Genomic DNA, 57,671 nt, shown 5'->3' with positions numbered 1-57,671 from the left:
TCGCAGCAGGATGTATTCGTGAACAGCCCGAGCCCATCTGCCCCTCCTCCACGAAGCTTGAGGTACTGAGTACTAGCTACAGGCGCGGTGGTGGACGGCTTGGCAAAAGCTGCGCGTATCTACACCTGAAGAGAGGGAAACATGCTATTTTCGTCCGTGCCAAGCCTGACTATTCAGGTCGCCGGACCTGCTGTTTTTGCTGCTTATGAACTTGAAAAGATACGCTGCGCTGAGCCTATTAAGCGCAGGCCTACTGGCTTCCCACCCTGCCCTGCCGCCTGTGCCGGCCGCCGATGTAAGCGCCGTTAAAGCCCAGGCAATAAAGGATCTGGACGGCGACTACAACGACTACAAGAAAGTAGCTCAGCAAATCTGGGGCTTTGCGGAAGTGGGCTACAAGGAAACTAAAAGCTCGGCCCTACTCCAGAAAACCCTGCGCGACAACGGCTTTCAGGTGCAAGCCGGCGTGGCCGATATTCCAACGGCTTTTGTGGCCACGTACGGCAGTGGCAAGCCAGTTATTGGCATAATAGCCGAGTACGATGCGTTGCCGGGTTTGTCGCAGCAGGCCAGCGCGGAGAAAAAACCAATAGCCGGCCTCGACGCGGGCCACGGCTGCGGCCATAATCTGTTTGGCACAGCCAGCGTAGCGGCGGGCATTGAGCTAAAAAAGCTGATTAAGGAAGGTAAGTTTAAAGGTACCGTGAAGGTATTCGGCTGCCCGGCCGAGGAAGGCGGCAGTGGTAAGGTGTACTTGGTGCGGGCCGGCCTATTTCAGGGCGTAGACGCCGCCGTGCATTGGCACCCCAGCAACCAGAACCGCTCCATGATGAGCAGCTATATTGCCAACAGCTCGGCCAAGTTTCGCTTTCATGGTATTGCCTCGCACGCCGCCGCCTCGCCCCAGCGCGGCCGCAGCGCCCTCGACGGCGTAGAGGCGATGAACAACATGGTAAACATGATGCGGGAGCACGTGCCCCAGGAAACGCGCATTCACTACATCATCACCAATGGCGGCAAGGCCCCGAACGTAGTGCCCGAATTTGCCGAAGTGTACTACTATGTGCGCCACCCCAACCGCGACGAAGTGAAAGACGCTTTTGCCCGCGTGGTGAAAGCAGCCGAAGGCGCAGCCCTAGGCACCGGCACCACCATGGACTACGAAATAATCGGTGGTACCCACGAGCTGCTGCTCAACGAAACCCTGGCGCGGGCCCTGCAAGTCAACCTGGAACAAGTGGGCGGCGTGAGCTACACGCCGCAGGAACTGGCTATTGGCAAACAGATTCAGGCCTCGCTGGGCTTTGCGGCGCCGCCCATTGAGGAGGCAGCCAAAGTACAGCCCTTTGCCGTTACGGATGGGGGCGGCAGCTCCGATGTAGGCGACGTGAGCTTCGCGGTGCCCACCGTAGGCCTTATGGCTGCTACCTGGATTCCGGGCACTCCCGCGCACAGCTGGCAGGCAGTGGCGTGCAGCGGCCAGGAAATCGGCAGCAAAGGCATGCTGGTGGCCGCCAAAACCATGACTTTGACGGCCATTGACCTCTTTACCGACCCGGCCCTGCTCCAAAAAGCCACCGCCGAATTCAAGCAGGACGTGGGCAGCTATGTGTACAAGCCCCTGCTCGGCAACCGTAAGCCGGCGCTCAATTACCGGGATTAATTTTAAGCCAGACCCTGCGTCTACAACTGCACAATCTCCGTCTGGGGGGCTTTTTTAAGCTGCTATTGAAGTAGCCGCAAGTAGCAAGCTGCATGAAGCAGCCTCCCCTCAGGAGGCTGTTTTTTGTTCGGTGCCGGTGGCAGCAGTTGCAGGTGTGGCTGTGGTGTTAGCGCGGCGGCTCTGCGCCCAATAGCCCAGGCCCATGGCGGCTAAGAGAGCCGCGCCGCCCGCTACTTTCTGGCCGTTGGTTAACGCGCTAAGTCCATTCTGCCGTTTTCCTTTTTTCCCGGACTTCGCCGACCCACCAAACAAGGAAGTACTGTTCTTCTGCTTAGCAGCTTTCTTATCCTTTTTGGCGCTCTGTTTCTTGCTCTTTTTCATATCAGTAGCATTTAGGAGGAAGTGCGTGCATGGGTGTCAGCCAAAGCTGAAATCTGTATTCGCGGCTCCGTAGTGCAAGGTTATGTCGAGCTTCAGGAGTGGGACGCTGATGCGGGGAAGTGCTTCTGGCCCTTATCGGCTACCCTCCTTTTTACAGGCTTCCTCGGTTCCTCGTCTGGCTTGGGGGGCAAAGCTTCCGGCCCAAGATCTTTATCCTTAGCCTTGCCTGGTAACAGGGAAGCTAAAGGGCCACCCGGGGAAGTAAGACCATCTAGTACCTCCTTGTGGGTCAAGTAAGTAATGGCGGCGGCGAGCAACCCTACCCCGCCAACTATTTTCTGGGTGGTACTCAGCTTGCCGATTTCTTTACTTATCCGGCGATACTTCCGGATCGATTCGGCGGCCACGTCCAGCATATCTTGTTCCAGCTTCTTAGCCTTTTTAGAACCTTTCTTCTTGCCTTTACCCATAGCAGTACACGATGGTTAGAGATGACAATCAAGTTCGGGGATTCGTAGGGGCGGCTTGCTCGAATAATTGCGTGGGAAGATGTCTTCTTCATTCGCAAAGCCAGTCCGGAAGGTTGTCTTTTCCTACACTTCTTTTGCCCATCGCGGGGGGCAAATTCGTCACTGGGCGGGGGGCTTTTTTCAAACAAGGCGAGGAGTTCGTCACAGCATTTTCCTGTTCGTCACATTTTGTTTTGGGGGCAGTTACGGCCGCTTATTCTTGCTCATGATAGGCCCAGCTAGCGGGGCCAGGTGTATCAAAAACGACAACCCTACGCATCATGAGAACTTCCGCCATTACCACACTCACTTCCTCTTTTAGCTTATTGCAGCGCGCCCGTCCTTTTGCCTGCGGCCTGCTGCTCGTGCTGGGTATGCCCACAGCGACGAGCTGCACGCGCTCGGCCACTACGCCCGTGGGAGGCTCACCCCGGAGTGAAGCCACTGTGCAGCCCATTGATATAAAACGCCTCCTGGCCGTGGCCGACTCGGCCGCGCAGGCCCAGATAACGGCCGGCCTCACGCCGGGCATGAGCGTGGGCGTAGCCCAGAATGGCCAGCTAGTATTGGCCCGAGCCTATGGCAAAGCCAATGTAGAAACGGGCGTTGATGTGGGCTCCATTACTTCGTATAAGGTGGGCTCCATCACCAAGCAGTTCACGGCGGCTATCGTAATGCGGCTGGTAGAGGCGGGCAAAATGTCGCTCACCGACCCCATCACCAACTACTTGCCCGACTACCCCACGCAGGGCCACCACGTCACTATTCACCACCTACTGAATCATACGTCGGGCATCAAGGCGTTTCGGGTGATGCACGAGGAAAACCGCCAGCGCTTCCGCCTCGACCTCACGTATCCCGAAATGATCGAGATGTTTGCCAAGCAGCCTTTCGAGTTCAAGCCCGGCGAGAAATACGAGTACAACAACTTCGGCTACTACTTGCTGGGCGAGATTATCAGTCGGGTGACGGGCGTCCCGTACCAGGATTATCTGGAGCGCGAATTACTGAGGCCGCTGGGCCTGAGCAATACCATGTATTGTGAGTCGAGCCGCGTGATTCCGCAGCGGGCAGCGGGCTACGAGTACGAAGGAAAAACGCTCATCAACGCCCGCTATCTGAGCATGCACATTGGGCCCGCCGCGGGGGGCCTTTCCTCTACCGTAGGCGACATGCTGCACTGGACTACTTTGCTGCACGGTGGCAAGGTGGTGTCGCCCGCTTCGTTCCGGCTCATGACTACCCCCACCGTCCTGGCCAACGGCGACACCATTGGCTACGGCTATGGCTTGCAATTGGCGGAGCTGGGGTCGCACGAGCAGATATTTCACACGGGTGGCGCCAATGGGTTCGTGTCGGCGCTGGCTCATTATCCCAAAAACGGGCTAACGGTAGTAGTCCTGGCCAACTCCGTGAAGGCCAATCCTGCAACCATCACGAAGGCGCTGTCGCGCACGGCCCTCGGCATACGCGTGCGCGACTTGCCCCTGACGCCCGATAATATTGCGCGCTACGCTGGCACCTACACTTACAAGTCGGGCGCCAAAACGCGGGTGCTGAAAGTGTATGAGGAAAGCGGCAAGCTGCACGCGCAGGTAACCGGCGGACCGGCTTTTCGGCTCCGCAGCCAAGGCAGCAACGTCTTTATTCCCTCCGGCAACGACGACAATCAAATCATCTTCACGCCTTCTGCGGATCGGGCCGCGGGCCTCACCATTCGGGAAGGCCGCTGGGAAGTGACGGAGGCCAAGCGCCAGGAATAAAGCAGCCTCCCTCCTACTGCTCTTTGTACGACAATATCTACAGCGCTATGGGATGGTTGGGTTAGCTAAACGCGGTAGAGATGCAACACTCTGCGTCTCTACAAAAAGCCCCCCAGACGCAGAAAACAGAAAAGATTACCTTCATTTTAAGCCAGATAATTTACAGTTGAATGTGTGCAGGAAACTTTCCTTTCAGACCGTCATGCCGAGCGCTTTGCCCCGCGCTCCCAGACAATAAGTCCCTTTCCCTCAAAACACTACGCCTGCCTAACGCGCCCCTCATATGACACCCACGCTAGAAGAGGCGCAGCCTCAGACAACAGACCTCCCGATGAATGATTTCACGGAGTACATCGATAAGCCCTCTACGCTTTCCAAAATTGAGTTTGGGGTCGCCACTGTCCTGCTAATTTTCTCTATCCTATTGCTCGACAGCAGCGACGCGACCGTTGCCCGCCAGTTGTTCGAGGAAGCGGGAATATCGTTCGGCTATTACGCCAATTTCTTCTACCCGCGCGTACTCGTTTTCGTTACCGTTTACCTCGCGTTTCTGCTGGTCAATTTTGTGGTAGTGCCCCAGCTACTTCGGCGCGAACAGGTGGCCCGCAATATTCTGCTGCTGCTGGGGGCTTATGTGGCGGCGGGACTGGTTTTTGGCACCACTGACACCTATGCTGCTACGTATCTTTTCCGTGAGTATCCCACGGAGCAGGACACTTACAATGCGCTCTTCCAGCAAGGCTTTGGGGGGGCTTTTCAGTTGCTGGTTTTTCTGGGAACGTACTCCCTGTTGAAGTACGCGGTTCTGCGCTTTATCCCAAGGCCCCTGATTATCAAGCCGGAGAACCGATCTATTGTGCGCGAAGTGGCACTGGCATTCAGCGTGTGGCTAGTGACCGTATTGCTACTTATGGCGGTGGGAGCCGAAGAGATGATCCTGTATGGGGCGATGCTTGTGCCGCTTACGGCAGCCTTCTATTTTTTCGCCTATTACTACCTCATCCCGAGAATGGTAACAAAGCAGCGGCCGGTGCGATCATACATCCTCTGGGTGCTGCTGTCCCTGCTTATATCCTTTGGGCCGGTGATGCTCCTGGTTCTGATCTTCTGCGATGATCCGGATGTAGGAGCTGGTTTTGCCTTTTTCAATGAGGGCTTTCAACTCTTTATTACGGCTCCGCTGACCTGGAATCTCTATAAGCGGCGCGTAAAGAGCAAGGAAGAAATTGGCGTGCTGCAAACCGAACTGGGCCAGTCGACAGCCAACCTGAATTTTTTGCGTTCCCAGATCAATCCGCACTTTCTGTTCAATAGTCTGAACACCTTGTACGGTACGGCCCTGCAGGAAAACAGTGAGCGCACGGCCCAGGGTATTCAGATGCTGGGCGACATGATGCGGTTTATGCTGCACGAAAACCACCAGCGCCAGATTCTGCTCACCCGGGAGGTGGAGTATATGCGCAACTACATCGAGCTACAGTCGCTCCGGACGAGCACCTCACCCAACATCAGCATCGAAACCAGCATTGAGGATGTGGTGGCCGAGAAGTGGATTGCGCCCATGCTGCTGATTCCCTTCGTGGAGAATGCCTTTAAGCACGGCATCAGTCTAAAACGCAAATCGTGGATACGGGTGACCTTGCACTACGAAGCCGACAAGCTTTACTTTGACGTGTACAACAGCACCCACCCCAAGCAGGAGCTAGACCTAGAAAAAGACCACTCTGGTGTAGGCCTCGAAAACGTGCGGCAGCGCTTGGCCCTCCTCTACCCCGGCAAGCACGAGCTATCCATTAGGGAAACCCCACAGGAGTTTTTTGTGCACCTTACACTGCAGTTGGGCGCTAGCGCCCAGCAGTAGTGTAAGAGTAATTGGATAACAAATTACAAAGGCGGTCATGCTGAGCGAAGTCGAAGCATCTCTCCCGCTTCGTTAATTAGTACTCGTGTAGAGATGCTTCGACTTCGCTCAGCATGACAGTTAGTGTGGCAATGACCGCTTCATTGTTAACCAGTCCAAGTTTCTAAGTCAATTGTCTGCCAAGTCGGATTGAACGTGTTGATCAATACTTCTTTCTTGCTGCGTGTCCAACCCTTCAACTGCTTTTCCCGCGCTATAGCCTGCATAGCATCGGCACAGAGCTCGAAGTACACCAACAAATCCGCTTGATACCTCCCTGTGAATTTGCTGGCATCGCCACGCCCATCACTATGTTCGTAAAGGCGGCACGTAAGGTCGTTGGTGACGCCAATATACAGCACCGTTCTGGTTGGGTTAGTCAAGATGTAGATATACATAGTATTTGAACTAAATGGGAAAGAATCACCTAATGAAAGCCTTCTTTCATGCTTCTAAACATTGACCTTAATTTCGAAGGGCTTTATCTAACCCTCCTAGAACGTCTGTCATGCTGAGCCTGCCGAAGCATCTCTCCCGCAATGCTGAAATCAATTAATTTAGCAACGAAGCGGGAGAGATGCTTCGGCAGGCTCAGCATGACCGCCTATTTTGGATGAGTCACCATTATCACCGGCCCTTTTTCTCTACTAACCCCACCCGCCCAAACACCTATGAAAGCAATATCAATCGACGACGAACCGATGGCGCTGGAGGTGGTGCGTTCTCTGGGGGGCAAAATTCCGTATCTGGAGCTTAAAGCTTGCTTCACGGATGCCTGCGAGGCTATGGAGTATTTGCAAAAGGAGCCCGTCGACCTGCTGTTTCTGGATATCAAGATGCCCGACATCTCGGGGCTGGAGTTTGTGACCAGCCTGCAGAAAAAGCCGTTGGTCATTTTTACTACGGCTTATTCCGAGCATGCTGTGACGGGCTTTGAGCTGGATGCTGTGGATTATCTGCTCAAGCCCTTCTCGCTGGCCAGGTTCATGAAAGCCTGCAACAAAGCCCACGAGCTGCTCCGCCTCCGCGACCAAACCGTTCAGACCAAAGACTACGTGTTTGTGAAGACGGGCACAGAGCAGGTGCGCGTGCCCTACGCGGATATTCTATACATGGAAGCGGCCGGGAACTACGTCACGTTCGTGCTGGGGGGCAAACGTCTGCTCTCCCGCATGACCATGACGGAGCTCAGCGAGCTGCTGCCCACCGATCAGTTTGTGCGGGTGCATCGCTCCTTTGTGGTGGCCAAAGACAAAATTGACAAGCTGGAGCGTCACCAGGTAACCGTGCGCGGCCATGCCGTGCCGGTCGGCGCCTCGTATCTGCCGCAGTTGGTTGTATGACACCTAGCTAGAAATACGATTCAGTAGCTGAATGAGCCGAAAACAGCCCGATTGCAAACGTAAACTTATCAGCGTTAATACTCTGACGAAGGAGGATACCGTCTCAACAAGTAGAGACGGTGTCCTCCTTCGTCTTTAAGACAACTCAGTATTTTATAAAATTATAGTTCTATTATTTCTTGAAATACATCTATATAACTTATACATTTCATTACTCAATACTTGAAGGCTGAGCGGCTCATCTTAGAAAAGATTGCTGCCATTCATATTCTGCGTGCTACCCATCTTTCTGGGTAGTCTAAGCTGCTGCATTGCCTGATTCTGGCCTAGCTACTATGCTCTAGTTCTCTGCTTACAACTATCTCAGTCAGCGGCAAAAAGCCCCCCAACACCTTCCCTAAGGACTGCTAACCTGCTTTTCCTCACCAAATTCATATTGCCTGTATGAACAACTTGAAAGTTGCCATTGTCGGGGGCGGGCCCGCTGGCATTGCCGCCGCTAAGTCGTTGCTGGAAGAAGGACTTACGCCGGTTCTCATTGAGCAAAGCAGTCACATTGGGGGACAGTGGAATCAGGGAGCGGCGCATAGCGGCATCTGGCCCGACATGCACGCCAACTCCCCCCATGTGCTGATGTCGTTTTCAGATTTTGACCATCCGGCCGGCACCCAGATGTTTCCTACCAATCAGGAGGTGCTGGCGTATCTCACGGCGTATGCCCACCACTTTGGCTTAGGCCCTTACATACGACTGAATACCCGCGTGGAGTTCATCAGCCGAGGGCCGGAAGGGCAATACTGGGTGACGACCCGTACCCCGGACGGTGATGGGGTGAAGGAGCTATTTTCGCACGTTATTCTGGCCTCGGGCCGCTACAATCATCCCAACTTTCCAGCTACGCCGGGCCTAGATCAGTTCCGGGGTAAGGTGCTGCATTCATTTGCTTACCGGGGTCGGCAAGCCTTTGCCGGGCAGCGCGTACTGGTGGTGGGCAACAGCATCAGTGGGTTGGAAATTGCCAGCGACCTCGCCTTGAACGACGGCCCGCCGGTGCTGTCGTCGTGCCGAAAGCCGCGCTACATCATTCGCAAGCTGCTACATGGCATGCCTGCGGAGCAGCACGTATTCAATCGTTTCGCAACGTACCTAAGCCAGGTATTACCGCCTCCGGAAGCGGCGGCGGGCCTGAGGAAGCTCATTGTCGAGAGCTTCGGTAATCCGGCTGATTTCGGGGGTTTGCCCCCCAGCGACAATCTGCTGGAAGCGGGCGTCTCGATGTGCCAGAACTACTTGGACCAGCTGGCCAGCGGCCGCATCCGCGCCGTGACGGGGGTGCGCACGTTCACCCCAACTGGCGCTATCCTTACCTCGGGCGAAGAGGTAACCGTAGACACTATTTTGCTGGCTACGGGCTTCGGCCTGCACCTGCCCTTTCTAAGTGAGGACATCCGTCAGACGGTGCTTGCCGACGACAAGTGCCTCGACCTGCACCACTTTACTTTCCACCCCGATTTGCCCAATGTGGCCTTCCTGGGTCTTTTTGGTCAAATCGGCTCTTATTTTCCCACCGTGGAGCTGCAGGCGCGTTGGGTTGCGGCTTGCTGGAGCGGCCAACACGCGTTGCCCACCCAGACGCAAATGGAGCAGGGCTTGGCCGAAGCCGAGCAGTTTAAGCAGGTGCGCGATGAAATTACGTCTCACGAGTCGATGCATATGTTCTCGCATGATCTGGGCGTAGCTCCCTCCCTCGACCGGTACCCCGATCTGGCCCGGGAGCTGCTATTTGGCCTGCTGGTACCGGCCCAGTTTCGCCTCGAAGGTCACCGCAGCCGCCCAGATGCCCGCGCCCGCTTCGAGCAGAACAGCCGTTGCTACACCGCTGGCCAAGCCATTCCGCTCGATCAGCAGCAGCGTGCCGGCTTGATGATGTTGGCCCGTGCGCTTCCCCAAAATCAGGCGTTGCAGAACTTAGTTGAACAGCTACAGCCTGAGGCAGTACTATAGGTTTACACCACGTTCAGGCTTGAGCGGTAACAGACTTTTTCGAGCAGACTGAGAGTCTGTCCTAGCAAAAGCCAAGCAGATGGGTAATACCTACCACTAAAACCAACCGCTAAAAGCGAAAGGGCAGCCGCATATGCGGCTGCCCTTTCGCTTTTTCAAACCCGCTAACTTAAGCGGGTAGGCGCATGCCATCATCACCGATGGTGCCGCCGCCTAGTAAGAGCAATGTATACATAACGGGAAGGGTGTGCGGCCTAGGAATAGGCCAAGGTGAAAAGGGCAGTTGAGGGCGGCTGTTACGAAGAAGCAAGCCCACAATAGCTATTCACAAAACCGGGCCAAAGTGTGCTCAGCCGGGCGCTATTTCGCGCGTCAGAATAAATGAAACTCGCTCTGGTCATGCAGCGCAGCATTATTAGGGCAACACCCGGCATAGCAGCTTCTCTTATTGAGCTACCTGCCCCACTCTAACTTGAATAACAGCGAAACAGAACGCTGATTATTTGGAGGCGGCGGAATGGCAATGTAAATGCTTAATTGTATTATTGATCAAGCATTACCAAAACGCTCTCCTGCTATTTCCTTTAAAGATTGATGTATGTCAAATTTCAAACTCCCAAAATTATTAAAAGACTTACTTGATACAAATGAATATAATTTTTCTATACAAGAAGCTATAAAAGAATTCACTTCTTGGCTTGAAGATAGTAAAATGCCATTTTTTGTCGATTATACAGACCATGGAATTAAACATTTACAAGAGGTTTTAGCTACTACATGTGCCTTAATTCCTAAAAAAAGCAAAGATTACTTTTCTTCGTCTGATGCAGGAACTTTAATATTATCCGTTTTATTTCATGATTGCGCAATGCACTTATCGAAAGCAGGATTTAAAGAACTTATTTATGGCAATTATAGTAAAAATATTATTGCAGAGTTTGATAAAAAAACATGGACAGAAGAATGGGAAGACTTTTTATTTTTCGCTCGCAGATGGGATGACAATAAATTAAGTTCGATTTTCGGAACTGACGAAAATGGAATTGCACGTTTCTCTGTCCAAGACCCCTTTGAACATTTTAATGACCTAAACGAATCAGATCATAGGTTAATTGGGGAATTCATTCGCAAACACCATGCGAGGCTAGCACATGAAATCGCCATATTCGGAGTTCCTGGATACGAAGGTGTAGCTTTACGAGTAAACGAAAAATTACCCTTAGAACGCAGAGACTTAGCTGGAGTTATTGCAAGAAGCCATAACCTTCATGTAAGAGATTGTCTTGACTACTTGCAATATAAGTTTGGCAGTACCCGTGAATACCAAGGGATACACGCTGTGTATTTGATGACACTATTGCGTGTAGCTGATTATCTGCAAATACAGTCTTCTCGTGCCTCGGAAATAGCCTTTAAATACAAAGAAATACCCAGCCGCATTTCACAAATAGAATTCAAGACTCATCACTCTGTTAAAAACATAACAGCAACTCATGATGATCCCGAATCATTACAAATTCATGCATTACCATCAGAGGTTGAATTATTTTTACGTTTAAAGGAGTGGCTAAACGGTATTCAATCAGAGTTGGATGCATCATGGGCAGTACTTGGTGAGGTTTATGGTAAGCAAAAGGGACTTCGAAAACTTGGCCTTTCCTTCCGAAGAATTAGATCTAACATTGATGATGTCAAACAATTTTCAGATACCGTCTCGTACGTACCTGACTTGATTCGATTTGATATAGCTAGAGCAGAGTTATTAAAATTGCTTATTGGACCTCTCTATAGTGACGATCCAAGTTATGGAGTGAGAGAATTAATGCAAAATTCTATTGACGCAGTTAGAGAATATGATCAATTTATTTTAGATCATCCTGAATGCATTAGCAAACCCCGGCGCCTTCAGGAAAAGGACGTTGAAATTGAACTATCACCCTTGATAAATAATCAAGCTTATATGACTATTTCAGACAAAGGCATAGGAATGAAAGAAGAAGTTATTAGAGATTACTTTTTACGTGCAGGTGCCTCATATAGGCAAAGTGACAGATGGAAATCAGCTTTTGAACACAGTAGTAGTTCAGAAAAGAACACTAACAAATCAAAAGTTCTTCGCTCTGGCCGTTTTGGAGTGGGGGCTTTAGCGGCCTTTCTTATTGGAGATGAAATAGAAGTAGAAACTCGTCATGTAACTGATGAAAAGGGTTACTATTTTAAAACTCAGCTAGAAACTAACACTATAGAAGTCATAAAAAAAGACAATATAAATGTAGGAACTTTAATCAAAGTAAAAGTTGACGTTAATAATTATAAGGAATTAACTAATAATAGTTACAGGAAAGCTCGACCAGGTCTATGGGATTGGTATTGCCTTGAGTACCCCACAATAGCTCGAAAACGATTTAGTATAACAAAGGAGCACACCACTTATACAAGCAAATTTAAATTTAATGAAGATTTAATAAAGAACGATTGGAAAAAGCTAAATTCAAATCACCCTTATGAGGTATTTTGGTCATTTCAGAACGCCCCAAGACTAATATGTAATGGCTTATTCGTTAGCGATTCTGATACGTTACGCGAAATACCTTTATCACATTTTGAAGGAAATTTACATCAGTTTTTTTATCCTCTATATCCTAAAATATTTATTAAAGACGTTGATGGACTTTTCCCATTAAATCTACAGCGAAATGACCTAAGAACAAACGATTACCCGTTTGGTAAGGAATTAGTTACAGATTTAATAACTGAAATGATCGCATGGTTTTTTTACAATGGACCTGATAATTTAGATTACTTCAGCGAAAAAGATTGGCGTGGAAAATGGCTAGAAAATTTAATAGTAATGAGGAAGTCAAGCTATGGAATTAAAATTCCATCTCTTATGTGCAATATAAATATTAAACATATTATATATTTACTAAAAATAGATACACTAATAAAAACAGAGGATGACGAATGTATAATATTTAGAGGAAAGTTTAATACGGATCATGTAAGAATCAAAAATACTAATAATGATTACAAGCCCCATATAAGACAATTACAGTATAGATTGAACAGCAAAGACAAAAAGCAATTAAAGACTTATACACATGAGGATTATCAAACCGAAAATAAAATAAAATATTTTGTAGAATGGCAAAAGAATAACTGGCTCATGGCTTCTACAAAAAATTGCCCCCCCAGTTGGCTTTATTATACCACAATTCGACAGTGAACTAAACGATTTAGATAACAGAGATAAATATGGCTGGCAGTTAGAAGAATACTTTTTCCCTGATGGCACTTATTTAGATGCCAAATCAAATAATAGCGTTATAGAGCAAATTTGGTACAAGTATTTTAACAACAAATGGATACCTAACTCTTTTGAGGAGAGAATAAATATGTTTCCTAAAACTGCAGACCATTTCAAAAAGCACTATCCACAAGTAATACCTGCATCCATACCTAAATAAATATTCATTTTCTATAATTACATTTATAAAGTAAATTTTCCGATTTTACATTAAAACAAATAAGCCCCCCAGCGCATGTTGGGGGGCTTATTTGTGATAATCACCTTCTGCATTTACTTCTGCGTTAACGCCCAAGCATCCATCGTCTTTTCAGCTATAGCCAGGGGCATGGCGGCATTCTGCAGCAGTTGGTCGTGGAAGGCGCGGAGGTTGAATTTGCCCCCAAGTTGCTTTTCGTACTTGTTGCGCAGCTCGATGATCTTCATCTGCCCGGTTTTGTAGGCTAGCGCCTGCCCCGGCCAGGCCATATAGCGCTCAATTTCGGCGGTGGCGGCTTGCTCGTCGATGGAGCGGTTGTCGCGCATGTACTGGATAGCCTGCTCACGGGTCATGTTCTTGCTGTGCATGCCTGCATCCACCACCAACCGGATGGCGCGGTGCATTTCCCCGTTCAGGGCGCCCATGCGCTGGTAGGGGTCGGTGTAGAGGCCCAGCTCCTTGCCGAGGCTCTCGGTGTACAGGGCCCAGCCTTCGCTGAAGGCGCTGTAGAAGCCGAAGCGGCGGAACTTGGGCAGGTTTTCGTTTTCCTGCTGCAAGGCAACCTGGTAGTGGTGACCTGGAATGGCCTCGTGCAGAAACAGCGACTCCATGCCGCGGGTCACGTTGTACTTGGTGGCGTCGATGATGGGCACGTAGAAGATGCCGGGGCGGGAGCCGTCGGGCAGGCCACGATTGTACTGAGCACTGGCCGAGGCGGCGCGGAAGGCTTCAGTCTGGCGCACTTCAAAGCCGGTTTTGGGCACCTTGCCAAACATCTTCTTCAGGTTGGGGTCAATCTTGGCCTGCACGCCGCGGTACACGTTGAGCACCTCCTCGGGCGTTTTGAAGGGCATAAACTTGGAGTCGGTGTTCAGATAAGTGAAGAAGGCGTTCAGGTCGCCCTTAAAGCCCACCTCCGTCTTGATCTTCTCCATCTCCTGCCGAATGCGCTTCACCTCGCTCAGGCCCGTCTGGTAAATCTGGTCGGGCGTGCGGTCGGTGGTGGTCCAGAACTTCACGGCGTAGCGGTACATATCGGCCCCGCCGGGTACGGCCGCAATGCCGGTGGTGGTGCGGGCCTTGGGCAGGTACTCGTTCTTTAGAAAGTCGTGCAGCTTCTGGTAAGTAGGCACAACCTGCTCTTTGATGGCCTGCTGGTAAGCAGCGGTGAGGCGCTGCTGATCGGCGGCGGATACAGTGGCCGGAAATTTGGCTACAGGTCCGTAGAAGATGCTCTTGCTGGGGTCGGTGGTGACCATAGCCTGCATTTGAGGCAGCATTTTTTCTACCAGCGGACGGGGCAGCACCACGCCGGCTCGTATGCCGCGGCGGAAGTTGCCGATAGCCGAATCGGCCCACACGGGGTAAGCGCGCACCCGGCTCAGCCAGTTGTCGTAATCCTTGGTGGTTTTGAAGGGTTGGTTGCCGGAGCCAGCGCCCAGTTGCGCCAGCGAAATAGGCAGGCCGCTCATCTGGGTAATAGGCATCATCCAGGAGTTTTGCTTTAGGCCTTCCAGCCGCATCTGCATGTCGTAGAGGAAGATGTCATAGCTCACCCGGTCGTTTTCGGAGAGCTTGCTGCGGTCAAACTTCTTGAGTGCGTCGAGGTACTGCTGGAAAAACTGCCGCTGGGCCGTGCGGTAGGCCACGGTGTTGTCGTTGGGCAGCTGGTCATTGTAGCGGTTGTCGCCCTGCCCGGTGGCTTCCAGCGGGAAGAGCTTGGCGCGCTCGTCCCAATACTTCTCAAACATAGCCGCCAGCGCCGGCGAATCGGCCGCCACGGTGGCGGTAGCGTGGCTGGTAGCGGGCGTATGGCTGGTCAGGGTGCCCAGCAAAGCCGCCGCCAGCGCCGCTGACAAGAAAAGGTGTTTCATAGGGAGAGGATGAGGTGGTAGGTAAATATAGTGGCGTTTGGGGCGGCGGGACCGGTGGGGGGCAAAAGGCAGAGCTATAAAGCTATGAAAGCTAAAAACTAGCTCCCCTCCTCAGCTGAGGAGGGGTTGGGGGTGGTTGATAATCGTTGGGGGCTTTTTCTGGTAAAAAAGTTGCCTCAATAGCTACAAATACCCCGTCAAGCTGCTCCATCACTGCTCGATTTTCAAACCGTACTACTCGATAATCTAAGCCAGCCAGATACTCGGTCCGCATGACGTCGTTGGACTCACCACTTGCGGTGAAGTGACCAGCGCCGTCTATCTCAATTATCAGTCTTTTAGCTGGACAATAGAAGTCCACTACGTACGGCCCAATTCCGTGCTGACGACGAAACTTGCGGCCAGCTAATTGACTGCTTTGGAGGGAACGCCATAGAATAGCTTCAGCCTGGGTAGAATTATTCCGCAACGCCCGACGGATAGGCTTTTGGTAATTCAGATTGTGGACCTGTTTTGGGGCTGACATGGGTGTTAGGGTCATTTAGTAATCAAGATAAACACCGATTGCCAACCACCCCTAGCCCTTCCTCAGCTGAGGAGGGGAACTAGCTCTCTAGTTTTTTTTAGCTGCATAGCTCTAGCTTCTTTCTAAATCTTTAGCCTGCTATTTTATTGGTAGCTGTTTTTCCAGCAACGTCAGCAGCTCCTGGAGGTTAATGCCCCACAGGGCGGGGTTGGAGTGGGTGCCGTGGCCGGTGGTTTTGTCGCTAATGGGCAGCAGAATGTAGCGTCCGTTCGGCACCTTCTTGATTTCCTGTTCTAGGATGCCTAATTCTGGCGGGTTCACTTGGTCGTCGGCGGAGTTGATGGCCAGCAGGGGGGCTTTTATTTTGCTCAGGTGCGGGGCAGGGTTGTAGTCGCGGGAGGCGTCGAACTGGTAGATGAAGTCGTTGGCGTCGAGGGAGGTCAGTAGTTGGGTTCTCCTTTTTTCTAGGGCAGCTTCAGCCAGTTCGCGCGTGGGGGCCGTTTTCTGCATCTGCAAGGGGCTGCTGGTCATAAAGATTAGCGACGAAATAGCCCCCGTCAGGCCCGTACGGGGCTGAGTGGTGTAGTTGCCGCCCTGCCAGGCCGGGTCCATCTGAATCAGGTCGATGGCCATTTTGCGCAGCATGCGGTTGCGGCCCGCTATTTCCACCGGCAGACTGGCCAGGGGCACCAGCGCGTCCATAAAGTCGGGGTAGCGGTAGCCCCACACCCAGGTTTCCATACCGCCCATCGAGGTTCCCATGATCAGTCGGGCGTGGGCCACGCCGAGGTGCTCGGTGAGCAACCGGTAGTTGGCCGTCACCATGTCGTTGTAGGTGTACTTGGGGAAGCGCATCCGCAAACCGTTGCTGGGCTTGCTGGATTGCCCGTGCCCGATGGCGTCGGGCAGGATGATGTAGTACTTGGCCGCATCCAGCAGCTGGCCGGGCCCGAAGAGATTGCCGGCAAACTGCTCACTTAGAAATTGCTTACCGCTGCCCGTAGTTCCGTGCATGATAACCACTGCATTCGTTACCCGCCCGGTTGCGTCTTTACGCGGCTTACCAATAGTCGTGTAGTGCAGCTTCAACTCCGGCAGCTTTTCCCCGCTCTCAAACGCGTAGTTCTTCAGGCTAAAATCCGCGTCAACCGGCGCCGGATACTTTATTGCCGTGGTTTGAGCATAGCTAAGCAAAGGCAGCCAGAGCAGCAGCAGTAGAAGTTTTCTCATGGTGGGTGGGAAGTAGAATGGCTAACAGGCGAGCGAGTCAGGCGCCTGGGAGGCTTTTTTGCTTCTTAAAAGACATTGCTGAAATCATCTTCAGCTCTGGCCCTAGGCATTGGGAGCAATGGTTTTTGGAAACTATCCGCAGGCCCAAACGCGAGCTGCCTGTAGGTCCGTAAACAGGCGCCACTCGAAGGGCATCTGCGGCTGAGTTTGTGTCTGCGCCTGCCCAATCAGCATTTTATTGTGCGGGTCCATGGACTCAATGCGGGCAAACCGCTTCAGTCCCACGCCAATTAGCTGTGGCAGCACCTGCTGAGCAATCCATTCCAGGTCGGCGGGGGTAATGAACCCAAAAGCCGGTCATCGGCAATCCAGCCGGTAATACGATATTGCCGGGCCAGCACTACAGCATCGAGTGTGGCTTGGCGCAGAATGGCACTGCTGCCAAAGCCCAGCCACTGCGCTTCAATGGCGCGGGAAGCGCCTTCGTGTAGGTAAAGAGTCAGGTAAGGAGTAGCAGTCAAAAGCAGCATAGGCAGGGAACAGGCGGAAAATATAAGCGCAGCAAGCGGCTGTAAAGCTTACAGGTTAATGGAAGCATTTCAGCTTCGACGGGCAAGAAGCTAATAAATCGCGATTCTCCGTATGTGTAGGCTACCCTTTGCTACTCTACCACCCGCTTTTCTGCGTTTCTCAGATACTGCTCATCTATCACGGCGCCCAGGCCCGGCACATTCGGCACCTCAATAACGCCATGGGCCCGATAACGAATTCCGCCCACCACGGGGTCCTCGGTGTACATCAGCGGGGTGTCGAAGTCGCAGTGACGAATGGCCTCGTGGGTAAGGGCTAAGTGAGCGGCGGCCGTCATGCCCAAGCGCGACTCCATAAAGCCCCCCACCTGCAAGGTCAGGCCGGCGGCGGCACCCAAATCGACGATTTTCTTGGCCCGGTGCAGTCCCGACGATTTGCCCAGCTTAATGTTGAACTGCGGGCAGGCACGCAGCTGAATCAGGCGCGCCGCGTCGTGCTCATCGCCGCAGCTTTCATCGGCCATAATCGGAATGGGCGACGCCGCCGACACCGTGGCCAGGTCCATAAACAGGTGGCGGGCAATGGGCTCTTCGCAATGCGCAATACGATAAGGCGCCAGCGCCTGCAACACGGCAATGGCCGCCTCAGCCGTCTGCCAGCCCTGATTAGCGTCGATGCTGAGCGGATGATTGAGCCCAATGCCCTCCCGAATGGCCCGAATACGCGCTACATCGGCCTCCAACGTTTCCCCCAGCTTTACTTTAATGAACGGAAAACCCTGCTGTTGAAACCGGATGGCATCGGCCTGCATTTTGGCGGGCGGCCCTAAGCTCACCGTCATGTCGGTAGTGAGAACTTTATCAGATTTGCCCCCAGAAAAGCGTAGAGTGGTAGGCCGGCCTGCTGGGCGGCTATATCGTGCAGGGCTATATCAAACGCGCTTTTGATGCTGCTATTGGCGTAGATAATGCGGTTCATGATAGCCAGGCTCCCGGCAATGTCCAGCGCATCGTGCCCGTGCAGGCCGCGCGCCAGGTACTGCGCTACGGCAAAGCAGGTATCAATGCTTTCCCCGTTGATGGTCATGTAGGGGCTGCATTCGCCGTAGCCCGTGCAGCCGTCGGCCGTGCGCATCCGCACAACCACATTCTGCACTTCATTGATGGGACCCAGAGAAATAACGAAGGGCTCTTTCAGCGGCAGAAAGAGCTTAAAAATCTCAATGGAGCGAATAGACGTTTGTAGCATGAGGCAAAATAAGCAGCCCGCCCATCATTCCCTATTGGCTGCAAAAAAGCCCCCCAGTGGCCCACGCTGGCTTGCGCAGCCTGATATCCCTAGCCATAATGTCGTAATTTTGCTCCCCCCCAGCGCCTTCAGTTACTTCCGCATCTTATGGAATCTTATCCTCCCCTGCCTTTGTCCTCTCCGGTGCCCGTTGCGCCGCCCCTGCTGAACTGGGCCGGCAATTACCGCTACAGTACCACCCAGCTAGCGCAGGCCGACTCCGTAGAGGAAGTGCAGGAAATCGTGCGGACCACTGACCAGCTAAAGGTGCTCGGCTCACGCCATTGCTTCAACGGCATTGCCGACAGTACCCAGCAGCTGCTCTCCCTTGGGGCGACGGAGCAGGCTATTTACCTCGATACGGATGCCCACACCGTAACGGTGCCCGCCTCCATCACCTACGGACGGCTGGCTCCTACCCTGCACAGCCAGGGGTTTGCCCTGCACAACCTGGCTTCCCTGCCGCATATCTCCGTGGTAGGGGCCTGTGCCACGGCTACGCACGGATCAGGAATACAGCACGGCAACCTGGCCACGGCCGTTCGGGCGATGGAGTTTGTACTTGCCTCGGGTGAAGTACGGGTGCTGTCGCCGGAAACGGACGGCGACGAGTTTCTGGGCGCGGTTGTGCATGTAGGCGCGCTGGGTGTGGTGACCAAGCTGACGCTCGCCATGGAACCGACCTTTCAATTGCGGCAGGATGTATACGAAAATCTACCGCTTACACAGGTCTGTGAACACTTCGCGGCCATTCAGGCCAGCGCCTACAGCGTGAGCTTATTCACCGACTGGCAGGATGAGAGCATTACGCAGGTTTGGCTGAAGCAGCGCTTGGTGCCCGGCGTGCCGCTTCAGCCGGCTCCATCAGAATTCTTTGGGGCCCAGCGGGCTACGCAAGACTTGCACCCATTGGCCGGCCTTTCGCCCGTAAATTGCACGGAGCAGATGGGTGTGCCGGGCCCTTGGCATGATCGGCTGCCGCACTTCCGGCTTGGCTTCACCCCTAGCTCGGGTCAGGAGTTGCAATCGGAATATTTTGTACCCCTGCGCCACGCCCAAGAAGCCATTCGGGCCGTGGCATGCCTGCATGAGCACTTGCGACCGTGCTTGCAGGTTTCGGAGATGCGAACGGTTGCGGCTGATGCGCTGTGGCTGAGCCCGTGCTACCAGCAAGACTCGCTGGCAATCCATTTCACCTGGAAACCCGATTGGGCCGCCGTAAGCCGGGTGCTGCCGCTATTGGAGCGGGAGTTGTCGCCTTTCGGGGTGAGACCGCACTGGGGAAAGCTATTCACCCTGTCGGCGACCCAGCTGCAAAGTCAGTATGAGAAGTTGCCCGCCTTTCAAGCCCTGATGGCGCAGTACGATCCGAAAGGCAAGTTTCGCAATGCCTTTATAAATACTTATCTCGCAAGGCCGCTTTAAAAAAGGGCTAGATGTGCCTGAGAAGCATAAAATTCATAAAATCTAATATATATTTCAGGAATTGATAAAGTGTCGCATCATTCTTGATATTGCTATACTAATTTCCACCCTTTTTCTACTTTACTAAGTTCTACATGTTTGCTTCTTTACTTTCACGCTTACTTATTTTATTTATTGCCCTTACCATTTTCAGTTGTACATCGAAGGAGAAAGAAGAGGTAGCGCCAGCTCCGGTTAAGAGCTTAGTGGGTCGATGGGATGTCTTGGAGGCCTCCGTAACTTATTACGCTCCAGACGGTCAGTACCTGCGTACACAGCCCTTATTTGGGGCGGGAAAGAGATACTACATCTTCTCATCTGATGGCACGATAGAGCCTTACACGAAGGACAAATCGTTGCAAACTGGTTATTACACCAACACCAACAACAGCTTGTCGCTGTCGTTTGATTACGGAACCTTCCAGTACACGATTCCTCCCACTATCAGCGACACGGAGCTAACGTTAATTGAGGATACCCGCAACCTCACCTCCGTGCCAGCAAGCCGCCGAAACCGCGTGACGCTGGTGAGCCTGAAAAAGTATATGTCGCCCGAGTAGGCACAACAACAGCGCTTAACACCTATACACATAATCCTTTTCCGACGATCCCATTTGCCTCATGGGCATCTGAATGCGCCCTCACCACAAGAGCCCGCGAAACGTGTGTTTCGCGGGCTCTTGTGGTGAGGGCGCATTTACAATATCAGGACAGTACGGGACGGTTTCCGGCGAAGCGTCAGGCACATTCGTCACTCGCTTAACCCTTGTTCTGTCGCCTGATGAGAAAGTGCTGTTTCTGGCTCATTTGCTGGCTTCTTCTGTTCCTCTCGCACCTGACGCGCGCTCAGCCTGCGCCCACTGCGCCGCTGGTGCTGGCCGAAAGCTATAGCGCGGAGGGGTTTGCGCTAGTGCATGAGCGGCAGGCCGCTCCGCTCTACCTCGATGAGCAGGATGCCGAAGTCGTCCGCGTAGCCGCCGACGCTCTGGCCCGCGACATTGCCACTATCACTGGGGTTACCCCAGCGCTTTGGGGGGCAAATAAGCCGCTGGGGGCTTTTCTGTACTCATTGGCACACTGGGCCAGTCGAAACTTATTGATCAGCTAGCTGCTGGGGGGCAAATCCAGGCAACGAGTCTCAAAGGGCGGTGGGAGGCATTTAGTATAAGTGTGGTTGACAAACCGTTCGGGCGGGCGGGTAAGGCTTTGGTCATCGCGGGCAGCGACCGGCGTGGCACTGCTTTCGGCGTGTTTGAGTTGTCGCGGCGGCTGGGCGTGTCGCCGTGGTACTGGTGGGCCGATGTTACGCCCCGTCATCAGGACAATTTGTACCTAACGCCCGGCAGCTTTAGTAGCGCGTCGCCCACGGTGAAGTACCGTGGCATTTTCCTCAACGACGAGGACTGGGGCCTCCAGCCCTGGGCGGCTCAAAACCTGGATAAGGACAGTAAAGACATTGGGCCCAACACTTACGCCCGCATTTTCGAGTTGCTTTTACGCCTGAAGGCTAATCTGATTTGGCCGGCCATGCACCCTAGCACACGGGCATTTTTCTCGTACCCTGGCAACCCGAAGATGGCCGATCGTTACGCCATTCTGGTAGGCACTTCGCACGCCGAGCCCATGCTGCGCAACAACGTGGACGAGTGGAAGGAACAAACCATGGGGCCGTTCGACTACTTCCGCAACAAGCCCGCCGTATACCGCTACTGGGAGCAACGGGCGCAGCAGGCCGGCAAGTTGGAGGCTATGTATTCGCTGGGTATGCGCGGTGTGCACGACAGCGGCATGGAAGGTGCTAAAACCCCCAAACAAGCCGCCCAGATGCTGCACAGTGTCATTGCGGATCAGCGCGAAATCCTGCGGCGGCACGTAGCCCCCGACGTAACGACCGTGCCGCAAGTGTTTACGGCCTACAAGGAAGTGTTGGATGTGTACGACGAAGGCCTTAAGCTGCCCGATGACGTGACGCTGGTGTGGCCCGACGATAACTACGGCTATATCAGCCGCCTCAGCAACCCCCAAGAACAGGCGCGTGAAGGCGGCGCGGGCGTGTACTACCACGCTTCCTACTGGGGCCGGCCCCACGATTATCTGTGGTTGAGCACTACCCATCCGGCCCTGATTCGGGAGGAGATGATGAAAGCCTACGCCCTGAAAACCGACCGACTATGGGTGCTAAATGTGGGCGACATCAAGCCCTTGGAATACAACATTCAGCTGTTTCTGGACATGGCCTATGATGCACGCCCTTTCCAGCAGAGCACGCATGTACCGGCTCATTTGCAGGCATGGGCAGGTACTATTTTCGGTGAAAAACTCGGCCCTGAAATCCGGTCTATCCTCTGGGAATACTACGATCTGGCCTTTGAGCGCCGCCCCGAGTTTATGGGCTGGAGCCAGACGGAGCCTACCACCCCCACCCAACGCACCGCCTACAACCATTTTGCCTACGGCGACGAAGCCCAGCGCCGCCTCGACCGCTACGCCGCCCTGACGCAACGCGTCCAGCAACTGCGCCCCCAGATAGAGCCGGCGCGGGCCGATGCCTTCTTCGAGCTGGTATACTATCCGGTGGTAGGCGCGGCGCTGATGAATCAGAAGTTTCTGTATCAGGACAAGAGCTATTGGTACGCCCGGCAACACCGCGCCAGCGCCGCCGATTACGCCCTGTGGGCCCAGCAGGCGTACGCGAACATCGAGCGGGAAACGGAATACTACAACAACCAGCTGGCGGGGGGCAAATGGCGGGGCATGATGTCGATGCAACCGCGCAACCTGCCTGTGTATCAGGCACCCGTTGCGCTTCCGCTGGCCCTCGACACCACCCGCATTTGGGGCGTTTCACCGGAAGGATTTGCCCCCCACGACTCCTTACTGGCCGCCACGTCGGTGCCTTCCCTAGAGCTGCCAACCTTCTATTCGTGGGGTCCGTCCTCGTACTTTGTTGATGTATTTCTGAGCCGGCGTCGGGCCGTTGCTTGGAAGGTAAAGTCGTCGGTAAAGTGGTTGACGCTATCCGCCCAAAAAGGCACACTAGCCTCGGCTGAAGGGCAAAAACAACAGCGGTTACAGGTCCGCATCGATTGGCAAAAAGTACCCAAACGCGGCGCACCAATGGGCGTCCTGACGTTTAGCGGAGCGGGCAAAACCTTCCGCGTGGCCGTACGTGCCGCCGCCGCGGAAAGTGAACTGGCCACTGACTACGAGGGGTTTATTGAAACCAATGGCTACGTTTCGATGCGGGCCGCGCACTATAGCCGCAAAGTGGATAAAGCCGCGAGCCGGTGGACGCTGGTGGATGGTCTTGCCCACGCCGGCCAGGCTCTTCAGGCCCACCCCCTGCAAGCAAAGCCACTAGTTGATACTGTCAACCTAAAAACGCAGGCCTCGGCCGTTGAGTACGATTTCTACACCTTCTCGCGGGCTGCTCCCGCTATCACGGTATCAACGCTGCCTACGCACCCCGTCACCCGCAGCGCTGGTATGCGCTACGGCGTCGCCGTGGACCACGGACCGATCGAAATTGTCGATTTTAAAACGGTGGGACGGTCGGAGGAATGGAAGCAGAATGTGCTGCGCAACCGCGCGCAACGCCAAATTAAAGGACCGCTGCTGGGCCCCGGTCGGCATACGCTCACGCTTTACCTGCTTGATCCGGGCGTGGTGCTCGACCATCTCACCATTGATCTGGGCGGCCTGCAACCCGCTTACAGCCTCCTTCCGGAAACCTGGAAAACACTGGGCCCTCCCTCCCCTGCCGCTGCGCCGCGAAAAGCTTCGGCCCGACCGCCTACGCCCCCCGCGCCGATGAGCAAGCCTTGGGGGGCAAAAGTCCGTTGCCGTAGCTTACGCCAGTTTGCTATAGCGCTACTTGTGCCAACATAAACCAGCATTTTCCCTCCATTCAAAGCCCACTCAATGACTACTGCCCGGAAAAACCTCTTTGCCGTTGGTTTGATTACGTCGCTGTTTTTCCTGTGGGGCTTTGCGCTCAACCTGAACCCCATTCTGATTCCGCACCTCAAGAAAGCCTGCCAGCTGACGGATGCGCAGTCGGCCCTGATTGATTCGGCGTCTTACATCGCGTATTTTCTGCTGGCTATTCCCGCCGGGCAGTTTATGAAGCGCTTTGGCTACAAGGGCGGCATCTTGCTGGGGCTGCTGCTGTTTGCCGGGGGGGCTTTTTTGTTTTACCCCGCAGCGGCCGCCCGCTCCTACCCGTTTTTCCTGGTAGCGTTGTTTGTTATTGCCTGCGGGCTGACGTTCTTAGAAACGGCGGCCAACCCGTACATCACCGTGCTCGGCGACGAGGAAGGCGCTACCCAGCGCCTGAACTTCGCGCAGTCGTTCAATGGCCTGGCCGCTACGCTGGCGCCTTTTCTGGGGGTATTTTTATCTTATCGGGCAACACGCTCTCCAGCGCGGAAGAAGCCAGCATGTCGGGCGAGCAGTTAGATGCCTACCTGAATGCCGAGGCGGCCGCGGTACAGGTACCCTACCTGCTCATCGGCGGTGTAGTGCTGCTGGTGGCCCTGCTCCTTTACTTTACGCGCCTGCCCGACATTGTGGAAGTAGACCGCGGGACAGAGGCCGCTCGGCCCCTGCTGCGGGAGAAAAACCTGTTACTGGGCGTGTTAGCGCAGTTTTTCTACATTGGGGCGCAGGTGTGCGTGAGCAGCTTCTTCATTCGGTTTTCCTAACAAGTTGCCGGTATCGGCGAGAAAGCGGCGGCTCAATACTTGGCGGCGGCACTGTTGGGCTTTATGGCGGGCCGCTTCATCGGCACCTTTTTGATGCGCTATATTCCGGCGCCGCGTCTGCTGGCAGTGTATAGTTTGCTCAACTTTTTCCTGGTGCTGCTAGCCGTCATTCTGCCGGGCACATTCTCGGTGTACGCTCTTATGGGGGTCGAATTCTTTATGTCTATCATGTTCCCCACCATTTTCTCGCTGAGTATTCGCGGCCTGGGGGGCAAAACCAAGGAAGGCTCTTCGCTGGTGATTATGGCCATCGTGGGGGGCGCAGTCTTCCCGGTCCTCATGGGCTGGGTGTCGGACAGGAGCAGCATTCAGACGGCCTATCTGGTGCCCGCTTTCTGCTTCCTGGTGGTCTTTTACTTTGCCCTCAAAAATATGCGCGTCAAGCACATACAGCTCGTTACAGCCCACTGATCTATGTTCGATTTAACCGGAAAACACGCCGTCGTTACGGGCGGAGGCAGCGGCATTGGCCAGGCCATTTCGCTGTTGTTTGGGCGCCATGGCGCCATCGTACACATCCTCGATCGGGATGAAGCCGCCGGCCAACAAACAGCGCAACAGATACAAGCCAGCGGTGGCCAGGCCCATGCCTACGGGGCCGATGTCAGTCAGCAGGCGCAGATTGTTGGCATTTTTCAGCGCATTGGCCGCATCGATATTCTGGTGAATAACGCTGGCATCGCACACGTGGGCAACGTGGAAAATACCTCCGACACCGACTTTGACCGTGTGTACCAGGTAAACGTGAAGGGCGCTTACAACTGCCTGTTTGCCGCCGTGCCCCTGATGAAAGCGCAGGGCGGCGGCGTAATCGTGAACATGGCTTCCATTGCCGCCCACGTCGGGCTTACCGACCGTTTTGCGTATTCTATGAGCAAGGGGGCCATTTTTGCTATGACGCTTTCCGTAGCCCGCGACTACCTCTCCAGCAACATTCGCTGCAACAGCATCTCGCCGGCCCGGGTGCACACGCCCTTCGTTGATGGCTTTATTGCCCAAAACTACGCCGGCCAAGAGGCGGAAATATTTGCCAAACTCTCCCAAAGTCAGCCTATCGGCCGCATGGGCGAGCCCGCCGAAGTTGCGGCCCTAGCCTTGTACCTGTGCTCAGCTGAGGCCGGCTTTATCACTGGCTGCGACTACCCCATCGACGGCGGTTTTATCACGTTAAATAGTTAATCACCTCGCCTAAAAAAGCCCCCCAACGCTCCTATGAAACTCATCCGCTACGGTACCCCCGGCCATGAAAAGCCCGGCGTTATTCTCCACGATCAGAAGTTTGATGTCTCGGCTTTCGGCGAAGACTACAACGAAGCCTTTTTTACCACGAATGGCCTCCAGCGCTTAGCGGAGTTCCTGCAACTGAACGAAGGCCAGCTGCAGCCTATTGCCGACTCCGAACGTCTCGGGCCGCCCGTGGCGCGGCCATCCAAGCTGCTCTGCATTGGTTTGAATTATAGTGACCACGCCCGCGAAACGGGCGCCACGCCTCCTCCCGAACCGGTGCTGTTTATGAAGGCAACGACCTCCTACACCGGCCCATACGACGACATTATCATCCCCCGAAACTCGACTAAAACCGACTGGGAAGTGGAGCTGGCGGTGGTGATCGGTAAACGCGCTTCCTATGTGGACGAGGCCGACGCCACCGACTACATCGCGGGCTACGCCTTGCATAATGACGTGTCGGAGCGGGAGTTTCAGCTGGAGCGCAGCGGCACCTGGGACAAGGGCAAGGGCTGCGACACCTTTGCGCCCGTGGGTCCGTTTCTGGCGACGCCCGACGAGCTGGGCGACGTGAATAATTTGCGGCTGTGGCTGTCGGTGAATGGGCAGATGATGCAGGACGGCAACACATCCAACCTCATTTTCAACATCCCTTTTTTGATCAGCTACGTCAGCCAGTTTATGACCCTGCTGCCCGGCGACATCATTTCCACGGGTACGCCGGCGGGCGTGGGCCTGGGGTTCAATCCGCCGGTGTACCTGAAGCCCGGCGACGTAGTCGAGTTGGGTATCGATGGATTGGGCACCTCGCGCCAAGTGCTGAAAGCCTATGGCCAGAATTGACGCTCACCAGCATTTTTGGCACTTTGAGCCCATGCGCGACGCCTGGATTACCGACGAGATGCGCTTGCTCCGGCGCGACTTTTTGCCCCCCGAGCTTCATCCAATACTCCAGGAACACGGCTTCGAGGGCTGCGTGGCGGTGCAGGCCGATCAGTCGGAAGGCGAAACGGCTTTTCTGCTTGAACTGGCCGCCAAGCATGACTTCATCAAAGGAGTCATCGGCTGGGTGGATTTGCGGGCCGAAAACATCGAAGAGCGGCTAGCTTATTACAACCAGTTTGCCAAGCTCAAAGGCTTTCGGCACATCCTGCAAGGCGAAACCGATCGGGCGCTAATGCTGCGACCGGAATTTCGGCGCGGGATCAGTGCCCTGGGCCAATACGGCTTTACCTATGACTTGCTCATCCTCCCCGATCAGCTAGTGTATGCAACGGAATTGGCCGCAGCTTTTCCCAACCAGGCTTTCGTGCTCGATCATTTAGCCAAGCCACTCATAAAAGCCGGCGAATTAAAGCCGTGGCGGCGCGATATTCAAGCGCTGGCCGAGCGCGAAAATGTGCTGTGCAAAGCCTCAGGGCTCTTAACCGAGGCCGACTGGCAGCGGTGGCAACCGGCTGATTTTCGGCCTTATCTCGATGTGGTTTTCGACGCCTTCGGACCAAAGCGCGTGCTGTTCGGCTCCGATTGGCCGGTGTGCGAAGTAGCAGGCGGCTACAGTCGTACAATTGCTTTAATGGAAGACTATCTGGCCTCTTTTTCACCCTCGGAGCAAGCCCAGTTTTGGGGCGACAACGCAGATTCCTTTTACAACCTTTAATGCTACTCCATGGACTTGTACCTGGCTGATAAGATTATCATGGTTACGGGCGGTGCCAAAGGCATTGGCGCGGGCATCGTGCAGGTGCTGGCCGACGAAGGCGCCATTCCGGTCATCGTGGGGCGCAGCGAGCAGGACAACCAGCAAATGGTGGCCAACATTGAGGCGGCGGGGGGCAAATCCTGGCAGGTAGTGGCCGAGTTGACCGAGCCCGACGCCTGCGAAAAAGCTGTGCAGGCCGTTGTGGCGCAGTTTGGACGGATTGATGGGCTGGTGAATAATGCCGGTGTGAATGATGGTGTGGGACTGGAACACGGCACCTACGCCGGATTTATACAGAGCTTACACCGCAACCTGGTGCATTATTACCTGCTGGCCCACCATGCGTTGCTGGAATTGAAGAAGTCGAAAGGCGCGATTGTGAACATCAGCTCGAAAACTGCCGAAACCGGGCAGGGCAATACTTCAGCGTACGCCGCAGCTAACGGCGGGCGCAACGCCCTGACCCGCGAGTGGGCCGTGGAGCTGCTCAAATACGGCATTCGCGTGAATGCCGTAGTGGTGGCCGAGTGCTGGACGCCGCAGTACGAAACCTGGATTCAGACGCTGCCCAACCCCGAGGAAAAGCTGCGCGAAATCACCAGCAAAATTCCGCTGGAAAACCGCATGACCACGGCCGAAGAAATTGCCAACACCACAGCCTTTCTGCTCTCCCGCCGCAGCAGCCACACCACGGGCCAGATTCTGTACGTCGATGGCGGCTACGTGCACCTCGATCGGGCACTGGCCAACGCCTGATGTGCCCCCACTCCCGGCGCGAATGTCTGGGGGGCAAATCTGCCAACCGAATGCTCATAAGTAGCGGCGAAAATTCTGCTGGTACGATGCGCGTTTATTAGTAGCTTGCTTGTATAAATTCCTATTCCTAATAGGATTAATACCACTCGCGGGAGGTGGCTCGCGGAGCGGTCACGCCTACTTCTATGCGCTACTTGTTGCTGCTCGTCGTCCTGTGGATACTTCCGGCTGCCGGAGTTGCGGCCCAATCCGCTGACACTATATTGACGATTAACCACCTGCCTAAGAACGGGTTGCTGCTCGAAAAAGGCTGGCGCTACCACGTGGGCGACAATTCAGAGTGGGCCAAGCCAGACTTTGATGACAGCGGCTGGGATACTATTAGCCCAACCTGGTCTCAGCAAGATCTGCCACCCCGCCTAATGAACGGCATCAACTGGCTGCGCTTGCGCTTTCACCTCGGTGACAGCCTGCGCCAGCAAGCTCTATTGGCCCAAATTAGCCAACTGGGGGCTATGGAAATTTACTGCAATGGCCGACTCGTGCAGCGCCAAGGCAAGCTCCATCCCGATCCTAGTCGGGCCACGCCTGGCCCCATAAACGTAGACCCGGTGGTGCTACCTATAGCCGTAGGGTCGGCCGAACAGGTGCTGGCCGTTCGGCTGGTGTCGTGGGCGCCTCCCGTCCGGCTTGGCACCGGCGAGGTGCCCTTATTGCGCGTATGGTTGCGGACGGTACCGCAGGTGCTGGTCTCAACGGCGGAGCAGGAAGTAAGCCGCACTATTTTTTACGTTGTGGGGGGCATTTTTGGCCTTCTTATGCTCCTGCACTTTGCTTTTTTTCACTACAATCCTGCCCAACTCGCCAACCGTTACTTTGCTCTCTACGCCCTCTCGCTGACTTTGGCCTCATTGGGGGTGTATTATGGCAGCACGCTGAGTTTGGCGCGCGTCCCGGCCTTGGTGTTGAGTGGCATCACGTTTACGCTCTTCTTTTTGGGTAGTATGTGGGCGGTGCGGGCGCTGTATGCCCTCTTCAACTTCCGTTTAGGCTCGATTTATTATGCCCTGTGGGGATGCTTGATCGTCTTGCTGCTGTTTCACCACTTTCATTTATTCTCCACTCTTAGCTTTCTCAGTTACTTAGCGTTTGTGGTTCTCGCTACTGCCGAACAGCTGCGCCTCACGGTGCGGGCCCTGCGCCAGCGGCAGCGCGGGGCCTGGATTATCGGCTCCGGGTTTGCCCTGGGGCTGCTGTGCGCGCTGCTTTTCGCCAGTTTGATTGTGACAGAGGTGAGGTTCAGTATGCAGTTGGAAAACTTCTTTTACCCGCTGATCTACCTGCCTCCGGCCCTGGGCATCTCCCTGTTTCTGGCCCGCGAGTTTGCCCTCGACAGCCAATTGCTCCAACTCAAACTGGACGAAGTAAAGCGGCTCTCGGCTCAAACCCTGGCTCAGGAGCAAGAAAAGCAAACCCTATTGGCCCAGCAAAATGAAACCCTGGAACAGCAGGTGCAGCAGCGCACGGCCGCTTTGCAACGCTCTCTTACGGAACTGCGCACCACCCAAACGCAACTGATTCAGCGGGAGAAAATGGCCTCGCTGGGGGAGCTCACAGCGGGTATTGCCCACGAAATTCAGAACCCTTTGAACTTCGTCACCAACTTCGCCGACGTGAGCACGGAGCTTTGCCACGAAGCCCAGGAAGTGGTGGCTGGCTCGGCTTATCCGGCTCCTCAGAAAGGAGCATTAGCCGAACTATTAAGCGACCTAGGCGAAAATCAAGTCAAGATTACCCAGCACGGACAGCGGGCCGCCAGCATTGTGCGGGGCATGCTGGAGCACGCCCGTGCCAGCACCGGCGAGCGCCTGCCCACCAACGTAAATGCGCTGTGTGAGGAATATCTACGCTTAGCTTATCAGGGCTTGCGAGCTAAAGACAAAACGTTCAACGCTACGCTAACCAGCGACTTAGACCCTGATTTGCCCCTGGTAACCGCTGTCGCTTCGGACCTGGGGCGGGTGCTGCTGAACCTACTGACCAACGCCTTTTATGCCGTGCGCCAGCGCCAGCAGCAAAGTGGCGAAAATGGCTACGTGCCTACCGTGCGCATCAGCACCCGCCACGGAGGCAACCAGGTGAAAATACAGGTGCAGGACAACGGTACTGGCATCCCCGATCATGTGAAGGCGAAGGTGTTTCAGCCCTTCTTCACCACCAAGCCCTCGGGCGAAGGCACCGGCCTGGGCCTCTCGCTCAGCTACGACATCGTCACCAAAGGCCACGGCGGCACCCTCACCGTGGAAAGCGAAGAGGGTAAAGGCAGTGAGTTCAGCATCACCCTGCCCGTATAGGTACTAGTGACGGGCACTCACGATCCTAGGTCGGAGCTACACTTGTGGGCTATGAAAATGAGCTAACGCTGGGCAAAGCTCTGCTGCTGAGCTTGGGCGCGAGCCAAACACTCCATGTTTTGGGACACAAAGCACTGCAATAATGACTGTTTTGATTGTAGGGGGCTTTTTTACTCCAACTGCCGTGGAGACGCCGCCACCCAGTCGTTGGTGGGCTTGCAAATGCGCACGAAATCGACATCAAACTGGGCCTCCTGGAAGCTAGCATCGACTACCTCCAGGCCTAAAAGTACCTGAGCCGCGCGGCCGAACGGGGTAAACATTCCATTTTCCACTAGCCCTGGCAGACATTGTCCGGGGCGGTAACGGATAGTAGAGAGCACTTGGCCATCGAAATACCATGTCAGCTCATCTTCGCTCCACGCCAGCCCATAGGTATGAAAGCCTTCGTCTAGCCCCGGCGCGCCCACATACGGAGAGGTATAGGCGTAGATAGCCTGCCAGAAAGGATGAGGCTCGCCCTGAGCAGGCGTGCGAGTGCAGTCGGTGGCAGCTGCGTTCCAGTTGTGCAGCGTGGTGGCGAAGCCCGAGAGCCCATCGTTTCCCTCCACAATGTCGCATTCCATATCGTTACCCAACAGCCAGAACCCGGCATTGGCCCCATACTTTGTAGTGCGGGCCCGGTAGCGCGGGAGCCGGCAGCGCACTTCAAACAATCCGCGCTGCATGGCATAGACCCCATGTGCAGCCCCGTCCACTAAGGGATTAGGTTTCAGGCGCAACCCACCCGAGCGATAGCGACTTTGGGGCGTGCAGGCTGCTGAGCTGTCAGGCGTGGCCGTGATGCGCAGAAACTGCACGTTTTTCTCCGCTATCAGGCTCAACGCTTTGTTTTTGCCCCCCAGTAAGTCCGGGGTGGTATCAAAGCAATGCAGACGATCTGTGTTTTCGTCTCCGACCCGGTTCAGATACCAGTTGGCTAGTGTATGCTCCTCACTGTCGAAGCCATCGAAAAATACCTGCTGCCACTCCCCTGCTGGGTTAGTAACACTCTGGAGCCCCCCCATTCCGCATGCACTGGCCCCAACTGACGAGCGGAGCCAACATAAGCAGAGCACAAATCAGCAATCGTGACAGGAACATATACATAAAACGAAATCGCGAGCTAATCATGATTTGCGTGGGGCGACGTGCAACGACACTTATGGTGAACTCTTTTCCAAGGTGAAAAGCCAAGCGTCGGACCCAAAGATAGCGGCGACGAAAACAAGTGGAATACAGGCCAGTACTAACCGCCGAATGGAGAAGAGACAGCTGAACGAGTTTAGCCAGGCACCTATTTTCCTTCTGCCGTATCCTGCGAAGTATTTGCGTATTTTCACCCTTAGTCAACCCACAGGCAGAGCCTCGTACCTAGTGGCTACAAACAGCGCAGATGTAAGGCTTATTAGTCCACGTAACGCCGGCACAGTATATGACCACCTATCGGCTTCATTATCTGTTGGCCCCAAGTCTGGTGCTCACTCTGCTTTGCTGCTCCTGCCAGGAGAAAAAGGCTACGCCTTCGCGCCAGGCGCTGAATGAGCTGAATCTGAGATCCGGCCAGCTCATTACCTGTGGCCCGCCCAACCAGCAGCTCGGTACCCTGACCTTTCCCATTTCCTGCCACACCGAAACCCAGACCAATTTTTCCCTGGGCCTGAAGCTGCTGCATTCCTTTGAGTATGAGGAGGCGGAGAAGGTTTTTGCCGCTATCATCCGCCAGCAGCCAACCTGCCCGATGGCTTATTGGGGCGTAGCCATGAGCACTTTTCATCCTCTCTGGACGCCTCCCTCAGAACCCGAACTGCGGAAGGGAGCGAATGCCTTGGCCATCGCGCAGGCCTTGCCGCCTTCCTCGCCCAAGGAAACGGCCTATATCGCGGCTCTAGCCACTTTTTACCACGATTGGAAAACAGTAGGCCACCGACCCCGCTGCCTGCGCTTTGCCCAGGCTATGGAAAAGCTGGCCGCCCGTTACCCCGACGATCCGGAAGCCACAATCCTATATGCCCTGGCGCTGACGGCCGCCGCTGATCCGGCCGATAAATCGTTTGCCCAGCAAAAAAAAGCCGGAGCCCTGCTCACGGCGCTGGCTCCCAAATACCCCAATCATCCGGGCATCATTCATTACCAGATTCATGCCTACGATATACCGGAACTTGCCCCCCAAGCCTTGCCCGCAGCACGCAAATACGCCGCAGTAGCCCCGTCGTCGGCCCATGCCTTACACATGCCATCGCATATTTTTACCCGTCTGGGGCTCTGGAAGGAAGCTATTGCCTCTAATCTGGGCTCGGTGGCGGCGGCCAAGTGCTATGCCGAGCAGGCCGGCTTGCAGGGGCATTGGGACGAAGAGCTGCACGGCCTTGATTACCTGATGTATGCCTATTTGCAGGAGGGCAACAACCAGCGCGCCAAGCAGCAATGGACCTATCTGCAATCGATTACTGCCGTCGAGCCTACCACCTTCAAAGTTGCTTATGCCTACGCAGCTATCCCTGCCCGGTACGTACTGGAAAACCGACAGTGGCAACAGGCGGCAGCACTACAGTTGCCCAGTGCTCCCGTTCCGTGGGAGCAGTTTCCTTGGCAGGAAGCCATTCACCATTTTGCCCGATTGATGGGCGCCGTGCATACCGATAACAATGCTGCGGCCCAAACCGAATGGCAGACCCTACAGCGACTGGAGAACACGTTGAAACAGCAAAAAGACGCCTACAAAGCGCAACAAGTGCATGTTCAGGTGATGACGGGCGAGGCCTGGATGCAGTGGCAGGAAGGCAAAGCCGAGGCAGCCGCAGCCTTGATGCGGCGTGCCGCGGCGCTGGAAGACAGTACCGAAAAGCACCCCGTTACGCCCAGCGAAGTGCTGCCAGCCCGTGAGTTACTAGGTGATATGCTGTTAGCCATGAATCGCCCAGATGAGGCATTAGCTGCCTATGAGACCAATTTGCAGAAACACTCTAATCGCTTTAATGGACTATATGGCGCTGGGCTGGCAGCCGAACGCGCGGGCAATTCGGACAAGGCTCGCCGCTATTATCAGCAGTTGCTCTCTATAGCCGCCCCAAGCGCTACTCGGCCTGAACTCACGCAAGTTCGTCGCTTCCTGCAAAGCCAGCCGAGTTCTAGCACAAACACGAGTATTTCGCTTCGTTTGGGGGGCAAAAATAGCTTCGTATCGGGCTATTAGTCGGGCTAGAATAGGTAGGTGTAACTATGGTTTTTGGCCTTGTGGCAGTCGTGTCTGGCAATAACTATAATTGCGATTTTTGCTCGGGCCGGGAGGCTGTAGGCAAAATAACACAAAGAAATATTCGACTTTTTTTATCAACGTTCCATGCATGATTGCCTATTCCGCTGGGGGCAAATATTGCTATTAGCGTTCCTATTGCCGGTTTTTTGGATGATGCATGCTTTAGCTTTATCACTAAGTGAATAGCCCAGCGCAGAATAAAATTTGCGTTTCTGAAAAACGCGTCTTTACCTTTACAGCATCAATTCTTTCCCACTAAAAGGATTGTTTTTATACAGAGGCGTGGAGAGACAGGCTCGACGAAACGCCGGCAACCCCCAGCACAACTGGAACGGTGCCAAGTCCTGACCATATAAAAACAAATTGCCGTGAAAAGCTCCCCCAGTACCCCCGCTGCATCCATCACCCGCTACGCTCTACAGCATCGGTGTTGTCGAATGTGTTCTTGTGCCATCGGTATGCCGATGGCCGGTGTGGTCTGCTAAGGCGTCGGGAAAGACTCCGTTTTTTCTGCTAAGCCACCGCCAAGAAAGGTAGCGCTGCGCCGCAAGGTAGCCGCGCCCAACCGTACCCTTTTGGCAGCGCCCACAGCCCACGCCCGCCTACCCAGCCCGCCCCGAACGTCCTTGCGCTTCGGCTCCCGGTCTTAGGTCGGCCCACGCCCCAATCTTCTTCGCCAACAGCTACCGCTTGTACCGCGGTAACGCGCTGCCCTTCTGTGCACAAGCTGGGCCGCGAGGAGGAAATCACGCGCGGCTAAAGCTTTGTTTAGGGCGCGCCAGGAGCGAAAAGCAAGCCACTAACACCGCCCGTCCTGCTGCTCCACGACCTGTCTGCCACTGGGCACTGCGGGTCGGCTGGGGGCAAGATGGGGCTGGCCAGCTGGGTTCAATCAACCCTTATCATCTATTATTTCCTCATGAAAACCACTACTATTCTGGCTCTGCCAGCTGTTTTGCTGGCGGGCGCTACTACGGGATTTGCGCAAACGACGGCCGCCCAACCGGCCGCTCAAACCGTGAACGGACTCGTCACGGATGCCGCCGACCGAAGTCCGCTGCCGGGCGTGACGGTCATCATCAAAGGCACAACCACGGGCGCCTCCACCGACCCTGGGGGGCAATTTTCGCTGCCCATCCCCGCCGAAGGTGCCACACTGGTTATCAGCGCCATCGGCTATGTCCGGCAGGAAATCCGCACCACGGGCGGTGACCTGCGGGTGGCCTTGAAATCCGATGTAAAGGAGCTGTCGGAGGTGGTGATAACGGGCTACAGCGAGCAAAACCGTAAGTCACTGACCAGCGCTATTTCCTCCGTGAAAGGCGATGCGCTCAAAGACGTTCCGGCCGCCAGCCCCGATCAGCTCTTGCAGGGCAAAGCGGCCGGCGTGCAGGTGTCGGCCAACTCGGGCGTGCCGGGCGGGGGCATTTTTATACGGGTGCGGGGAAGCAACTCCGTGAATGCGAGCAATGACCCGCTCTACGTGGTTGACGGTGTGTTTATTAACAACACGAACCTCATTGCTACTGGCCTCGGCAACCAGGTGTCTTCCAACCCGCTGGCCGATATTAACCCCCAGGATATCGAGAGCATCGAAATCCTGAAAGACGCCAACGCTACGGCCATTTACGGTTCGCGGGGGGCAAATGGGGTGGTACTTATTCGCACCAAGCGCGGTAAAGCCGGCGAGAAAACGCGCATCACTTTAGACACTTACCAAGCCTGGTCGGAGGCGCCCAAGAAGTACAAGCTGGTGAGCGGCCCGGAACTGGCAACCCTGGAAAACGAGCGGTTTCTGAACGACGGCGGCAACCTAGCGCTGTTGCCTTATCGGCCGGTATCAGAAGGAGGCCGGGGCCTGCCGGAAGAGCAACAGACATATGACCGTCTCTCCGACGTGTTCCGCACCGCCCGCACCCAGAGCTACGAAGTGTCGGCAGCCGGCGGCTCCGATAAAACCCAATTCTACATTGGCGCGGGCTATTTCGATCAGGAGTCCATTGCTAGGCCCAGCAAGTTCAACCGCTTCAGTCTGCGTGTGAATCTGGATAACTCCGTGACGGACAAGGTGCGCATTGGCACCAGCACGGCCCTGACACGCACCCAGCGCAACGTGAGCAGCAACGACAACAACCCCGTTGGCGTCATCAACTCGGCCCTGTTTCCGCGCACCAACCTGCCGGTGTACAACCCCGACGGTAGCTATGCAAAGTATGGCTCCTTCGACAACCATCAGGCGCTGATCGACAACCTAGATAACGATGCTGTCGGCACCCGCGTCATCTCGAACGTGTACGGCGAGTACCGCATCCAGCCAAACCTGACGTTGCGCAGCAGTTGGAGCATCGACTTCAACGACATGTACGAAAACAACTTCAACAACACGCTCATCCTGGCCGGCCAGCCCCGCGGCACCGCCTCGTCCTTCCTGTCCCGTGACATCACCCTGCTGAACGAGCAGACGCTGAATTACTCGGTTAACATCGGCGAAAACCACTTCATACAGGCCTTGGTGGGCAATACGCTCCAGCGTAACACCTTCCAGCGCACGACCCTAGCGGGCCAGCAGTTTCCCGGCAACGACCTGCCCACCATTGCCTCCTCGGCCACCCAAACGGGCTCTTCGGCTCGCTCGCAGGCTGGTTTGGTATCCTTTTTCGGCAAAGCAACCTACTCCTTCAAAGAGCGCTACACAGCCGACGTGAGCATCCGCGCCGACGCCTCCTCGCGCTTCGGCGCCGACAACCGCTGGGGCTATTTCCCGGCCGTGGGCCTGGGCTGGCGCTTAGGCGAAGAAAGCTTTATCAAAGACCTGAACGTGTTTGACGAGCTGAAACTGCGCGCCAGCGTGGGCCGCACTGGCAACCAAGCGGGTATCAGCGACTTCGCTTCTCTAGGCTTAGTGCAGGGCGGCGCCAACTACCTCGATTTGCCCGGCACTACGCCTTTGCAACTCGCTAACCCCAATTTGAGCTGGGAAAGTACCGAGCAATGGAACGTGGGCGTGGACGCGGCCGTGCTGCAAAACCGTGTGGTGCTGGAGCTGAATTACTACGACAAATACACCTCCGGCCTGCTGCTGAATGTGCCCGTGCCGCGCAAAATTGGCTTCTCTTCCGTAGTTGAAAACTACGGGGCTGTCAGCAACAAGGGGGTGGAGCTGCAAGTCACGACGAACTGGCTGCCCAAGTCGGCGGTGCAGTGGAGCACGACATTCAATATCGCCCGCAATGTGAATAAAGTCGAGAAGCTGGCCGCGCCGATTACAGCCGGCTCGCGCGACATCTTCCGGCTGGAAGAAGGTGAGTCCTTGTACTCATTCTGGCTATACAAGCAAACCCGCGTGAACCCCGAAAGCGGCGACGCTGAGTACGAAGACGTGAACGGCGACGGCGCCATCACCGTGGCCGACCGCCAGCTAGTCGGCACCGCCTGGCCCGACTTCTTCGGGGGCCTCACCAACTCCGTGAATTACAAAGGCTTTGATCTGGGCTTTACGCTGAACTTCGAGCGGGGGGCAAAAATCATGAATATGAACCGCTTCTTCCTCGTGCACGGCGGTACCCAGAGCAACATCGGCTACTTGGCCAACCAGCTCGACCGCTGGCAGCAGCCCGGCGACCAGACCGACATCCCGCGCCTGACCACCAACGCTGCTAGCAACAACTATGGCGGCGTGGTTCAAAACCTGAGCGACCGCTACCTCGAAGATGGCTCTTTCCTGCGCCTACGCACCCTGTCGCTGGGCTACAGTGTGCCGAAAGAAGTCGTGGCCAAAACCCGGCTGAACTCGCTGCGCCTCTACGTGCAGGCTGCTAACCTGTTCACCATCACGCCTTACTCGGGCCTCGACCCAGAAGTGAATTCACAAGGCGGCGTAGCTAATACCAAAAACTTCGACTGGGCCACCGTGCCCCAGCCCCGCACTTTCCAAGTGGGCCTCACCGTCGGACTCTAAGCTTCACCTCGTCATGAAACAGACAATATATCGCCTCTTATTTGCCACCCAGGTGGCCGCCGTTAGCCTAAGCCTCGCCTCTTGCAACGACTTGCTAGAGCCCCAGCCGGTCCAGCAACTGCCTGCCGACCAAGCTATCACTGACGCCGGCAGCGCCCGCGCCGCCACCATCGGCGCTTACGACCGGGTGCAGGCGTATTATCAGCTCAACTGGCCCGTACTGGGCTTTTTGCCCGGCGAAAACGTGCGCTTCAACGGCACGCTCAACCAGTTTTTGCAGATCGATCAAAACCAGCTCAGCGCCGATAACGTGCTGATTACCGAAGCCTGGACGCAGATGTATCAGGCCGTGAACGTCGCTAATAACCTACTGGCGGCGGTGCCCGAGGTAAACGACCCACTGCTGCCAGCCGCCGAGAAAAACCAATTGCTCGGCGAAGCTCACTTCCTGCGGGCGCTGGTTTATTTTGACCTAGGCCGGGGCTGGGGCGGCGTACCGCTGATCCTTACGCCCACGCGCACCAAGGAAAACGGCCAGGGCATCGGCCGCAGCACCGTAGCGCAGACGTACGACCAGGTACTTGCTGACTTGGTTGAAGCTGAAACCTTACTACCCGACGCCACCACGCGCAACCGCGCCGTTAAAACCACCGCTCGTGCCCTGCGCGCCCGCTTGCACCTCTACCGCCAGCAGTACGCCGAGGCCGAAACCTACGCCACGCAGGTTATCACCAACGCCAATTATAGCTTGGTGACCCCTTATCGGGCTATATCGACGGCGCCATTTTTAAGTCGGGAATCAGTGCTGGAACTCACATTCAGCAACTCCGATGCGAATACCATGTGGAACAACTGGTTTCCGAGTGCGCTTGGGGGGCAATTTAACTTCCAGCCCGTGCCTGCGGCCATTACCTTGCTCAACGACCCAACCGTGGGGGGCAATCGTTCGGCGCTGCTAGCGAATACTACCATTGCTGGGGCCAGCGTAACCTACGGCAACCTATACAGCCGCTCCGCCCAGCGAGACGACCCCAGCTACGTGCTGCGCCTGGCTGAGCAGTACCTCATTCGGGCCGAAGCCCGCGCCCGCCAGGGCAAATTGACGCAGTCTTTGGCCGACCTAAATGCCGTCCGTGCCCGCGCTGGCGTGCCGGCCAGCACCGCCGCTACCGCCGAGCAATTGCTATTAGCTATCGAAAATGAGCGCCGCGTGGAGTTTGCCTTCGAGGCCGACCGCTGGTTTGACCTCGTGCGCACCGGCCGCGCCGGCGTAGTGCTCGGCGTCACCGACCAGCGCCGGTGGCTATTCCCGCTGCCCTTCAACGACTTAGTAGCTGATCCTGCTTTGGAGCAAAACCCAGGGTATTAAGTCAGTAAATCAATAGCTTACAGAAAGGCCATCATATGCAATCAAAAAGAACGTCATGCAGAGCGCAGCGAAGCATCTCGCGTGCTGACGTTGCTAAGCTAATCTCGCCCCAATGAGAACGTCATGCTGAGCTTGTCGAAGCATCTCTCCCGCAATGGTAATCAGATAGCATTACAACGAAGCAGTAGAGATGCTTCGACAAGCTCAGCATGACCGCCTTTCTATTTTATATTAACTATTCATCCGCACCGCATCTTCTTTCAACTTCCTCATCCATGATCATAGCATACTTTTCGGCGGCGCTGCTTACTGTGGGTTTAACCCTGGCGACGCCGGCCGCAGCCCAAAACAGCTACTTTTTCCCCGAAGCACCAGCAGGCTCTTTCGATCCGGCCATCCCTACGCCGGAGAAGTTTCTGGGCTACCCGATTGGCTCGCACTACACCCGCACCGACCAGATTGTGGCTTACCTACGGGAGTTGGACCGGGTGTCCGACAAGGTGAGTTTGCGGGTGCTGGGCAACACGTTTGAGGAGCGGCCGCAGGTCGTGGCCACCATTACGACCGTAGCCAACCAGCAGAACCTGGACCAGTTGCAGAAGCAGCGCCGGGCCTTGGTCGACCCCAGCCAACCCGCGCCCGACTACAAGCGCCTGCCGGTAATTGTCAGCCTCAACTACGGGGTGCACGGCAACGAAAGCTCCAGCTCGGAAGCCGCCCTGCTCACGGCGTATTACCTCACGGCTTCTACCAGCCCCGAAACGCAGCAGTGGCTGGAGCAATCCGTTATTACCATCGACCCGCTGGAAAACCCCGACGGGCGCGACCGGGCCTCGCACTGGTTTGACCAGAATAAGTCGTGGCCGCCAGTGACCGATCCGCTGGACCGGGAGCACACCGAAGCATGGCCAGGTGGGCGCACCAACCACTTCTACACCGACTTGAACCGCGACTGGCTGCCCCTGACCCAGCCCGAAAGCCGGGCCCGGATGGCTTTTCTGCACGAATGGTACCCCAACGTGATGATCGACTTTCACGAAATGGGTACCAACAGCACTTACTACTTCGAGCCCACCAAGCCCCTAAGCACCGAAAACGACCTGATTCCACGCGCTACTTACGAGGTGCTGAACGTGCATCTGGCCAAGTACCACGCCCAGGCCTTGGATAAGCTTGGTTCTCTGTACTGGACCAAGGAACAGTTTGATAACCTGTCGCCCATCTACGGCTCCACCTACCCGGATTTTCAGGGCGGCGTGGGCGCCACGTTTGAAGTGGGGAGTTCCCGCGGTTTGGCGCAGGAAGGCACCAATGGCGTGGTCACGTTTCCCTTTACTATTCGCAACCACGTGGCTACCGGACTGGCCACGGTGCGCGGGGCTGTGGAGGAAAAAGAGTTGTATCTGCGCCACCAGCGCGACTTTTTTGCCTCCGCGCTGACTGCTGCCAAGAAGTTTCCGACCAAAGCCTACGTCTTTGGCAGTGCGAAAGATGAGACGCTCACCAACCGCTTTCTGGACTTGCTTCTGCAACACAAAATCCAGGTGCACGAGCTGGGCAAAACGGTGACGCTCGACAAGCAAACATTTGAAAAGGGCAAGACCTATGTGGTGCCCACGGCCCAGCCCCAATACCGCATCGTTAACTCGCTGTTCGAGGAGTTAACCACCTTTCACGACAGTGTATTCTACGACGTCACTGGCTGGAGCCAAGCCCACGCCTACGGCCTGCCGGTAAGCAAGCAGAAAAACGCGGTGCTGGTACAAGGCGCGCCTATTACGACCGCCAAAGCATTGGCCGGTAACGTGCTGGGGGGCAAAAGTAGCTACGCCTACCTCTTGCCCTGGACTGATTATAACGCTCCCAAAGCTTTGGTAGCCTTGCAGCACGCCGGCGTCATCACCAAAGTTGCCTTTAAGCCATTCCGCACTGGCACTGCTTCCCAACCCACCGACTTTGGGTACGGCACAGTAGTCGTGCCCGTGGCGGGCCAAAAGCTGCCAGCCGACTCAGTATTTCAAATTTTGAATCGGGTAAGTAAGCAAGCGCAAGTCACGTTTACGAGCGTAACGACTGGATTCAGTTTGGGTGGTATCGACCTGGGTTCCAACAACGTGCGCACTGTGCCAGAAACCAAAGCGGCGCTACTGGTGGGTATGGGCACCACGGCCTCGGAGGTCGGCGAAGCGTGGTTTGTGGCCAGCCAGCATTTAGGGCTGCCCTTGAGTAAAATAGAGGTGAGCAACGTGAGCCGTGCGCCGCTGGGCCGCTATACCAGTCTGGTGCTGGTGGGGGCAATTATGGAGCGCTGGACAAAGCGACCGTGGACAAAATCCGGCGCTGGGTGCAGGAAGGCGGCACGCTTATTACGCTTAAAAACGCTTCCGAATGGGCCATCAAGCAAGGCATAGTAAAGGAGAGGCTGTTGATTCCGGCCAGCGGCGGCTGGGCTGATACGACTGCTACGCGCACTGCCAGCACGGCACCGGCAAGCGAAGGAAAAAAGACAAAGGAAACCGCCAGTACAGCAACTCCAGGTTCGCGCCGCACCGATTTCGTGAATCAAGAGCACGAGGGCACCCGCGCCATTGCCGGCTCCATTTACCGCACCGACGTGGACCTGACCAACCCTATAGCTTTCGGCCTCACCGACCGACGCTTGTACGTGTTCCGCAACGGCACCACCTTCCTGCGCCCTAGCCGCAACCCCTACGCCACCGTGGCCCAGTACACGGCCACTCCGCTGGTCAGCGGCTACGTATCGAAGGCTAACTTAAAGCAGATCAGCAACTCGGCGGCCATCGTAGTGAGCAAAGTAGGAGCCGGTCGGGTGGTGCTCTTCGCTGATGATCCTAACTTCCGTCATTACTGGCACGGTACAGCTCGCCTCTTCACCAATGCCCTGCTGCTGGGGCCACTGCTGAATCTGCCCGAAGGTCCGGCCACTATTTCGGCGGAGGAGGAATAGAGTTTCGAACTAGTTTGTAGTGATTTATTGGGCTCGCTGAAACAGAAACACAATCTATTGATGGTTACTTCGTCGGGGCTGTTTTGCGGGGCTTGAACACTATGCGGAAAGCCCGCAGCGCCGCCGGATGGTAAATAGTGGCGTGCGTTTCTTCCAGCATAGCCTGATAATAGCAGGCAAGTTTGGGGAGGCTACACTCTTCAGGATAGTGGCAAAGCGCTGAGTGGTAGGGGCCTTTTCCGTGTCGCTGCTGAAGGCAACATATAATGTCTTCGTCGGCCCTGCGTACGCCTGAAGTCGCTTCTCGGCCTGAGCAACTAATGCACTGTTATTCCACCACAAACTCGGATCAAAGGCCACGTACGTATCGAACAGATCGGGCTCCAGCAGCAGCGTTTCCACCACAAACAGGCCGGCCAACGACTCCCCTACAATAGCGGTTTCAGCAGTGGTGCGGTAGCGCTGCCGGATGGCGGGCATCAACTCCGAGCGAATAAATTTCCGGAAGGCCGCCGACCCACCTACCCGGGGGGCAATTTTGCGATCTTCCACGTTGGTGGTAGGCCCGGTCATATCCCGTCGCCGCTCGGTATTCTGGATGCCCACCACAATAAACGGCCGCATGGTACTGTTGCCGGTGCTTACCTGCACCAGACCGGCCACATGCAGAAAGTCCTCTGCCATGCCACCATCGGGCATGTATAGAACGGGCAGCCGAAGAGAAGCGGAGTCCGCGTAGCCCGGTGGCAAGTACACGTTAATGTGGCGAGTTTCCCCGAGGATGGAGGAGGCGAGCGTGAAGGTCTGCCCCATTGTCAATGGCGCGGCCTGATCTTGCGCAGCGACCGTCTGGCCGCAAACGATGCTTAGCAGTAGCAGGAAAATCGCTTTCACTTGGGGCCGGGATAGGAAGTGCATGTGGCTAACCTAGAAGATGAGTCGCAAAGACAGGTAGATAACTGGACTCGTTAATCAACCAGAACAAGGTAGAGGCCATATACCTTGTTCTAAGAACCCCAAACTTACGCTAAGCAGTAGTGATAAGATGGCTGCGGCATTATGGCAGAGGCAACTGGCTGGCGCAACACCTAAGATTTCCCAAAAAAGCCCCCAGAAAACTAAACCCCCATTTCTGATTCAGAAATGGGGGTTTTAGCAGAGAGGATGGGATTCGAACCCACGATGACCTTTTGAGCCATACACACTTTCCAGGCGTGCTCCTTCGACCACTCGGACACCTCTCTGGATGGGAAAGCGGTGGCAAAGTAACGCCCCTTTTTCCGCAAACGCAAGCTACCAGAGGAAGTAGCCGCAAGCAGAGGTTGGGTTACAGCGTGATTTCGCCGCGCAGGTTGCTGGTGAGCAGGCGGATGGTTTCCGGGGGGCTTTTTTTCTGGCCGAGCACAAACATGAGCTTGGTGATGGCAGCTTCGGTGGTGATGTCGTCGCCGCCGAGCACGCCGCGGGCTAGCAGAGAGGCACTGGTTTCGTAGCGGCCCTGCTCTACGCGCCCCTCTTCGCACTGACTGACGTTCAGAACATGGATACCGCGGGCCTGAGCAGTTTCGAGACAGCGCAAAAACCACGACTGAGTGGGTGCGTTGCCTGAGCCGTAGGTTTCGAGAATACAGCCCCGCAGGCCTTCAACACCCAGAACAGCGCCCACCACCTTTTCGGTGATGCCGGGAAAAAGCTTGAGAATGGCTACGCTCTCGTCGAGGTGGGTATGCACATGCAGGGGGGCCGTGGGCAGAGGGCGGATGATGGCATCGTTGAAGTCCAGGTGGATGCCGGCCTTCACCAAGGGGGGCAAATTTTCGCTTTTGAAAGCGGCGAAATGCTGGCTTTCTACCTTTTTGGCCCGGGTGCCGCGCAGCAGTAAGGTATTGAAGAACAGACTGACTTCGGGTACGCGGGCCGAGCCATCGGGGCGGCGGGCGGCGGCAATGTCGAGAGCGGTAATAAAGTTGCGGCGCGCATCGGTGCGGATCCGGCCTACGGGCACTTGGGCACCGGTAAATACCACGGGTTTGGCCAGATTTTCAAGTAAATAGCTCAGCGCAGAAGCCGAATAGGCCATCGTATCGGTGCCGTGCAACACCACGAAGCCGTCGTACTGATCGTACTGGTCACGGATGATGGTGGCCATCAGCGCCCAGTCGGCCACGGTTACGTTGGACGAATCGATGGGATGCGGCAGGCTCAGCACCGACACTCGCATGCGCAAGTGGCGCAATTCGGGCATCAGCTTACTGACCTGGCGAAAGCGCATAGGCGCCAACTCGCCGCGCTTATTGTAGGCCATGCCCACCGTACCACCGGTGTACAACACCAAAATGGAAGCGCTAACCTGGCCGTCGTGGGCAGCGGTCTGAATATCAACTATAGGAAACAAGGCGGGAGGGGCTATAAGTTGAACAGGGCCTGCGCGTTGCGCGTGGTAGCAGCGGCTACTTCTTCCACGTCTTTTTGCAGCAATTCGGCTACGCGCCGAGCTATCAAGGGCAAATAGCCGGGCTCGTTGCGCTTGCCACGGTGAGGTACCGGTGCTAAGTACGGGCAGTCGGTTTCGAGCAACAGATGCTCTAACGCCATTTCGGGCAGGACCTTGTCGGAGCCGCCATTTTTAAATGTTGCCACGCCGCCGATGCCCAGCTTGAAGCCCAACTTAATGGCGCGCTCGGCCTCTTCCTTGGTGCCTGAAAAACAGTGAAAAACGCCCCCCAGACTACCATCCTGGGCTTCCTCAATAAGGTCGGCAGTCTCGGTGAAAGCCTCGCGGGTATGCAGCACCAAGGGCAGCTTAAACTTTTTGGCCAACCCAATCTGAACGCGCAATGCTTCCTGCTGCTGGGCGAAGAAGGTTTTGTCCCAGTGCAAATCGAGGCCGCACTCCCCTACCGCCGCAAATGGGCGCTTGCCCAGCCAATCTTCTACCTGATACAACTCCTTCTCAAAGTGCTTGCCCACCGAGCACGGGTGTAAACCCATCATAGCAAAGCATTGCCGCGGGAAACGGGCCTCAGTTTCGAGCATACTATCGACGCTGGTGTGGTCGATGTTGGGCATGACGATGGTGGTAACGCCGGCTTCGAAGGCGCGGTGCAGGGTGGCGTCGCGGTCGGTTTTGAACTGCTCGGAATATATGTGCGCGTGCGAATCGGTCAGGTGCATGGGGTGGAATGCGGGTGGTGAGGCAAATGTACGGCGCGGAAAGAGAGTGGCAGCGCGGGCGGCACGCGCTTACGAATAGGTACGACCTTTCCAGTCGAAGCGTCGGCCCAGCAGCCGAAACCCGATCAGGCTAACCGTGAGCCAAATGGTGTACAGCTCGAAAGCAGGCAGCAGTTCTAAAGGCGCACGCAAGCCAACCCGTCGGAATACGATGGCCGCTAGTAAGCCCTGAGCCAGCATTTTGCCCCCCAGTGCAGCCAGCGCCGGGCCGGGGTCAGCTACCCACGCCAGAGCCAGCACGCCCAGGTAAAAATTACCGTAAATGAGCAAGCCCAGCTTTAGTCCCCACGGCAATGCCTCCACGCCACGCAGCCACCGACGGCGCTGATGGAGCAGGCCCAAGGGCGTGGCAATGGGCAGGGAAAGGGCCAGAACTTCGGGTCGAAATACATTACAGAAGCTGAACCCGTGCTTCACAGTGGCTTTAAATAGCTCAAAATCCTCGGTCACTGAGAAAGGCAGCGCTTCGTAGCCGCCGGTTGCTTCGTAGGCTTCACGGGTAACGAGCATATTGTTGCCCATGGCCGTCACGGGCTTTCCCAGATCGGTTACTACCTGCACCAGACTCAACGACAACAGCCAATCCAAGCCCTGAAGCCTATCGAAAAGCCGCGGGCCGCGCACAATCGTAAGGCCCGTAACGGTACCAATACCCGGCCGCGCATACGCCAGCATTCCCGACAGCCAAGTGCGAGGCACAGCAATATCGGCGTCGGTAATAAAGAAAAAGTCGGTGGTAGCGGCGCGGGCGAGGTGGGCCAGCACATTAGCTTTGCCGCGGGCTGCCCCCATGGTATTACGGATAGAAACACAGAGAAAAAGCCCCCCGTAGCCCTGCATTACTTCTTCGGCGCGGGCGCGGGTGTGGTCGGTAGAGCCATCATCGCCGAGCAGTACTTCCACCAGCTCCGCGGGGTAATCCAGTGCCCGAATAGCGCTCAAGCAGCGCCCGATAGCAGCTTCTTCGTTGCGGGCGGCAATCAGGATACTTACGCGTGGCAACGGCTCCGCCAGGGGTGCAGGTATCGTTCCTCTTCGCAGCGCAAAGAGTAGCGTAGAAACCAGCATCACCCCAAACCAAATCCCGAAATATACTGTGAGCAGCGCCAGCATTCTCTTCGTTTAAAGAGAGGCGAAGGTAAAGCCCCGCTCCGCAAAATGCGCCAGATAGCGCGGGAGCACATAGCGCAAGTTGCGGCTGGCCTTTTGGCTATCGTGAAACACGACAATATCGCCGGGGCGGGTGGCGGCAATCGATTGGCGCAGACAGCGCTCCGCCGACAGACTTTGGTCGTAATCTTGGGTTAGCACCGACCACATAATCAGGCGGTACTGGGGGCGCAGGTGGCGCAGCAGCGGCCAGGTCAGACGCCCATAGGGTGGGCGCAACAATGGCCGCGTTTCAGCCTTCAGCAAGCCTAGCTCCGTCAGGGTCTGCTGGCATTGCGCTACGTCGTGCAGATAAGCAGTACGCGGATGCGCCCAAGCATTCAGGTGATGGTGCGTATGATTGGCCAGACGGTGGCCCTCAGCTACCGCACGTTGGGCAATCTCGGGGTAGCGCTGCACATTGTCGCCCACGCAGAAGAAAGTAGTTTTTGCCTGATGATCAGCCAATTGATCGAGGACCCACGGCGTTTCTTCGGGAATTGGGCCGTCGTCGAAAGTAAGGTACAGGATGCGCTCCGCCGTTGGGTACTGCCATTCGCAACCGGGAAATAACGAGTGTAAAAGTGCAGGCGGACGAGTGAGCATATGATTTTATTGGTTGTTATGGAGAAGCCTCACCAAACAACTATGTAGTAAGTTTTGCTACTTTCTCTAAACAACTCCACAGCTGCTCGGCACTGCGGTCCCAGGAAAAACGCTGCACATTTTCCAAGCCACGCGTTACCAGGCGCTGCCGCAGGTTAGGGTTGGTGTCGAGTTGCTCGAGAGCCTTGGAGATATCAGCCACATCAAACGGATTAACCAGTAAAGCGCCATCGGGGCCGGCTACTTCGGGCATGGAACTCACGTTGGAGGTAATTACGGGGCAGCCGCTGGCTTGAGCTTCAACAATAGGAATCCCAAAGCCCTCAAAGTAAGGCACATACGCGCAGCCGCGAGCGGCAGCATACAGCTGCTCCAGCTCTGCGTCGCTGACGCGCCCGGTGAGCCGGACGGCCTCGCGGTGGCGCATTTGCTGGTACACTTCGAAAATAGGTCCCGCTTTCCAAGCTTGCCGACCCACAATGAGTAGCTGCGTAGTCGAGCCCGTCCGGGTTTTGAAGGCATCGAAAGCGCGCAACAGATTGACCAGGTTTTTGCGCGGCTGCAAGGCACCCACAAACAGGATATAGGGCTGCTGCTGACTAAACTTTGCCTGTGTGGCAGCCTGCTCGACAGCAGTCTGGGGGGCAAAATTGCCCCCCGGCGCATTATAAATCACTCTGATGCGGTCGGCGGCGAGGCCGTAAGTCTGTATCAGATCTTGCTTGGTGGCTTCCGATACGGCTATCACCCGTGCTGAGGCCCGTACAAAGCGGGGCATAAAAAAGTGGTAGTAACGCCGCACCAGCCAGCTTACATCCTGCGGAAAATGCTCGAAAGCCAGATCATGCACCACCGTTACGCGGGGCACGGAGGTAGCCAGCGTCGTGAAGCCATCGGTGCTTAGAAATACCGCCGGCTTATGGCGACGGAGCCACGCGGCCACGGCCCCTTCAAACCACGCCACAAACAGCAGCGGGTGGCGGGCGGGTGGCGCCAGCACGTGCGGCACCACATTGGCAGCGAACACATAACGTGCGTCGTAGGGCCGGTCGAACAGGAAATGGAACGTGTGTTCGGGGTGCCGACGCACCATCCTACTCAGCGTTTCATAAGTAAAGCGCCCAATGCCCTCCAACGCGTCGCCCGGCAACAGAAAACGGGTGTTAACGGCTATGTGCAGGGGGCTGGGGGGCATTTTTGAAAATAAAACGGAAGCAAAAACTCGATTTAAATGGGGAGCTACGCTTTTACAAACACAAAATTATCGGAGTCAATCTGCTCCGCTTGCAGATAGGCGTCGAGGTCAGCACAGACGATAAGCTGTCCATCCGCGCCGATTCGGTGAGACTGATAGCCTAATTCGCGGAGCAATGCCGCGGCTTGCTGGTGTCCGGTGTTATGGCGTTTGGGCTCCAGATACTCCAGCACGACGGCCGGCGCGGCGCGCTCCAGCAACTTGGCCGCACCTCTAATCACCTTAAGCTCTGCTCCTTCCACATCAATCTTCAGGACAGCGGGCACCTGACTGGAGGAAGTGAAAAAAGCATCGAGCGTAACAGCGGGCACGGTGATTTTGGTAGGCTTGAACTTCTTAAACCACTGCTCATTCTCAAACTGCGTTACATCCAGCGAGTTGAATTCGTTGTACAGAATCGGAAACTCGTAAAAGGAAATGGTTTCCTGCTGGTCAGAAACGGCGCAGTGGTGGGCCTGCACAACAGCGGAAGCAGCCACATTTTGGGCCAATACAGCGTGAGTCGTGGCCGACGCCTCGAAGGCAGCCACTTGCCCCTTTGGGCCAACCAACCGAGCTGCCAGCAGGGAGAAATACCCAAAATGTGCGCCCACGTCCGCAAATACATCGTTGGGCTGAAGGCGCTGAATGAGGAAGCGCGCCAGACGAATCTCTGAATCGTGGGATTTGCCGCCGGTGAGGTATATATCGGTGCCGGCGGGCAAGACCACCGTCATGGGAGTGCCAAAGAAGGTGTCGGCCTGCTTCATCACCCCCTTTTTGGTAGCGCGGTAGCGCAGCAGCCGAAATCCAATTGCATACAAGTAGCGGCCCGGCGCTCGGAGCAGCCGCAGCAGCTTGGAGGCCGTAGCCAGCTGCTCTACGCGCTCGAGTTGGTGCAGCAAATCGGTATTCATAGGAACAAAACAAATACAATAGAACAAATAGCCAGGAGCAGCGGCATTACGGAGCGTTGGGGGGCATTTTTGCGCCGGCCCCAGGTCGCAGAAACTTCTTTAGCTCGGCTAAGGTTACCAAGCCCAGCACCACACTGAGCACACCAAAGCCAATAGTTGCCACCAGACTCTCCACCAGCCAGTGCAACTCCAGGGTTTGCTGCAAACCGTACCAACCCGCGCACAGCAGCAAAAAGCCCCCCAGCAGCTTCCCGAGCAGCAGCCACGGCACAGCCACTCCCGCCCGATGCTGCACCAGCCACACGTAGCCACCCGACACCAGCACGGCGCAACCGAGCGTATTCAGGGCGGCGGCCACAGCGCCGAAGCGGGGCAACAGCACCAGATTTAAGCACACATTGAGCCCCAGACTTAGGGCTACCAGCCAGCTCACCGTTTTTACGTAGTGCGTGCTATTGAGCAGCGAGCTGTAGATGGCAAAGAAGCCATGCACGAGCACATTCAGGAATAATATCTTGAGACACAAGGTCATGCGGGCCAGCTCCGCGGGAGTACTGTGGGTAAACTGCCAAAACAAAACCTCGCCCCGAAACAGCACGAAGGCACAGGCCAGCAGCAATGGCAACGTAACGATGCGCTGCCCAAACCACAGCAAGTCGCGCTGCTCCGACCGGCTATCTATAGCGGCGGCGAAGCGGGCAAAAAACAAGGGCATAATAGTCCAGACGTACATCATCACGGCATCCACCCACCGGTAGGCACCGGCATAATAGCTGGCTTCGGCCGGCGAGGCCAGCCGTTCCAGCATCACCATATCCACCCGCTCGTTGGCGCCATAGAGCAGCGTAATCAGGGCGAAAGGCAACGTTTCGCGGAGCACCATACGTGCGTGGCCCCAACTCCAGCGGTAGCGCACGCGTCCGAAGAGGCGCACCATGAGCCCATACAGCAACACTGCGGCAAAAGCGGCGGCGGCAAACCGCATCCACACGTACCCAGTCAAGGTTAAGCCACTAGGCAATAAAGCCAGCACCAAACCCAGCAACAGCACTTTTTCCAGCACCGACAGTACGGCATCCGTGTTGAAGCGCTGGTGCGCCTGCAGCGTACCGCGCAAAAATTGCCCGTACTGGGTCAATAGCAAGGCCGCGCCAATAATAGCCAGCAGTGTCAGCTGTGCGCCCTGGTAGCCCACCACCCAACCCAAAACCAGTAAAGCGCCCAATGCCAGAAAATTAAGCGAGGCACGCAGCGGCAGAATGGTTGGAAAATAGGTTGCCAGATAAGCCGGCTCGGCCGCCACCCGCTTCACCGTGTAGTGCGTCAGGCCCACATCGGAGAAGGTAGCCAGGATAATGGTGAGCGACGATAAGGCCGTGAAGGTGCCAAATGCTACGTGCCCGAGCTGGTTCTGCACCAGATTTTCAACGAATACCCACCCCGGCTTTACCAGAAGGTTGAGCAATACGGCAAAGCTGATATTCCCGAAAAACCGTTTGATGCAGGTAAGGCTGAGTGAGGCGACAAAACTACGCAAAGGTAGCTCGGCACTCCAAAGCCCGCCTGCCATGGCTATCCTGATGAAGCAATAAATCAGAAGGTAAAGCGGTTAAGGCCCCAATTGTAATTCGGGGCGGGCTAACTCTGAGGCAATTCGAGTAGCTTTGCCCCGTTTTAGCCCCTGTTGCAAGTCGTTACTGGGGTTGATTTGCCTTCCAACGTACTTTATGTCATCCCGTTCTTATTCGCTTTTGGGCTTGTGGCCCGTCATACATCGGTGGCGCAATCTGGTTCTGACAGCCGTTCTACTGGCGCTGGTAGTGAGTGCCGTAGTAGCCTGGATGCTGCCCAACATCTACCGCTCCACTGCCGTTTTCTACCCTACCAATCCTGAAACCACCGACCCCGACCGCATTGTAAAAGAAGGCGGCCGCTTGCAGTTGGGGGGCCGGGCCGAAGACCTCGACCGTATCATCACGATTGGTCAGTCGCAGCCGGTAGCGCAGCTGATTGTCAAGCGCTTCAACCTATACGAGCGCTATGGCGTGGGCGAGCCTGGCACTGAAAAAGCCGACCAAGCAGTGCTCGATAAGTATAACAACAACTTAAATATCGTTCACAACGACCGCGACGCCATTGAGTTGACGTTCCAGGATCGAGACAAAATACAGGCGGCGAACATTGCGAATGCGTTGGTACAGGTTATCGACTCCATCAATCAGCGCCTCACTTTAGAAAACCGGGGCAGCATTATCAGCCTCTACGAAAACCAAACGCAGTTTTTGGAGAAGCAATACGCCCAAGTGCGCGACAGTTTGCAACAGGCGCGTAAGCGCTACGGCATCTTCGGCAGCTTGAGTTCCGAAAACGAAACGGGCTACGAATCGCGTTACTTAGCTAAAGAGCTTGCTGAAACGGAGACGGAGCTTCGCCGCGCTGAAGGTGAGTTAGCCGCTGGCGGTGGATCCGCGGCGCGAGTAGCCGGTTTGCGGCGCGCCTTTCGGGGTCTCACCGAATCGGACGGAGGCAATGTAATTAACCTAGAAAGCTACGTAGCGGGCGCTGATCTTGTCACGACGCTTTACGCTCGTTTTGAAGACATCCAGAAGCGGCTTATTACGGCGCGCGCTACCTATGAAGATGCGCGTTTGGCCATTAGCAGTGAAATCTCGTCTATTTACGTTGTGCAGAAGGCGTATCCTGCTATTCGTAAAGCTGCGCCGGTGCGCTCCCTCATCGTCATCTCGTCGGTGCTCATCACCTTCGTTCTTTCGGTCATTTTTATTACCCTGTTGGAGCTTTATCGGGGCAATTTGAATTTGGGTGGGACGGTAAAGCAGGAACCAAAAAATGCCTTCGCCTCGCCCTTGAATTAAGTCTGGGGGGCATTTCACAAACTAAGCTTTTCGTTTCAAGCTAAGGTATGAGGGGCAAATCTTCTTATTCGACCACCAACTCGGCTATTCCCGCCGCCGACCGCCGCATATTTCTGGCGTTCGTTGCTATTCTGCTGATTGCTGGCGTCTGCGCACTGGCCTTTAATACGCCACTGTGGATGGCTTTGCCACTGGCCGCTCTAGGGCTGGCTGTACTAGTGGTTGACTGGCGTTGGGTGTATTATGTGCTGCTCTTCACGCTGGCTTTCTCTATGGAGATTCCGCTGCCCGGCGGCCTGAGCATGGACGTCCCCACCGAGCCGCTGATGCTGGTGCTCTTAGCTTGCTTCGGGGTGAATATGCTCTTAGGCAGGAGCACGGTAGAAGGACGGTTTTGGGTGCATCCGCTAGTCATTATCATTGGGCAAGCGCTGATTTGGGCCGCTGTCGTCACCTTGTTCTCGGTCGATACGACCAAGTCTATCAAGTACCTACTGGCTAAGACCTGGTACATTGTGCCGTTCGTGTTCGTGACGCTGGCTGTCGTGCGCCGGCCCTCCGACGTGTGGCGGGTAGCGGCTTGCCACGTGGCCGGGGCGTGCATCACCTTTCTCTACACCTTTGCGCGGCACGCGGGCTATGGCTTCTCCTTTGATGGCATAAACCCGGCCCTTCTCCCCTTTTATAAAAACCACGTAGCGTACGCCGCCACGTTATCCATGCTGATTCCGTACGCGCTATACGCGGCCCGGCAACCCGACCTTGGCCTGCTGTGGCGCTGGTTGTGGCGGGCCGCTTTTGGCATGTTGTTATTGGGCGTGGTACTTTCTTACACGCGAGCCTCTATGGCGTCGCTGCCGTTAGCGGTTGGCTTTTACTTTGTTATTCGCTGGCGGCTGACGCGGGTAGCGCTTATCAGTGCAGCTCTGGCGGCGGCCGCAGGATCCTTTTACTTCGTTAGTCAGAATAACTACATGCTTTACGCGCCCGACTACGAGAAAACCGTATTCTATGGCGACGACTTCGGTAAGCATCTGGAAGCTACCTACAACCTGGAAGATCTGTCGGGTATGGAACGGGTGTACCGCTGGGTGGCCGCAGCCCGTATGATCAGCGACCGGCCCATTACGGGCAGCGGCCCCAACACTTTTTACCCCGAATACAAGAAATACACGGTCACCAGCTTCCGAACCTACGTCAGCCGCAACCCGGAACAATCTACTACGCACAACTACTTTCTGCTGATGCTGGCCGAGCAGGGGATTCCAGGGTTCCTACTGTTCGCTATTCTGGTGGCCGCGGCCTTACTGATGGTGGAGCGCCTCTACCACCGCAGTCACTCGGCTGAGCATCGGCGCGTGGTACTCGCTGCTGGCTTATCGCTCTTTATTATCATTACTCATTTACTGCTCAATGAGTTGGTGGAAGTCGATAAGGTTGGCTCCTTCTTTTATATCGCCCTTGCCTTGTTGATGCGAGCGGAAGGCTGGATTAAAGACGAGAACGTAGCACTTACCGAATAAGATACTTCATAAAAAAGCCCCCCAGCATAATGCTGGGGGGCTTTTTTATGAATGCTGCCTTACTTAAACCGACAGCTCAGAATCGTTACGTCGTCGGCGAAGGAGTTGCCGTCTTCGTTAAAAGCTTCGATTTCTTTGAGAATTTCCTGGTGCAGTACCTTGAGGGGCAGATAGCGCGAGCGGCGCAAGAACTCGATAACGCCATCTTCGCCGTATTCCTCACCCGCTGCGTTGAATACTTCCGTCAGGCCGTCGGTGTAGGTAAGTAGCAGTGAGCGAGGCGGGACCGTAAGCGACTGCACGTGCAGAAAAGGCAGGTCCTCGAAAATACCCAGCATGGTGGTGCCTTCCGACAATAGCTGGTGCGGACCGGAATCGGGGAGCAGAATAGCGGCATTGTGACCGGCACTCACGTATTGCAGCTCCCGGGTAGCACGGTTGTAAATACCGAAAAAAGCTGTGATAAACTTCTCCGACACGGCATTGCGATAAATCAAATTATTCAGCTCCGATACCACCGTGGAGAGGTCGGCCTGCTGGCGTAGCAGCGTCCGCAGGCCCGCCTGAAAGTTCGACATAAGCAACGACGCCGGCACGCCCTTGCCCGACACATCGGCCACGCAGAACAGAAACCGGTTTGCGTCGATGGTTACCACATCATAATAATCGCCGCCGATGGCCGTGTGGGGCACGTAGCTAGCGCACACCGCCACACCCGCATCGTTGGGCAGCTGGCGCGGGAAGAGCATCGTCTGCACTTCCTGGGCAATCTCAATTTCCTTGCGCATGGCCGCCGACTCGATGCGCTGCTTGGCCAGGCGGCGGTTCTGGATAGCGCCGACGAGGATATTGCTGAGGGTTTCCAGAAACTTGGTGGCCTCGTCGCTGACGTAGTCGGCCTGCACGTTGCCGATGAGCACATAAGCCAGCACGTTGCCATTGTTGACGACCGGAATGACGGTTTCCAGATTTTGCCATTCCGGACCCAGATTCAGGGCAGGCACGGGGCAAGGGGAATTGGTGCAATTGTCACTGATGGCCTCAGGGAGCGGAATGCGCCGAAAGTCAGACAAATCGGACCCAAACGATACCATGCACGCCCACTCGCCTTCCTCCTTTACGTAGAGTACCAGCCGACGAATGTTGAGCTGTCCGAGCAGGGTGAACTGAAAGATTTTATAAAGCGCGTCTTCCGTGGGGTCGTGATTGATGGCTTGGGTAATTTCCAGCAATGCATTCAGTTCCCGCTCGCGTAAGAAGAGCTTTTTTTCCGGCGACATGGCCTGCGGAGTAGGCATGAGGTTAAGTAGTGTATTGTGGAGTGCACGCAGCTGAAAAGCTGTAGGCCAAGGAGTAAAAATGAGTAGTCTCTACGTGCACTTGGGTTGAAAGTACTTCAAAATACGAACGGATACTAGCAATTTCGCCGCAGCGAGGCGCTAGCTCAGCGGTGTTTTGGGGTCGTAAGCGTCGCGCAGGCCGTTACCTAACAGATTGAAACTCAGAACCAATAAGCTTATGGCTAAGCCCGGCAGCAGCGTGAGCCACAGTCCAGCTTGGGTACCTAAAAGTTGGAAGCCTTCATTCACCATTAAGCCCCAGGAAGGAGCCGGGGGCTGCACGCCAAGTCCCAAAAAGCTCAGGCCAGCCTCGAGCAGGATAGCCGCCGCAAAGTTACTCGTCGCAATTACAATCAGCGGCCCCGTCATGTTGGGAAGCAGGTGGCGGGCTATCAAGCGGCTTTGGGGCAAGCCCAGCACGCGGCCCGCTTCCACGAATGTTTTCTCCCGCAAGCTCAACATTTGCCCCCTCACCACGCGGGCCACGTCCACCCACATCGTAAGGCCCACGGCCACGAAGGAAGTCCAGACGCCTTTGCTATCGAGCGCCAGCGAAATGGCAATAACCAGCATGATGCCCGGAATGCTCCATACCACCGTCATCAGGCCCATCAGCACACTATCGACCCAGCCGCCCACGTAGCCCGCTACCGCCCCGATAAGCATGCCCAGGGTAAGGGAAATCAGTACGGCTACCAGCCCGATACCCAACGAGATGCGCGTACCCAGCAGCAAGCGGCTCAGCATATCGCGCCCCGATTTGTCGGTCCCCAGCCAGTACGTCCGCCTGATGATGCGCTCGTTTTCTACAACGTTCCTTAGCTCGGCCTGGGGGGCATTTTTACCCACTAGCTCAGCCAGGGAGTAGCGCGTGGGCAAATCGGCGAGGGCCGAGTGGTTGCGATATGGTTGAATCAGGACTGAATCGCCGACCACTTTATAGTCACCGATGGGTACCTCTTGGAAGCGCGGCGCGCGGCCCCGGAGCCAGGTACGAAAGATATTATCCGAGTCGGTGCTCTGGGCTGCCTCCGATAATGGGCGACGCAGTACGGTAGCTGAAAAACCGGGTGGTTCCTTTTGCAACTGCACCAATCCATTGTTGGCATTGGGCGAATTATCGGGCAGCACCCAGTAGCCAGCCAGCGCTATTAGGATACAGATCAGGATGAAGCCCAGCCCAAACATAGCCGGCCCGTTGCGCCACAGCCGCTGGCGCACGTAGTAGCCAGGCGGCCGGGCCGGCGGCGTAGTGGGCGCTACGGGCGCCAAAACCGGGGCAGCCTTCACCATTAGCGAGTATTATGAGCCAACAAACCGGCTTTGGTGGCCAAATAGAAGCTGTCGCGGCAGATGGCGCCGAAGGACGTAACCTCGTAGGCTTGTTCGGTATCGGGATCGGGGTAGAATGATTTGATATAATCCTGCTCCAGCAAATTGCGCAGCCCTTTCTCCAGAGTTGGAGCCGGCAAACTGGTTTTTTGCAGCAAATCGCGGAAGGAAGTGACGAAGTATAGCTCGTCGAGGATGTCGAATTCAGAATCAGTCACGGCAGCGGGCTACGGGGCGGAAGGAGAGAAAGCAAATGTACTGTTGATGCGTGGGATTTGGGCAGAAGAACTTGCCTGACTCCTTCTACACTAATTTATAACCCAGTTCTCCTCAGCACTTGCTACCTCGAGGTACTTAATAACTTGTTTAATCTCCGTGTCAGTCAGCGCGAAGCTAGGCATCTCCTGCTTCTGATACTGGTTATAAATTTTAACGGCGTACTCGTCACCACTAGCCACCATCTTGCTGGAATTTTGAATCCAAGGAATCAGCCAGGAAACGGGGCGACGCTTGTGAATATTTTTTAAAGCCGGCCCCACAACGACATCATTTATGGCATGGCACTGAGCGCAGTTGCCCAGAAACAAAGCTTCGCCGGATACTACAGCAATGGCATCCGCACCTGACAAATTCTCACGCTTCGATAGGTTCTTAGGTAATGAGTCAAGCGTCGGTATATACAGCATCGCGATAGAATCGGGAACCCGCTCCAAACCTTCACTAGTCACGCGCATTACGCCATATTCCGTTACAACAATAGAATCAAGAGCCGCTGCTCCAGCGCCATTGGTGGCAGTTGAAGCAGCGGCTCTTGGCTCGTGCAGCAGTCCGGTTGCGGAGAGAAATAATACGCCTAGGGTACATACCAGCAGGGCAATGGCTACCGGGAACACCCCGGCCAGTAGCGCTTTTCTCATAGCATTAGTGGCCATTTTTGGGCCGTTGTTAACGGCAGATAAGGTCGCTGACAAATGCCGCAAACTCAACTGTTTTACCTACTTTATTTCATCCTTCTCCCCTTCCAAATATACTCCCCACGCAAGCCCAGCAAGCCAGTTAGCAGTGCGTAAGGCGCATAAGCTAC

Annotated in this window: 46 protein-coding genes, 1 tRNA gene, 1 pseudogene and 1 riboswitch (1 of these 49 cut by a window edge); of the genes and pseudogenes, 23 read left to right on the top strand and 25 right to left on the bottom strand. The window is 55.6% G+C overall.

Annotation, left to right across the window (positions count from 1 at the left end):
* Nucleotides 1-52, bottom strand: partial view of a DUF5777 family beta-barrel protein gene (locus tag G7064_RS18735; RefSeq protein ID WP_166074784.1) — the start only. It extends 239 nt beyond the left edge of the window; 52 of the gene's 291 nt are visible here — the first part of the coding sequence; it begins with the start codon at nt 50-52; its stop codon lies beyond the left edge, outside the window.
* A gap of 153 nt (nt 53-205) precedes the next feature.
* On the opposite strand from G7064_RS18735, the gene G7064_RS18730 reads away from it, so the two are divergent.
* Nucleotides 206-1,663, top strand: coding sequence for an amidohydrolase (locus G7064_RS18730; protein WP_166074783.1), 1,458 nt, complete (start codon nt 206-208; stop codon nt 1,661-1,663).
* A 108-nt stretch (nt 1,664-1,771) separates the two neighbouring features.
* On the opposite strand, the gene G7064_RS18725 is transcribed toward G7064_RS18730, so the two are convergent.
* On the bottom strand, nt 1,772-2,044 hold the full coding sequence (locus G7064_RS18725) for a hypothetical protein (protein ID WP_166074782.1): 273 nt from the start codon (nt 2,042-2,044) through the stop codon (nt 1,772-1,774).
* 92 nt (nt 2,045-2,136) lie between these two features.
* Nucleotides 2,137-2,514: a hypothetical protein gene (locus tag G7064_RS18720; protein ID WP_166074781.1), complete on the bottom strand. Its 378-nt coding sequence runs from the start codon at nt 2,512-2,514 to the stop codon at nt 2,137-2,139.
* Between the two features lie 320 nt (nt 2,515-2,834).
* On the opposite strand from G7064_RS18720, the gene G7064_RS18715 reads away from it, so the two are divergent.
* A complete protein-coding gene (locus G7064_RS18715; RefSeq protein ID WP_166074780.1) occupies nt 2,835-4,316 on the top strand; it encodes a serine hydrolase domain-containing protein in 1,482 nt (493 codons plus the stop codon).
* A 283-nt stretch (nt 4,317-4,599) separates the two neighbouring features.
* The gene (locus G7064_RS18710; protein ID WP_240935586.1) at nt 4,600-6,177 is read left to right on the top strand and encodes a sensor histidine kinase; all 1,578 of its coding nucleotides are present in this window, start codon (nt 4,600-4,602) and stop codon (nt 6,175-6,177) included.
* 146 nt (nt 6,178-6,323) lie between these two features.
* Here the strand turns inward: G7064_RS18710 and G7064_RS18705 are convergent, their stop codons facing one another.
* On the bottom strand, nt 6,324-6,614 hold the full coding sequence (locus G7064_RS18705) for a GIY-YIG nuclease family protein (protein WP_166074779.1): 291 nt from the start codon (nt 6,612-6,614) through the stop codon (nt 6,324-6,326).
* A 273-nt stretch (nt 6,615-6,887) separates the two neighbouring features.
* On the opposite strand from G7064_RS18705, the gene G7064_RS18700 reads away from it, so the two are divergent.
* The 3 genes from G7064_RS18700 (at nt 6,888) to G7064_RS18690 (ending at nt 12,789) form a co-directional block, all read left to right on the top strand.
* On the top strand, nt 6,888-7,559 hold the full coding sequence (locus G7064_RS18700) for a LytR/AlgR family response regulator transcription factor (RefSeq protein WP_166074778.1): 672 nt from the start codon (nt 6,888-6,890) through the stop codon (nt 7,557-7,559).
* 444 nt (nt 7,560-8,003) lie between these two features.
* Complete coding sequence (locus tag G7064_RS18695; RefSeq protein ID WP_166074777.1) at nt 8,004-9,563, top strand: flavin-containing monooxygenase; 1,560 nt, start codon at nt 8,004-8,006, stop codon at nt 9,561-9,563.
* A gap of 598 nt (nt 9,564-10,161) precedes the next feature.
* A complete protein-coding gene (locus G7064_RS18690) occupies nt 10,162-12,789 on the top strand; it encodes an ATP-binding protein (protein WP_166074776.1) in 2,628 nt (875 codons plus the stop codon).
* A 354-nt stretch (nt 12,790-13,143) separates the two neighbouring features.
* On the opposite strand, the gene G7064_RS18685 is transcribed toward G7064_RS18690, so the two are convergent.
* From G7064_RS18685 to G7064_RS22535, 7 genes are all read right to left on the bottom strand, one after another.
* On the bottom strand, nt 13,144-14,943 hold the full coding sequence (locus G7064_RS18685; RefSeq protein WP_205711142.1) for a DUF885 domain-containing protein: 1,800 nt from the start codon (nt 14,941-14,943) through the stop codon (nt 13,144-13,146).
* A gap of 91 nt (nt 14,944-15,034) precedes the next feature.
* A complete protein-coding gene (locus tag G7064_RS18680; RefSeq protein ID WP_166074775.1) occupies nt 15,035-15,469 on the bottom strand; it encodes an endonuclease domain-containing protein in 435 nt (144 codons plus the stop codon).
* Nucleotides 15,470-15,607: 138 nt separating this feature from the next.
* Nucleotides 15,608-16,699, bottom strand: a complete 1,092-nt coding sequence (locus tag G7064_RS18675) for an alpha/beta fold hydrolase (protein WP_166074774.1) — start codon at nt 16,697-16,699, stop codon at nt 15,608-15,610.
* 132 nt (nt 16,700-16,831) lie between these two features.
* Nucleotides 16,832-17,005, bottom strand: a complete 174-nt coding sequence (locus tag G7064_RS18670; RefSeq protein ID WP_166074773.1) for a hypothetical protein — start codon at nt 17,003-17,005, stop codon at nt 16,832-16,834.
* Nucleotides 16,990-17,229 (bottom strand): hypothetical protein, encoded by a 240-nt coding sequence (locus G7064_RS18665; RefSeq protein ID WP_166074772.1) that lies wholly within the window; start codon nt 17,227-17,229, stop codon nt 16,990-16,992. The genes G7064_RS18670 and G7064_RS18665 overlap by 16 nt, the downstream gene beginning before the upstream one ends.
* Nucleotides 17,230-17,360: 131 nt before the next feature.
* Nucleotides 17,361-18,071 carry a mandelate racemase/muconate lactonizing enzyme family protein gene (locus G7064_RS22540; RefSeq protein WP_240935585.1) on the bottom strand — a complete coding sequence of 237 codons (711 nt, stop codon included), beginning with the start codon at nt 18,069-18,071 and terminating at the stop codon, nt 17,361-17,363.
* Nucleotides 18,068-18,478 (bottom strand): hypothetical protein, encoded by a 411-nt coding sequence (locus G7064_RS22535; RefSeq protein ID WP_240935584.1) that lies wholly within the window; start codon nt 18,476-18,478, stop codon nt 18,068-18,070. The genes G7064_RS22540 and G7064_RS22535 overlap by 4 nt, the downstream gene beginning before the upstream one ends.
* A gap of 147 nt (nt 18,479-18,625) precedes the next feature.
* Here G7064_RS22535 and G7064_RS18655 point away from each other — a divergent pair, with 147 nt between their 5' ends.
* The 10 genes and pseudogenes from G7064_RS18655 (at nt 18,626) to G7064_RS18610 (ending at nt 30,783) form a co-directional block, all read left to right on the top strand.
* Nucleotides 18,626-19,942: a D-arabinono-1,4-lactone oxidase gene (locus G7064_RS18655; RefSeq protein ID WP_166074771.1), complete on the top strand. Its 1,317-nt coding sequence runs from the start codon at nt 18,626-18,628 to the stop codon at nt 19,940-19,942.
* A gap of 134 nt (nt 19,943-20,076) precedes the next feature.
* Nucleotides 20,077-20,541 carry a hypothetical protein gene (locus G7064_RS18650; protein ID WP_166074770.1) on the top strand — a complete coding sequence of 155 codons (465 nt, stop codon included), beginning with the start codon at nt 20,077-20,079 and terminating at the stop codon, nt 20,539-20,541.
* A 221-nt stretch (nt 20,542-20,762) separates the two neighbouring features.
* Nucleotides 20,763-21,089 (top strand): hypothetical protein, encoded by a 327-nt coding sequence (locus G7064_RS18645; protein WP_166074769.1) that lies wholly within the window; start codon nt 20,763-20,765, stop codon nt 21,087-21,089.
* 62 nt (nt 21,090-21,151) lie between these two features.
* Nucleotides 21,152-23,869, top strand: a complete 2,718-nt coding sequence (locus tag G7064_RS18640; RefSeq protein WP_166074768.1) for a glycosyl hydrolase 115 family protein — start codon at nt 21,152-21,154, stop codon at nt 23,867-23,869.
* 33 nt (nt 23,870-23,902) lie between these two features.
* Nucleotides 23,903-25,155, top strand: a pseudogene (fucP, locus tag G7064_RS18635) (L-fucose:H+ symporter permease).
* A 3-nt stretch (nt 25,156-25,158) separates the two neighbouring features.
* Complete coding sequence (locus G7064_RS18630; protein ID WP_166074767.1) at nt 25,159-25,923, top strand: SDR family NAD(P)-dependent oxidoreductase; 765 nt, start codon at nt 25,159-25,161, stop codon at nt 25,921-25,923.
* A 33-nt stretch (nt 25,924-25,956) separates the two neighbouring features.
* Nucleotides 25,957-26,814: a fumarylacetoacetate hydrolase family protein gene (locus G7064_RS18625; RefSeq protein ID WP_166074766.1), complete on the top strand. Its 858-nt coding sequence runs from the start codon at nt 25,957-25,959 to the stop codon at nt 26,812-26,814.
* The gene (locus tag G7064_RS18620) at nt 26,801-27,631 is read left to right on the top strand and encodes an amidohydrolase family protein (RefSeq protein WP_166074765.1); all 831 of its coding nucleotides are present in this window, start codon (nt 26,801-26,803) and stop codon (nt 27,629-27,631) included. Before G7064_RS18625 ends, G7064_RS18620 begins: the two co-directional genes overlap by 14 nt.
* Before the next feature lie 9 nt (nt 27,632-27,640).
* Nucleotides 27,641-28,429 carry an SDR family oxidoreductase gene (locus G7064_RS18615; RefSeq protein ID WP_166074764.1) on the top strand — a complete coding sequence of 263 codons (789 nt, stop codon included), beginning with the start codon at nt 27,641-27,643 and terminating at the stop codon, nt 28,427-28,429.
* A gap of 155 nt (nt 28,430-28,584) precedes the next feature.
* Complete coding sequence (locus tag G7064_RS18610; RefSeq protein WP_240935583.1) at nt 28,585-30,783, top strand: sensor histidine kinase; 2,199 nt, start codon at nt 28,585-28,587, stop codon at nt 30,781-30,783.
* A gap of 170 nt (nt 30,784-30,953) precedes the next feature.
* Here the strand turns inward: G7064_RS18610 and G7064_RS18605 are convergent, their stop codons facing one another.
* Entirely contained in the window at nt 30,954-31,850 is an 897-nt protein-coding gene (locus G7064_RS18605; protein ID WP_166074763.1) for a family 16 glycosylhydrolase, read from the bottom strand.
* Nucleotides 31,851-32,257: 407 nt separating this feature from the next.
* On the opposite strand from G7064_RS18605, the gene G7064_RS18600 reads away from it, so the two are divergent.
* The 5 genes from G7064_RS18600 (at nt 32,258) to G7064_RS21985 (ending at nt 42,376) form a co-directional block, all read left to right on the top strand.
* Nucleotides 32,258-34,018, top strand: a complete 1,761-nt coding sequence (locus G7064_RS18600; protein WP_166074762.1) for a tetratricopeptide repeat protein — start codon at nt 32,258-32,260, stop codon at nt 34,016-34,018.
* 330 nt (nt 34,019-34,348) lie between these two features.
* Nucleotides 34,349-34,440: riboswitch (SAM riboswitch) on the top strand.
* A 560-nt stretch (nt 34,441-35,000) separates the two neighbouring features.
* Nucleotides 35,001-38,039: a SusC/RagA family TonB-linked outer membrane protein gene (locus G7064_RS18595; RefSeq protein ID WP_166074761.1), complete on the top strand. Its 3,039-nt coding sequence runs from the start codon at nt 35,001-35,003 to the stop codon at nt 38,037-38,039.
* A gap of 13 nt (nt 38,040-38,052) precedes the next feature.
* Nucleotides 38,053-39,408 carry a RagB/SusD family nutrient uptake outer membrane protein gene (locus G7064_RS18590; protein WP_166074760.1) on the top strand — a complete coding sequence of 452 codons (1,356 nt, stop codon included), beginning with the start codon at nt 38,053-38,055 and terminating at the stop codon, nt 39,406-39,408.
* 275 nt (nt 39,409-39,683) lie between these two features.
* Nucleotides 39,684-41,819 (top strand): M14 family zinc carboxypeptidase, encoded by a 2,136-nt coding sequence (locus G7064_RS18585; protein ID WP_205711141.1) that lies wholly within the window; start codon nt 39,684-39,686, stop codon nt 41,817-41,819.
* A complete protein-coding gene (locus tag G7064_RS21985; protein ID WP_205711140.1) occupies nt 41,732-42,376 on the top strand; it encodes a hypothetical protein in 645 nt (214 codons plus the stop codon). Before G7064_RS18585 ends, G7064_RS21985 begins: the two co-directional genes overlap by 88 nt.
* A gap of 99 nt (nt 42,377-42,475) precedes the next feature.
* Here G7064_RS21985 and G7064_RS18580 read toward each other — a convergent pair whose 3' ends face one another.
* From G7064_RS18580 to G7064_RS18540, 9 genes are all read right to left on the bottom strand, one after another.
* Complete coding sequence (locus G7064_RS18580; RefSeq protein ID WP_205711139.1) at nt 42,476-43,294, bottom strand: alpha/beta hydrolase; 819 nt, start codon at nt 43,292-43,294, stop codon at nt 42,476-42,478.
* Nucleotides 43,295-43,532: 238 nt separating this feature from the next.
* Nucleotides 43,533-43,620: transfer RNA gene (locus G7064_RS18575), tRNA-Ser, on the bottom strand.
* A gap of 83 nt (nt 43,621-43,703) precedes the next feature.
* On the bottom strand, nt 43,704-44,771 hold the full coding sequence (locus G7064_RS18570) for a type I asparaginase (protein WP_240935582.1): 1,068 nt from the start codon (nt 44,769-44,771) through the stop codon (nt 43,704-43,706).
* Between the two features lie 11 nt (nt 44,772-44,782).
* On the bottom strand, nt 44,783-45,550 hold the full coding sequence (locus G7064_RS18565) for a TatD family hydrolase (RefSeq protein ID WP_166074759.1): 768 nt from the start codon (nt 45,548-45,550) through the stop codon (nt 44,783-44,785).
* Between the two features lie 69 nt (nt 45,551-45,619).
* Complete coding sequence (locus G7064_RS18560) at nt 45,620-46,723, bottom strand: glycosyltransferase (RefSeq protein ID WP_166074758.1); 1,104 nt, start codon at nt 46,721-46,723, stop codon at nt 45,620-45,622.
* A 9-nt stretch (nt 46,724-46,732) separates the two neighbouring features.
* Entirely contained in the window at nt 46,733-47,365 is a 633-nt protein-coding gene (locus G7064_RS18555) for a polysaccharide deacetylase family protein (RefSeq protein WP_166074757.1), read from the bottom strand.
* A gap of 40 nt (nt 47,366-47,405) precedes the next feature.
* Nucleotides 47,406-48,560: a glycosyltransferase family 4 protein gene (locus G7064_RS18550; RefSeq protein WP_166074756.1), complete on the bottom strand. Its 1,155-nt coding sequence runs from the start codon at nt 48,558-48,560 to the stop codon at nt 47,406-47,408.
* Between the two features lie 44 nt (nt 48,561-48,604).
* Nucleotides 48,605-49,516 (bottom strand): FkbM family methyltransferase, encoded by a 912-nt coding sequence (locus G7064_RS18545; RefSeq protein ID WP_166074755.1) that lies wholly within the window; start codon nt 49,514-49,516, stop codon nt 48,605-48,607.
* A 46-nt stretch (nt 49,517-49,562) separates the two neighbouring features.
* Entirely contained in the window at nt 49,563-51,053 is a 1,491-nt protein-coding gene (locus G7064_RS18540) for an oligosaccharide flippase family protein (RefSeq protein ID WP_166074754.1), read from the bottom strand.
* A gap of 190 nt (nt 51,054-51,243) precedes the next feature.
* On the opposite strand from G7064_RS18540, the gene G7064_RS18535 reads away from it, so the two are divergent.
* Together G7064_RS18535 and G7064_RS18530 are read left to right on the top strand one after the other, a co-directional pair.
* On the top strand, nt 51,244-52,392 hold the full coding sequence (locus tag G7064_RS18535; RefSeq protein WP_166074753.1) for a hypothetical protein: 1,149 nt from the start codon (nt 51,244-51,246) through the stop codon (nt 52,390-52,392).
* A gap of 47 nt (nt 52,393-52,439) precedes the next feature.
* A complete protein-coding gene (locus tag G7064_RS18530) occupies nt 52,440-53,915 on the top strand; it encodes an O-antigen ligase family protein (protein ID WP_166074752.1) in 1,476 nt (491 codons plus the stop codon).
* Nucleotides 53,916-53,974: 59 nt separating this feature from the next.
* Here G7064_RS18530 and G7064_RS18525 read toward each other — a convergent pair whose 3' ends face one another.
* From G7064_RS18525 to G7064_RS18510, 4 genes are all read right to left on the bottom strand, one after another.
* A complete protein-coding gene (locus G7064_RS18525) occupies nt 53,975-55,213 on the bottom strand; it encodes a PP2C family protein-serine/threonine phosphatase (RefSeq protein ID WP_166074751.1) in 1,239 nt (412 codons plus the stop codon).
* Between the two features lie 141 nt (nt 55,214-55,354).
* Nucleotides 55,355-56,548, bottom strand: coding sequence for an ABC transporter permease (locus tag G7064_RS18520; RefSeq protein WP_166074750.1), 1,194 nt, complete (start codon nt 56,546-56,548; stop codon nt 55,355-55,357).
* Nucleotides 56,548-56,805, bottom strand: a complete 258-nt coding sequence (locus tag G7064_RS18515; RefSeq protein WP_166074749.1) for a hypothetical protein — start codon at nt 56,803-56,805, stop codon at nt 56,548-56,550. Before G7064_RS18515 ends, G7064_RS18520 begins: the two co-directional genes overlap by 1 nt.
* Nucleotides 56,806-56,895: 90 nt before the next feature.
* Nucleotides 56,896-57,519 (bottom strand): c-type cytochrome, encoded by a 624-nt coding sequence (locus G7064_RS18510; RefSeq protein WP_240935581.1) that lies wholly within the window; start codon nt 57,517-57,519, stop codon nt 56,896-56,898.
* Nucleotides 57,520-57,671 lie beyond the last annotated feature (152 nt).

The organism is Hymenobacter sp. HDW8 (assembly GCF_011305775.1).
GTDB lineage: Bacteria > Bacteroidota > Bacteroidia > Cytophagales > Hymenobacteraceae > Hymenobacter > Hymenobacter radiodurans.
Note: the sequence above shows the minus strand (reverse complement) of the source record. Positions and strands in the feature narration are given on the sequence as shown.

What these genes read in the sequence shown, in the direction of transcription:
- G7064_RS18730 (WP_166074783.1), top strand. Translation starts at nt 206, where the DNA reads ATGAACTTGAAAAGATACGCTGCGCTGAGCCTATTAAGCGCAGGCCTA.
- G7064_RS18725 (WP_166074782.1), bottom strand. Translation starts at nt 2,044, where the DNA reads ATGAAAAAGAGCAAGAAACAGAGCGCCAAAAAGGATAAGAAAGCTGCT.
- G7064_RS18720 (WP_166074781.1), bottom strand. Translation starts at nt 2,514, where the DNA reads ATGGGTAAAGGCAAGAAGAAAGGTTCTAAAAAGGCTAAGAAGCTGGAA.
- G7064_RS18715 (WP_166074780.1), top strand. Translation starts at nt 2,835, where the DNA reads ATGAGAACTTCCGCCATTACCACACTCACTTCCTCTTTTAGCTTATTG.
- G7064_RS18710 (WP_240935586.1), top strand. Translation starts at nt 4,600, where the DNA reads ATGACACCCACGCTAGAAGAGGCGCAGCCTCAGACAACAGACCTCCCG.
- G7064_RS18705 (WP_166074779.1), bottom strand. Translation starts at nt 6,614, where the DNA reads ATGTATATCTACATCTTGACTAACCCAACCAGAACGGTGCTGTATATT.
- G7064_RS18700 (WP_166074778.1), top strand. Translation starts at nt 6,888, where the DNA reads ATGAAAGCAATATCAATCGACGACGAACCGATGGCGCTGGAGGTGGTG.
- G7064_RS18695 (WP_166074777.1), top strand. Translation starts at nt 8,004, where the DNA reads ATGAACAACTTGAAAGTTGCCATTGTCGGGGGCGGGCCCGCTGGCATT.
- G7064_RS18690 (WP_166074776.1), top strand. Translation starts at nt 10,162, where the DNA reads ATGTCAAATTTCAAACTCCCAAAATTATTAAAAGACTTACTTGATACA.
- G7064_RS18685 (WP_205711142.1), bottom strand. Translation starts at nt 14,943, where the DNA reads ATGAAACACCTTTTCTTGTCAGCGGCGCTGGCGGCGGCTTTGCTGGGC.
- G7064_RS18680 (WP_166074775.1), bottom strand. Translation starts at nt 15,469, where the DNA reads ATGTCAGCCCCAAAACAGGTCCACAATCTGAATTACCAAAAGCCTATC.
- G7064_RS18675 (WP_166074774.1), bottom strand. Translation starts at nt 16,699, where the DNA reads ATGAGAAAACTTCTACTGCTGCTGCTCTGGCTGCCTTTGCTTAGCTAT.
- G7064_RS18665 (WP_166074772.1), bottom strand. Translation starts at nt 17,229, where the DNA reads ATGCTGCTTTTGACTGCTACTCCTTACCTGACTCTTTACCTACACGAA.
- G7064_RS22540 (WP_240935585.1), bottom strand. Translation starts at nt 18,071, where the DNA reads ATGACGGTGAGCTTAGGGCCGCCCGCCAAAATGCAGGCCGATGCCATC.
- G7064_RS22535 (WP_240935584.1), bottom strand. Translation starts at nt 18,478, where the DNA reads ATGCTACAAACGTCTATTCGCTCCATTGAGATTTTTAAGCTCTTTCTG.
- G7064_RS18655 (WP_166074771.1), top strand. Translation starts at nt 18,626, where the DNA reads ATGGAATCTTATCCTCCCCTGCCTTTGTCCTCTCCGGTGCCCGTTGCG.
- G7064_RS18650 (WP_166074770.1), top strand. Translation starts at nt 20,077, where the DNA reads ATGTTTGCTTCTTTACTTTCACGCTTACTTATTTTATTTATTGCCCTT.
- G7064_RS18645 (WP_166074769.1), top strand. Translation starts at nt 20,763, where the DNA reads ATGAGAAAGTGCTGTTTCTGGCTCATTTGCTGGCTTCTTCTGTTCCTC.
- G7064_RS18630 (WP_166074767.1), top strand. Translation starts at nt 25,159, where the DNA reads ATGTTCGATTTAACCGGAAAACACGCCGTCGTTACGGGCGGAGGCAGC.
- G7064_RS18625 (WP_166074766.1), top strand. Translation starts at nt 25,957, where the DNA reads ATGAAACTCATCCGCTACGGTACCCCCGGCCATGAAAAGCCCGGCGTT.
- G7064_RS18620 (WP_166074765.1), top strand. Translation starts at nt 26,801, where the DNA reads ATGGCCAGAATTGACGCTCACCAGCATTTTTGGCACTTTGAGCCCATG.
- G7064_RS18615 (WP_166074764.1), top strand. Translation starts at nt 27,641, where the DNA reads ATGGACTTGTACCTGGCTGATAAGATTATCATGGTTACGGGCGGTGCC.
- G7064_RS18605 (WP_166074763.1), bottom strand. Translation starts at nt 31,850, where the DNA reads ATGGGGGGGCTCCAGAGTGTTACTAACCCAGCAGGGGAGTGGCAGCAG.
- G7064_RS18600 (WP_166074762.1), top strand. Translation starts at nt 32,258, where the DNA reads ATGACCACCTATCGGCTTCATTATCTGTTGGCCCCAAGTCTGGTGCTC.
- G7064_RS18595 (WP_166074761.1), top strand. Translation starts at nt 35,001, where the DNA reads ATGAAAACCACTACTATTCTGGCTCTGCCAGCTGTTTTGCTGGCGGGC.
- G7064_RS18590 (WP_166074760.1), top strand. Translation starts at nt 38,053, where the DNA reads ATGAAACAGACAATATATCGCCTCTTATTTGCCACCCAGGTGGCCGCC.
- G7064_RS18585 (WP_205711141.1), top strand. Translation starts at nt 39,684, where the DNA reads ATGATCATAGCATACTTTTCGGCGGCGCTGCTTACTGTGGGTTTAACC.
- G7064_RS18580 (WP_205711139.1), bottom strand. Translation starts at nt 43,294, where the DNA reads ATGCACTTCCTATCCCGGCCCCAAGTGAAAGCGATTTTCCTGCTACTG.
- G7064_RS18565 (WP_166074759.1), bottom strand. Translation starts at nt 45,550, where the DNA reads ATGCACCTGACCGATTCGCACGCGCACATATATTCCGAGCAGTTCAAA.
- G7064_RS18560 (WP_166074758.1), bottom strand. Translation starts at nt 46,723, where the DNA reads ATGCTGGCGCTGCTCACAGTATATTTCGGGATTTGGTTTGGGGTGATG.
- G7064_RS18555 (WP_166074757.1), bottom strand. Translation starts at nt 47,365, where the DNA reads ATGCTCACTCGTCCGCCTGCACTTTTACACTCGTTATTTCCCGGTTGC.
- G7064_RS18550 (WP_166074756.1), bottom strand. Translation starts at nt 48,560, where the DNA reads ATGCCCCCCAGCCCCCTGCACATAGCCGTTAACACCCGTTTTCTGTTG.
- G7064_RS18545 (WP_166074755.1), bottom strand. Translation starts at nt 49,516, where the DNA reads ATGAATACCGATTTGCTGCACCAACTCGAGCGCGTAGAGCAGCTGGCT.
- G7064_RS18535 (WP_166074753.1), top strand. Translation starts at nt 51,244, where the DNA reads ATGTCATCCCGTTCTTATTCGCTTTTGGGCTTGTGGCCCGTCATACAT.
- G7064_RS18530 (WP_166074752.1), top strand. Translation starts at nt 52,440, where the DNA reads ATGAGGGGCAAATCTTCTTATTCGACCACCAACTCGGCTATTCCCGCC.
- G7064_RS18525 (WP_166074751.1), bottom strand. Translation starts at nt 55,213, where the DNA reads ATGCCTACTCCGCAGGCCATGTCGCCGGAAAAAAAGCTCTTCTTACGC.
- G7064_RS18520 (WP_166074750.1), bottom strand. Translation starts at nt 56,548, where the DNA reads ATGGTGAAGGCTGCCCCGGTTTTGGCGCCCGTAGCGCCCACTACGCCG.
- G7064_RS18510 (WP_240935581.1), bottom strand. Translation starts at nt 57,519, where the DNA reads ATGGCCACTAATGCTATGAGAAAAGCGCTACTGGCCGGGGTGTTCCCG.